The sequence below is a fragment of the Dyadobacter sp. genome, assembly GCF_051859145.1.
Classification (GTDB): Bacteria; Bacteroidota; Bacteroidia; order Cytophagales; family Spirosomataceae; genus Dyadobacter.
The window spans coordinates 1-49,371 of sequence record NZ_JBHYGF010000223.1; the positions used below are offsets into that span (position 1 = coordinate 1).

The 49,371-nt window shown below is 46.1% G+C and carries 36 protein-coding genes and 1 pseudogene; 13 read left to right on the forward strand and 24 right to left on the reverse strand.

Annotated elements, in window-relative coordinates; all coding sequences use genetic code 11:
* The 4 genes and pseudogenes from ACTIE6_RS13745 to ACTIE6_RS13760 all read right to left on the reverse strand — a co-directional run.
* Positions 1 to 1,391: pseudogene (locus tag ACTIE6_RS13745) on the reverse strand (hypothetical protein); the annotation flags it as partial.
* Between the two features lie 79 nt (positions 1,392 to 1,470).
* Positions 1,471 to 4,530: a glycoside hydrolase family 3 N-terminal domain-containing protein gene (locus ACTIE6_RS13750; RefSeq protein ID WP_439557185.1), complete on the reverse strand. Its 3,060-nt coding sequence runs from the start codon at positions 4,528 to 4,530 to the stop codon at positions 1,471 to 1,473.
* Between the two features lie 174 nt (positions 4,531 to 4,704).
* On the reverse strand, positions 4,705 to 5,427 hold the full coding sequence (locus ACTIE6_RS13755) for an ATP-binding cassette domain-containing protein (protein WP_439557186.1): 723 nt from the start codon (positions 5,425 to 5,427) through the stop codon (positions 4,705 to 4,707).
* A 157-nt stretch (positions 5,428 to 5,584) separates the two neighbouring features.
* A complete protein-coding gene (locus ACTIE6_RS13760; protein WP_439557187.1) occupies positions 5,585 to 6,700 on the reverse strand; it encodes an acyltransferase family protein in 1,116 nt (371 codons plus the stop codon).
* A gap of 265 nt (positions 6,701 to 6,965) precedes the next feature.
* On the opposite strand from ACTIE6_RS13760, the gene ACTIE6_RS13765 reads away from it, so the two are divergent.
* On the forward strand, positions 6,966 to 7,376 hold the full coding sequence (locus tag ACTIE6_RS13765) for a hypothetical protein (protein WP_439557188.1): 411 nt from the start codon (positions 6,966 to 6,968) through the stop codon (positions 7,374 to 7,376).
* A 23-nt stretch (positions 7,377 to 7,399) separates the two neighbouring features.
* On the opposite strand, the gene ACTIE6_RS13770 is transcribed toward ACTIE6_RS13765, so the two are convergent.
* The 6 genes from ACTIE6_RS13770 to ACTIE6_RS13795 form a co-directional block, all read right to left on the reverse strand.
* Positions 7,400 to 9,070: a complex I subunit 4 family protein gene (locus ACTIE6_RS13770; RefSeq protein ID WP_439557189.1), complete on the reverse strand. Its 1,671-nt coding sequence runs from the start codon at positions 9,068 to 9,070 to the stop codon at positions 7,400 to 7,402.
* Between the two features lie 30 nt (positions 9,071 to 9,100).
* On the reverse strand, positions 9,101 to 11,062 hold the full coding sequence (gene nuoL, locus ACTIE6_RS13775) for an NADH-quinone oxidoreductase subunit L (RefSeq protein ID WP_439557190.1): 1,962 nt from the start codon (positions 11,060 to 11,062) through the stop codon (positions 9,101 to 9,103).
* A 61-nt stretch (positions 11,063 to 11,123) separates the two neighbouring features.
* Complete coding sequence (locus ACTIE6_RS13780) at positions 11,124 to 12,338, reverse strand: serine hydrolase domain-containing protein (protein WP_439557191.1); 1,215 nt, start codon at positions 12,336 to 12,338, stop codon at positions 11,124 to 11,126.
* A 97-nt stretch (positions 12,339 to 12,435) separates the two neighbouring features.
* A complete protein-coding gene (locus ACTIE6_RS13785; protein ID WP_439557192.1) occupies positions 12,436 to 13,464 on the reverse strand; it encodes a T9SS type A sorting domain-containing protein in 1,029 nt (342 codons plus the stop codon).
* Positions 13,465 to 13,983: 519 nt separating this feature from the next.
* A complete protein-coding gene (locus ACTIE6_RS13790) occupies positions 13,984 to 15,690 on the reverse strand; it encodes a PQQ-dependent sugar dehydrogenase (RefSeq protein WP_439557193.1) in 1,707 nt (568 codons plus the stop codon).
* Between the two features lie 145 nt (positions 15,691 to 15,835).
* The gene (locus ACTIE6_RS13795; protein WP_439557194.1) at positions 15,836 to 17,014 is read right to left on the reverse strand and encodes an AIR synthase related protein; all 1,179 of its coding nucleotides are present in this window, start codon (positions 17,012 to 17,014) and stop codon (positions 15,836 to 15,838) included.
* A 237-nt stretch (positions 17,015 to 17,251) separates the two neighbouring features.
* Here ACTIE6_RS13795 and ACTIE6_RS13800 point away from each other — a divergent pair, with 237 nt between their 5' ends.
* Positions 17,252 to 17,764, forward strand: coding sequence for a C40 family peptidase (locus ACTIE6_RS13800; protein WP_439557195.1), 513 nt, complete (start codon positions 17,252 to 17,254; stop codon positions 17,762 to 17,764).
* Positions 17,765 to 17,865: 101 nt separating this feature from the next.
* Here the strand turns inward: ACTIE6_RS13800 and tnpA are convergent, their stop codons facing one another.
* Positions 17,866 to 18,294 carry an IS200/IS605 family transposase gene (gene tnpA, locus ACTIE6_RS13805; RefSeq protein WP_439557196.1) on the reverse strand — a complete coding sequence of 143 codons (429 nt, stop codon included), beginning with the start codon at positions 18,292 to 18,294 and terminating at the stop codon, positions 17,866 to 17,868.
* A gap of 176 nt (positions 18,295 to 18,470) precedes the next feature.
* On the opposite strand from tnpA, the gene argH reads away from it, so the two are divergent.
* Positions 18,471 to 19,808 carry an argininosuccinate lyase gene (gene argH / locus ACTIE6_RS13810; protein ID WP_439557197.1) on the forward strand — a complete coding sequence of 446 codons (1,338 nt, stop codon included), beginning with the start codon at positions 18,471 to 18,473 and terminating at the stop codon, positions 19,806 to 19,808.
* 72 nt (positions 19,809 to 19,880) lie between these two features.
* Positions 19,881 to 21,392 carry an FG-GAP repeat domain-containing protein gene (locus ACTIE6_RS13815; RefSeq protein ID WP_439557198.1) on the forward strand — a complete coding sequence of 504 codons (1,512 nt, stop codon included), beginning with the start codon at positions 19,881 to 19,883 and terminating at the stop codon, positions 21,390 to 21,392.
* 81 nt (positions 21,393 to 21,473) lie between these two features.
* Here the strand turns inward: ACTIE6_RS13815 and ACTIE6_RS13820 are convergent, their stop codons facing one another.
* From ACTIE6_RS13820 to argB, 3 genes are all read right to left on the reverse strand, one after another.
* On the reverse strand, positions 21,474 to 23,078 hold the full coding sequence (locus tag ACTIE6_RS13820; protein ID WP_439557199.1) for a SusD/RagB family nutrient-binding outer membrane lipoprotein: 1,605 nt from the start codon (positions 23,076 to 23,078) through the stop codon (positions 21,474 to 21,476).
* 21 nt (positions 23,079 to 23,099) lie between these two features.
* A complete protein-coding gene (locus ACTIE6_RS13825; protein WP_439557200.1) occupies positions 23,100 to 26,426 on the reverse strand; it encodes a SusC/RagA family TonB-linked outer membrane protein in 3,327 nt (1,108 codons plus the stop codon).
* Positions 26,427 to 26,649: 223 nt separating this feature from the next.
* A complete protein-coding gene (gene argB, locus ACTIE6_RS13830) occupies positions 26,650 to 27,435 on the reverse strand; it encodes an acetylglutamate kinase (protein WP_439557201.1) in 786 nt (261 codons plus the stop codon).
* 178 nt (positions 27,436 to 27,613) lie between these two features.
* Between argB and ACTIE6_RS13835 the strand changes: the two genes are divergently transcribed.
* Positions 27,614 to 29,686 (forward strand): protein-disulfide reductase DsbD family protein, encoded by a 2,073-nt coding sequence (locus ACTIE6_RS13835; protein WP_439557202.1) that lies wholly within the window; start codon positions 27,614 to 27,616, stop codon positions 29,684 to 29,686.
* A 399-nt stretch (positions 29,687 to 30,085) separates the two neighbouring features.
* On the opposite strand, the gene ACTIE6_RS13840 is transcribed toward ACTIE6_RS13835, so the two are convergent.
* From ACTIE6_RS13840 to ACTIE6_RS13875, 8 genes are all read right to left on the reverse strand, one after another.
* A complete protein-coding gene (locus tag ACTIE6_RS13840) occupies positions 30,086 to 30,859 on the reverse strand; it encodes a hypothetical protein (RefSeq protein ID WP_439557203.1) in 774 nt (257 codons plus the stop codon).
* A 273-nt stretch (positions 30,860 to 31,132) separates the two neighbouring features.
* Positions 31,133 to 31,870, reverse strand: coding sequence for a hypothetical protein (locus ACTIE6_RS13845; RefSeq protein WP_439557204.1), 738 nt, complete (start codon positions 31,868 to 31,870; stop codon positions 31,133 to 31,135).
* A gap of 273 nt (positions 31,871 to 32,143) precedes the next feature.
* Positions 32,144 to 32,869 (reverse strand): hypothetical protein, encoded by a 726-nt coding sequence (locus ACTIE6_RS13850; protein WP_439557205.1) that lies wholly within the window; start codon positions 32,867 to 32,869, stop codon positions 32,144 to 32,146.
* 327 nt (positions 32,870 to 33,196) lie between these two features.
* A complete protein-coding gene (locus ACTIE6_RS13855; protein ID WP_439557206.1) occupies positions 33,197 to 34,027 on the reverse strand; it encodes a hypothetical protein in 831 nt (276 codons plus the stop codon).
* A gap of 225 nt (positions 34,028 to 34,252) precedes the next feature.
* Positions 34,253 to 37,378, reverse strand: a complete 3,126-nt coding sequence (locus ACTIE6_RS13860) for an efflux RND transporter permease subunit (RefSeq protein WP_439557207.1) — start codon at positions 37,376 to 37,378, stop codon at positions 34,253 to 34,255.
* A gap of 25 nt (positions 37,379 to 37,403) precedes the next feature.
* Positions 37,404 to 38,429, reverse strand: a complete 1,026-nt coding sequence (locus ACTIE6_RS13865) for an efflux RND transporter periplasmic adaptor subunit (RefSeq protein ID WP_439557208.1) — start codon at positions 38,427 to 38,429, stop codon at positions 37,404 to 37,406.
* 124 nt (positions 38,430 to 38,553) lie between these two features.
* Positions 38,554 to 39,885, reverse strand: a complete 1,332-nt coding sequence (locus ACTIE6_RS13870) for a TolC family protein (RefSeq protein WP_439557209.1) — start codon at positions 39,883 to 39,885, stop codon at positions 38,554 to 38,556.
* A gap of 84 nt (positions 39,886 to 39,969) precedes the next feature.
* Positions 39,970 to 40,395, reverse strand: coding sequence for a MarR family winged helix-turn-helix transcriptional regulator (locus ACTIE6_RS13875; protein WP_439557210.1), 426 nt, complete (start codon positions 40,393 to 40,395; stop codon positions 39,970 to 39,972).
* A 243-nt stretch (positions 40,396 to 40,638) separates the two neighbouring features.
* Between ACTIE6_RS13875 and ACTIE6_RS13880 the strand changes: the two genes are divergently transcribed.
* Positions 40,639 to 40,818: a hypothetical protein gene (locus ACTIE6_RS13880; RefSeq protein ID WP_439557211.1), complete on the forward strand. Its 180-nt coding sequence runs from the start codon at positions 40,639 to 40,641 to the stop codon at positions 40,816 to 40,818.
* A 202-nt stretch (positions 40,819 to 41,020) separates the two neighbouring features.
* Here ACTIE6_RS13880 and ACTIE6_RS13885 read toward each other — a convergent pair whose 3' ends face one another.
* Positions 41,021 to 42,487 (reverse strand): M48 family metalloprotease, encoded by a 1,467-nt coding sequence (locus ACTIE6_RS13885; protein ID WP_439557212.1) that lies wholly within the window; start codon positions 42,485 to 42,487, stop codon positions 41,021 to 41,023.
* 228 nt (positions 42,488 to 42,715) lie between these two features.
* Between ACTIE6_RS13885 and ACTIE6_RS13890 the strand changes: the two genes are divergently transcribed.
* Complete coding sequence (locus tag ACTIE6_RS13890; protein WP_439557213.1) at positions 42,716 to 43,540, forward strand: lysophospholipid acyltransferase family protein; 825 nt, start codon at positions 42,716 to 42,718, stop codon at positions 43,538 to 43,540.
* Between the two features lie 19 nt (positions 43,541 to 43,559).
* Positions 43,560 to 44,456: a TIGR01777 family oxidoreductase gene (locus ACTIE6_RS13895; protein WP_439557214.1), complete on the forward strand. Its 897-nt coding sequence runs from the start codon at positions 43,560 to 43,562 to the stop codon at positions 44,454 to 44,456.
* 108 nt (positions 44,457 to 44,564) lie between these two features.
* Here ACTIE6_RS13895 and ACTIE6_RS13900 read toward each other — a convergent pair whose 3' ends face one another.
* Positions 44,565 to 46,040, reverse strand: coding sequence for a M61 family metallopeptidase (locus tag ACTIE6_RS13900; protein WP_439557215.1), 1,476 nt, complete (start codon positions 46,038 to 46,040; stop codon positions 44,565 to 44,567).
* Between the two features lie 108 nt (positions 46,041 to 46,148).
* Here ACTIE6_RS13900 and ACTIE6_RS13905 point away from each other — a divergent pair, with 108 nt between their 5' ends.
* From ACTIE6_RS13905 to ACTIE6_RS13925, 5 genes are all read left to right on the forward strand, one after another.
* Positions 46,149 to 46,811, forward strand: coding sequence for a hypothetical protein (locus ACTIE6_RS13905; protein ID WP_439557216.1), 663 nt, complete (start codon positions 46,149 to 46,151; stop codon positions 46,809 to 46,811).
* A gap of 90 nt (positions 46,812 to 46,901) precedes the next feature.
* On the forward strand, positions 46,902 to 47,534 hold the full coding sequence (locus ACTIE6_RS13910) for a NeuD/PglB/VioB family sugar acetyltransferase (RefSeq protein WP_439557217.1): 633 nt from the start codon (positions 46,902 to 46,904) through the stop codon (positions 47,532 to 47,534).
* A 45-nt stretch (positions 47,535 to 47,579) separates the two neighbouring features.
* Entirely contained in the window at positions 47,580 to 48,158 is a 579-nt protein-coding gene (locus ACTIE6_RS13915) for a YceD family protein (protein ID WP_439557218.1), read from the forward strand.
* A 222-nt stretch (positions 48,159 to 48,380) separates the two neighbouring features.
* Entirely contained in the window at positions 48,381 to 48,575 is a 195-nt protein-coding gene (gene rpmF / locus ACTIE6_RS13920) for a 50S ribosomal protein L32 (protein ID WP_215234912.1), read from the forward strand.
* A gap of 132 nt (positions 48,576 to 48,707) precedes the next feature.
* Positions 48,708 to 49,371, forward strand: a 664-nt coding sequence (locus ACTIE6_RS13925; protein ID WP_439557219.1) for a phosphate acyltransferase, incomplete at its 3' end; no start/stop codon positions are given.

Sequence of the window (49,371 nt, forward strand, 5' to 3'; positions counted from 1 at the left end):
CCTATTGTATAACTTACATTCGGTCCTGTCGGCGCATCCGGCGGCGTACAAGCTGTTACGGTAACAACAATTTCAGCTCTTGCACTTTCGCATTTGTTGACTGTGCGCGATACGTAATATTTTGTTGTTCCCGCGCTCGTGGTAAGGGGAGTAGGCGCAGTAGAAGAACCGGTTCCGCCGGTTACAGCCGCGTACCAAAGTAGTCCGGTTGCTGGTGTGGCGGAAAGTGCGGTTGCTTTATCGCCTACTGTATAGCTAACATTAGCGACAGTTGGCGCATCCGGTGGGGTACATGCTGTAATCGTTACCACAATTTCAGCGCGCTCACTTTCGCAGCCGCCAACTGTTTGCGAAACAAAATAGCTCGTTTTACCAACTGTTGCAGTAGATGGTTTAGGGGCACTAGTCAGAGCGTCTCCGCCAGTTTTGGTAGCATACCATTTAAGCCCGGCTCCTTCGGCTGTCAATACTTTTTCATCGTCACCAACCTGCTGATTTACGTTGGCAACTTTCGGTGCAGCCGGTGGCGTACAAGCTGATATTGTTACTATAATTTCAGCACGTTCGCTTTCACACTTATCTACTGTTTGAGACACAAAATAGCTCGTTTTTCCAACAGTTGCAGTAGATGGTTTTGGAGCCGCAGGCAGGGCATCGCCGCCCGTTTTAGCAGCGTACCATTTGAGCCCGGTTCCTACTGCAGTCAGTGCTTTTTCATCATCGCCCACTTGCTGATTAACATTAGACACAGCAGGGGCTGCAGGTGCCATACAAGCGATAACTGTCACTACAATCTCGGCCCGCTCGCTTTCGCAAGAGCCCACTGTTTGAGACACAAAATAACTTTTCTTGCCAGGGACATTTGTATCCAGAGTCGGCTTGACTGCAGTACCATTTCCACCGGTCTCAGCATCATACCATAGTAAATCGGTTCCGGCGGCGGTGAGGGTTGCTGCTTCACCCTGGCCAATAATAACTTCGGCAGTTACAACAGGAGCCGCCGGAATTGCATTGATTTTTAATGCTGCACTTTCGGTTCCTTCGGTTACTATTGCAGCGGCCAATATTGAAACCACCCTAATTTTATAAGCTGCACCCGCAGCCGTGGCGGCAGGAATTGTAGCAGTAATCGGACTTTTATCCGACGAGCCGATTTTAGTGGCTGTTGCACCGAAAGCACCAGTTTCGTCAGAAAGCTGTGCTTCGTAAGTTGTGAGCAGCGGTATTGTGCCTGTTGCTGTAAATGGGACAGTCACTTCGCCGCCCTGGCAAACAGTGGTCGGGCTTAATACTCCTGTTGTAATTGTGGTTTGTCCAAAAGCTGTTGCCGCGTAGAAAAATGTGGCTAAAAACGTGAATAGGGCACTTTGAAGGGTAAATGGTTTTTTCATGTATCAATCTGAATATCTTTCCGCTAACCTTTTTTAATTGGTAAAGTTAGAGATATTTTTCAAATACACTCCCACCACTTTAAGGAAGCTGACTTTTCCTTTCCAGCAAAGAACGGTATACCACATCCTGGATTTTTCGGCGCGTCCGGTGCGTTGTTATACCCGTATTTTCAGGATCAGGATTGACCCTGTTTGACAAGAAAACAAACAATAAATCCTCTTCCGGATCCACCCAAACCATCGTTCCCGTAAAGCCTGTGTGACCAAATGAATTCACCGAAGCCAGAGGCGAAACATAAGAGCTGTTTCCATCCAGCGGGGCTTTGTCCCACCCTAGTCCGCGGTGATAGGATTCATCATAAACTCTTGAAAAGAGTGGGACTGTCGCCTGTTCAAAATAACGCTTGCCGGCGTAGCTACCTTTCCAAAGGTTCATCTGGAATAAAACCGCCAGATCGCGTGCAGTACCAAACAAACCCGCGTGTCCCGCCACACCGCCCATGATCGCCGCCATTTGATCGTGGGCTGTCCCTTGCAACAACTGTCCGCGGAACCTATAATCCTGTTCCGTCGGCGCAATCTGCTTTTCCGAAAAGCGGCGCAGCGGATTGAAGCCGAGGTAACCCAGCCCCAGCGGCTCATAAATATTGGCCGCAACAAATATATCCAGTGGCTGACCGGTAACGCGCTCCACAACTTTCTGTAATGTCAGAAAACCCAGGTCGCTATACAGATAACCGTAGCTGCCCGAGCGCTCGCGGCGGTTGTTCATCGGAGATTCAATCACCCATTTCCACACCGAATCGCGCAATGCGGGTTTTGCAAACAACTTGGGCGCTACCTGCAGGTAATAGGCAGTATCCGCCTTTGCACTGTAATATTCCGGCAGCAAGCCTCCCCCACTGGTCTTAGTACGGTCCCAAAGCGGCGGATAAAATGACACCAGACCCGAGCGGTGCAGCAACAGCTCCCTGATCGTGAAGTTCTGCTTGTTGGTACCCACCAGTTCCGGCAGGTAAGCCGAAGCTTTTTCATCCAGATTGATCTGCTTGCGGTCGTAAAGCAGCATAATAGCCTGCAATGTGGCCGACACCTTGGTCAGGGAAGCCAGGTCGTAAATGGTTTCTGACGTCACTCTCTCGCCGGTCCGGTAATTCAACCCGCCAAACTGTTTGTCATAAACAATCTTACCTTTTCTCGCCACCAGTACTTCGCAGCCGGGAAAAATGTGGTCATTCAATGCAGCAGTAGCGAGCTCATCGATTTTTTTCAAAGAAGCCGCATCCATTCCCACACTCTCCGGCGTACCAAATGCAATGCGGTTAATGGCCGTGGTAAAAACGCCGGTGCCTGCTTTGTAGGCCAGTACCGAAACCGGCAGCTTGCCTTTCGAGCTCAATGCACCGAAAATGATCTGAGGAACGATCTCCTGCTGGTCTTTCCCATCCTGATTGGCGCAAATCAATGCGTCCGTCTCCGGGAAGAAGCCGATACTATAAGGTGTACCGAAAATGCAGAGGATTACCTTCTCGTTTTGTTGTTTCAGCTGACTCACAAAGTCGGTCATGCTTTTGGTTACGCCGTAATTCCTTGCCGGATTGGAGGAAATGCCGTGCATGTCAACTACAACCGTATGATAAGGATTGAGGTAATTCAACATTTCACTGATCTGCTCCTGCGACGCCTGGCTGTCGTAGAAAGAATAGGAGCGCATAGGCTTGTAGGTCGAGAGCATTTTCTGAAATGCCACGCTGCTGCCTTCTCCCATACTCACCGACGCGATTCCATTATCCAGTACAGATCCGATCGGAAGGATGTTATTGTCATTTTTCACAACCGTAACAGCCGCTTCGCTCAATGCGCGATAAAGCTCTTTGCTGCTTTCCTTGTTCAAATCGGCGTACAGATTGTTGATGTCAACCGGGGTATAATTGCTTAATCCAGCCCAGTACTTGGCCTGCAATACACGCTTTACCTTATCGTCGATGATCTTCTCGCTGATCACCTTTTTGTCAATCGCGTCTTTGATCCTTGTGATCGTTTCTGCAATGTTTTCGGGGTAAAGAAGAATATCGTTTCCGGCAACAAGTGCTTTCAGGTTTACGTCAGCTGCTTTACCGTTTTTCAAAACCCCTTTCATGTTCATTGCGTCGGTAAAGACCAGCCCGCGGAAACCCAGGTCTTTTCTCAACAAACCCGTAATTACTTTTTCAGAAAGCGAGCTCGCCTGATTTGCATTGTTATCAAGCGCAGGAATATTCAAATGTCCACTCAAAACGCCCATCAGACTATCAGCGATCATCGCCCGGTAGGGATAAATATCCGTTTCCTGCAATTGCTCTACTGAGTGGTTGAGTACTGGCAATGTAAAATGCGAGTCTGCATCCGTATCCCCGTGGCCGGGAAAATGCTTGGCAGTTGCAATCACCTGGTTGTGCTGCAAACCTTTCATGTAAGCAATCGCCTTGCGCGTCACATTCTCGCGGTCTTCACCGAAAGAACGGATACCAATTACAGGATTTGCAGGATTGTTGTTAATGTCGGATACGGGCGCAAAATTGATGTGAATGCCCATTCTGCGGCATTGTTTTGCGATATCCCGGCCCATTAAGTAAATCAGCTCATCGTTCTGGATCGAGCCGAGTACCATTTGTTTTGGGAAAGAAATCGTGCTATCCAGGCGCATTCCCAGTCCCCATTCTCCATCAATCCCAATGAATAATGGGATTTTGGAATGTGACTGGTACCTGTTGGTCAGGGAAGCCTGGGCAACCGGACCGCCCTGAAAAAATATCAGCCCGCCGAGGTGGTACTCGTCGATGAGCTTGTCAATGTATTTATAATGTGATTCGTCGCGGTTGGAGAAAGTAGCGACCATCAGCAGCTGCCCGATCTTCTCTTCGGAGCTCATGGATTTCAGGGTACTGTCAACCCACTCGTTTTCGGGTAGTACCAAAACAGGATCGGCGCGCTTTTTAGGCGCTTTGGCTACGGATTTTTCTAGCTTTTCGGGAGCAGCGACAGCATTGGTGTCCCGGGCACCCATGTATTTCCATGCAACGGAAACCATCGTGCTTAAAAAAACGAGAATGACAATGCTTAATACAACACGAAACCGGTCTAAAAACCATTTCTTCATACCTGGAATCACTGACTTTAAAGAGGGAATGTTAGGTTATCTGACTTCAAAAATGACATTGTAGTTTTTCGGTAGTTACAATAATAACAATTTTGAATCTCAACAAATGCAACAAACATCACGTTTTAATGCAATTCTAATAATTGCTTTTCTGATTATAGTTGAGGCAACTATCTAGTAATTGGTAGTGGTTTGTGTCAGATGACGGAATGTCTCTTCCAGCGAACTCCCGCTTTGCCGCAATGCTTCCAGTGAGCTGTCATTGACAACCTTACCCTTATTGATAATGATCACCCGGTCGCAGAGCGCCTCTACTTCCTGCATGATATGGGTTGAAAAAAGTACTGTTTTGTCCCGGCCGGCCGTTCTGATCACCTCTCTGATTTCCTGTAACTGATTGGGATCAAGACCTGTGGTAGGCTCGTCGAGGATCAGCACCTGCGGATCGTGCAAAAACGATTGCGCAAGTCCCACACGCTGCCGGTAACCTTTGGATAGCTGCCCGATCTTCTTGCGTTTTTCTGCTTCCAGTCCGCACATCGCCACAACTTCTTCCACCCGCGCATTCAATGTGGCGCCATGCATGCCGTAAAGCTTTCCCGAAAAAAGGAGCAATTCGGTCACATACATATCGAGGTACAGCGGGTTATGCTCCGGAAGGTAACCAATCGAACGGCGCGCGGGCATTGGCTGACTCACCACATCATAGTCCGACACCTTAGCAACCCCGTCGGAAGGTTTCAGGTATCCTGTCAATATCTTCATAGTAGTCGATTTCCCTGCTCCATTCGGACCAAGAAAACCCACGATCTCCCCCTTTTTCAAAGAGAAAGATATCCCATCAACAGCCCGCTGGCTCCCGTACACTTTGCTGAGATTCGTTACCTGGATGGACATCTTTTTCAATTTTGAATGACTGAATGATTGAATGATTGAACAGTCGCCTGCTTTGTCACCCTGAGCGCAGTCGAAGGGCAGGCACCATGTTACCCTTCGCCCCCCGGCGGCCCGGTCTGTTCATGGCTACAAAGCCCTTCCCTTTCCTCCCTTTCTCCTAAACCTTCAAAAACAACTTATTCCTGAACAATAAATACATAAATGCCCATTGTACCGCGATGAAGGCTATGATCTCTCCTACTGCTTCTACCGGTTCGGGGAAGTAGCTTAGGATACCTCCGAAAAGGGCTTCTGCTGTGTAACCGAAAGAGATAAACCTGCCTACCATGTAGATTACAATCGAATTCATGCCGATTACGACAAAAAACAAAGTCCAGCGGCGATAGTTCAGTACATCTACGATCCAGTAAAACAATGCGAGCAGTAACACGCTGAAACCGCCGGCGCAAAGCACGAACGAGCTTGTCCACAAATTCTTGTTGATCGGGAAAAAGTAATCCCAAACCACACAAAGGAGCAAACTGATAATTCCTGCGAAAACAAGATAGGTCACTTTGGTGTTTTTGCTCATCGTTTCTTCGCTTGTTCTTAGCAGCTCGCCCGCGAAAATACCCATTAAGCCCGTTGCAATCGCCGGAATCGTCGAAACAAGTCCCTCCGGATCGTGGATCGTCAGGTGCAGCCTGCCCGGGATCAGCATTCTATCAAAGTAGCTGGCGGGATTGCATTCCATCGTCATCAAACCTGCCCCGCAGGCGGGTACGGGGTAAAACGTCATAAAAAGATAATAGCCGATCAGCAAGCTTGCAAACCAGATCCACCTTGCCTTTTTACCTGTGTATAGATAAATGATCTGGGCGAACATACCGGCCAGACCAATGCGCGCGAGCACACTTGGGTACCGCATATTCTCCCATTCGGTCTGGAAAATGCCATTGTTATAAATGATACCAAGCAAAACCAGCAGTAATCCGCGCTGCACTACTTTGCGAAGGAGTTCTTTGGCAGGTACCCCTTTTTCGAGCCTGCTGCCGAGTGAAAAAGGTGTCGAAACGCCTGCCATAAAAAGGAAGGTCGGGAATATCAGATCATAGGCACGGAACCCGTTCCAATCCGGGTGGGTAAACTGATGTGCCAGGAAAACAGCCCACGACCAGCCCGTTACTTTCGCCAGCACATGAAAAATCTCTTCGCCGCCCGATATCCAGAACATGTCAAAACCGCGTAATGTGTCAAGGGACAAAAGTCTTTGCGGAGGAGTACTCTCTTTCATTTTAATTTAAAGAAGAAGGAAATAAAATTTGGCCAAAGCGGTGAACTTTGAAATAAAACTAATAATGTTTACTGTAAAGATGTTAAATAATACCACCTATACCCGGTTACAAAAGATATTTATTTAGAGCAGATTCAGAAATTTCTGCCGAAACGTGCCTGCTAACCGGGCAATACCTGCACCACTAGCATCAAAAATCGAATTTTTATATTTCTCCAATGCATGCTTTCGTTATTAGCTGCAACATTCTAATCTGTTTTTGCTCATGAAAAAAGTCCTTTTGCTTTGTCTTATTGCATTGTCAGTCTGGTCGGCAGGCTATGTTACCCCGGTACATGCACAGGTTTTTGGTAAAAAAGAAAGTATTCGTACTGACGATGAAGTAACAAACAGCAAGCTCAACAACAAGCGGCTGGAAAAGAACCTGGATCGCTTTGCAAGCGAGCTTGAACTTAGTAAAAGACAACAAAAGCAGTTGAAGAAAATTGACCGGAGATACGCCCGAATGGAAAGAAAGCTGTCGAGACGCGACGATACAAAGCGCCGCGACAAAAGAATGCTGGCGCAGGAAAAACGAAATGAAATGATCGAAGTACTCACACCGGAGCAACAGCAGCGGCTTGAAGCATTGTCGAAGAAAGGCAGGTTCAGCCTGGACCAGCTGTTTGGCAGATGAATTACTAACCTGGAATGTTGCTATTACCGGGTCACTGTTTCGAGCCAGGCTTCAATGGTCGGGCCAGTCATATCAAACACGATCCCGGGCAAAATCCCGATTAAGATCGTGAGTACAACCAGCGGCAGCAGCAAGCCCTTTTCCCTTGCTGTAAGATCGGTCAGAACGGAATTGTTTCCGTTCTGATACCAAAACGAGCCGAAGAACATGCGCTGGTAAGTCCACAAAAAGTAGCCCGCTGCGAGTACAATCCCCAAAGTAGAGAGTGCCGGAATCCACGCAGGCAGCAGATCGGACTGGAATGCACCCATTAATGTAAACAGCTCTCCCACAAAACCCGAGAAACCGGGCAGGCCGAGCGAAGCAAAGAATGCGATGCCGGTAATAACGGTATAATGCGGCATCACACCAATTAACCCGCGGTAATTGTCAATCTTCCTGTCGTGCGTACGATCATAAACCACACCGGCGAGTAAAAAGAGCATAGCCGAAAGTACCCCGTGACTTACCATCTGGTAAATCGCGCCATTGATCCCCTCAGCTGTAAATGCGGCAATGCCGAGCAGTACAAATCCCATGTGCGAGACCGAAGAATAGGCAATCATTTTTTTCAGGTCTGTCTGGCCCAATGCATTAAAGCCGCCGTAAACGATCGAGATCATCCCGAGGACACCTAGCGGAATGGCGCTGTACTGTGCTTCCAATGGAAAAAATCCATCTACGATCCTGATAAACCCGTACCCTCCTATTTTCAGCAGGATTCCCGCAAGTACCACCGAAATCGGCGTAGGTGCTTCTACGTGCGCGTCAGGCAGCCAGGTATGAACAGGTACTACCGGCAGCTTGACAGCAAAACCGATGAAAAGCAACCAGAATGCGAGCAAGCGGAGCGGAATATCGCCGATGTAATATTGCGAAGCCAGATGCAGCAGCGAACCGGGCAGGTAATTGCCGGGATCAGCCAGAAACTGGAAGCGGAATGTGTGTACGATTTGCTCAGGTGCAATCTTTCCGTCGATAAGCCACTGCTGGATTTGTGGGATCAGGTCAGGATGGATTACATCATCTATTCCCATAATGCCGACCATCCGCGCAGTTTCCAGCGGATCGATGACGGAAAGATAGAGCCCGATCATCACGATCAGGATCAGCAGCGAACCGAAGAATGTGTAAATGAAGAATTTAAGCGCAGCATACTCACGCCGTGGACCGCCCCATAATCCGATCAGGAAATACATTGGCAGCAGCATGAATTCGAAAAACAGGTAAAAGAGAAAGAAATCCTGCGCCAGGAAGCAACCTACCACACTGCCCGACAACAACAGGTAGAGTGCGAAGTAAGCGCGTGTTTTTTGTGACATATTCCACGAGCTGATCACGCCGACCAGCAGAACGGCCACAGCCAGCAAAACCAATGGAAAGCTGATCCCGTCTATCGCAAGCGCATAATCAATGGAAACGATCCCTAGGGAACCGATCGGTAGCGTGATCCAGTCTTTGGTTTCGGAAAGCTGAAATCCGGGATTCTGATTATCAAAACTGATGTACAGAACTACTACAACAAGCACTTCGAGCAGTAGGGCGACCAATGCGATGATCCTGAAATGGCTGGTTTGCTGCGTGGGCCACACAGCCACGGCAGCGGCACCCAGGAGCGGAATTGCAATCAGTAAGGAAAGTATATGGTCAATCATCAAAATTGAGTTAAAGCTCTGCCGGCGCTATCAAGCCAGAACAAGCCACAATATCAGAAAAAATAAACCTGCCACAGTCACGAGGTAATAGGATTGAATGCGGCCATTTTGCAGGCCCCGGGCTGCATTCCCTGCTGAGCGGATCGAAAAGACGGTGAGGTTTACCCCGCCGTCTACCACATTCCTGTCAATCCAGCTGATCACGTGGGCGGCAACCACGCTACCCTTTGCTATCCAATCCACAACCAAGTCGATAAAGCTTTTCTCAAACCTTTTGAATGTATTGGCAACAAACTCAAAAGGTATAATAAAGTAGCGCTCCCGCGAGTAGTCGCGCAGCCAGTTGAATGCGAATTTTTTCCCTGTTTCTGTTTGCCGCCCGGTTGATTCCAAACGGAATGGATTTGCGGCTTTAGTCTCGCTGTAAGCCAGGAAAATGAAAAGGAATGTAGTTGCACTGGCTACAAACGGCACCCAGCTCAAATGCGCGGAATGTTCAGGCCCAAGAAAATGCTGGAACCAACCATTTGCATCAAGAGGATTCCACGAAAACCAAATGAAAAGTGATAAAACCGAGAGCAAAAGCATAGGCAGCCACATCAAAGCAGGCGATTCGTGCGGGTGGACAGCAGCGGAGACTGTATATCTTTTTTCACCAAAAAACACCAGCCAAACCTGGCGCGTCATATAGTAAGCAGTGAGTCCGGCTGAGAAAATGACGATCAGCGGAAAGATATATCCAACCGGGCCAGCCAGTTTGGCCCAAAGAAATCCTTCGGTAATAATCGCATCTTTTGATAGGAAACCGGAGAAGAAAGGTAACCCCGCCAGCGCCGCTGCACAAACAGAAAAGCATATGAATGTGATCGGCAGACTTTTTCTCAATCCGCCCATTGTGTGCATATCTTGTGGATCAAAAGCAGTATCTGTTTCCGAGGGAGTAACTGCGTGGATCACGGAGCCGGCAGAAAGAAATAATCCGGCCTTGAAGAATGCATGTGTAGCAAGGTGGAACATTGCAGTTTGCCAGCTTCCAAAACCAATCGCTACGACCATCAGGCCCAGTTGCGACATGGTACTGTACGCGAGCACCCGCTTGATATCCCATTCATTGAGCGCCTTCACTGCGCCCGTCAGCATGGTAATCGTGCCAATGATCAGGATAATCACTTCTGCTTTAAAAGTGAGCATGAACGAGATTCTGGCCATCAGAAAAATGCCCGCCGCAACCATGGTAGCTGCGTGGATCAATGCAGAAACGGGTGTAGGTCCTTCCATTGCATCGGGCAGCCAGCCCGAAAGCGGGAATTGCGCTGATTTACCAACGCAGCCGCCAAAAAGACACAGACCGATTACGGTCAGCAGCCCGGGCGAAAGATCGGCAATGGCAGTGGGAAGTACCTCAAAGTCGGTAGAACCAGTATAGTAGAATAGCATTAAAATACCCGTCAAAAAGGCTGCATCCCCGATTCTGTTCAGCACAAATGCCTTTTGCGCCGCCCATACCGGCCGCTTTTTGAAATACCAGAAACCGATCAGCAGATAGGAAGACAAGCCTACGAGCTCCCAGAAAATATACATCACGAGCAAGCTTCCGCCGAGTACAATCCCTACCATCGAAAAAAGGAAAAGTTGCAGGAAAGCGAAGTACCTGTGCAGGTTACGATCGCCGTGCATGTAGGAAATGGAATACAGCTGAACCAGGAGTGCCACAAAATGCACGATTGTCAGCATTATACAGGTAAGGAAGTCGAAGCGAAATGCGAGTTCAATGGAGGTATTTCCAATCACCAGCCAGTTGAACCTCACAATGTGAACTGCATTGGGATCAGCATAATAAAAGCTGATTATCAAGCCAGTCAATGTAGCTGCGGCACCAAGGTATCCCGCCGCATTATTCAGCTTTTTACCGCCCAGCCAAAGCAAAAGAAAACCCAGAAAAGGTACTCCCAGCAGCAGGTAAGCCGGCAAAAAATACGCAGAATCGGGCATAAGGCTGGGAACTGGTTGATTTCGGCAAATATCCTGAATTCGTGGCCGAATTCAAACAATGCTAGATGTCTTTCTCAATGTCTCCGATTTTACCGGAGCCGTGGATTACTTCCAGCAACTCTTTCAGATCGTAAGTCGAGCGGTTGTAGGAATTACCGAGAACGATGATCACAGCCTCATCTTCGGGAGAAACCCAGAGCATTGTATTGTAGCCTTTCCACCAGCCGCCGTGATAGATAAAGCGGGGCTTATTGTCTTTTGTAATGTGCATCCGGAAACCGTAACCATAGTTGCGGATACCGGCATGCTCAAAGCTACGCGGCTGAAATGCTTCATCCAGCAGCTTCTTGTCAATCAGTAATCCTTTGGTCAGGCCATTGTAAAACCTGTAAATATCGCCCGTCGTGGAGTATAATCCCTTGTCCCCTACTACTTCATCGTAATAATCCTTATCAAGACGGCGGCCGAACTGGTGACCCACTGTTCTGAATTTCCTTGCAGTAGCGGAAGTATCTGTCACCAGGAAGGTATTGACCATTCCCAGCGGGGTGAAAATCTGATCGTCGAGGTACTTGCCAAATGGTTCGCCCGTTACTTTTTCGGCAATCGCTGCAAGTACGCAGTAGTTTGTGTTGCAATAGTTGAATGAGCGGCCGGGACGATTGTAAGGTGTCGGTGTGGGTTTTACTTTGGCATACCAGTCCATGATATCCAGGTTATCTGGATACTTTTTGCCGTGGCGGATGCTGTCGGTAAATGAATAAATGTAGTTGGGCAACCCGCTCCGGTGGCTCAGCAGCATATCAACTTTAACGCCATGATAAGGGAAGTCAGGAAAGAAACGTTGCACAGAATCATCCAGACTAACTTTCCCTTCCTGGATCAGTTTCAATACTGCTACTGCGGTAAACGGTTTGGAAAGTGACGCAAGCTGAAATCTGGACGCGCTGGTAAGTGTATCTTTTTCCCTGATGTTGCCAAAACCAAAAGAGTCCTGGTAAAGGATTTCACCTTTTTGAACTATCAACACATTTCCATTGAAGCCGGCCCGCTTTTTACGCCTGAAAATATCCTCGATCCTGGTGATCTTTTCTGCTGTGGCTGCATCCGGATTTTTGATGATCACGGGATCAAGCCCCGACATTGCTTTGGCACGTACAGCAACTTCTTCTTCTGTTTCCGGCTCTCTTTTTCTTACTAATCCCCAGGAAATCAACAGAACCACCACGACAGCGAGCGCTGTCCACCAAACCTTCGGCTGCACTTTTTTCAACATTGGCTGCGGGCCTTTAAAATATTCAGAACGTTGTGAATTGCAAATGGCTATGCACCATCTTTTATGCTTTATATACACAAATTAAGCATAGAATCTTTTACCGAACTAGTATTTTAACATGTTCTTTCCCAATATTTTTCTGATAAATCAAGAGGTACAAACCTGGCGAAAGACGGGTTAACGGCCGCAAAACGAGCGTGTTATTTGCTGTTTTCTGATATTCAAATGCAATCCTGATACCGGCAGATGTAGTAAGTACGAGTGCCTCAGGATCGTCCGGAGTTTGGTTGATTATGATTTTTTCGGGATCAGCCGGATTGGGCATAACCTGCATGAATGCGCCGCCGCTGTTTTCCATTAATACGTCGACAGTCTGGGAGAATGCAAAGCTTCCATCCCGATCAACCATACGCAGGCGATAGTAACTCGGCCCCGCGGCGGGCAAGTTATCTTTGAAACAATAAACAATATGCCCAGCCGACTCCCCCGCAGCAGGTACCTGGCCCACTTCTTCAAAACGGATCAGGTCAACACTTTTCTCAACCACAAAACTACTGCTGTTGTGCTCGGAGGCTGTTTCCCAATGCAGGTCCACGTGATCTTCGGCGGGTGTTGCTTTCAAATAGGTCAGGCTAACCGGCAGGATAATCGGGTGTACCAGACCATTTACGATGATTTCATCAAACCAGAGTACCCCGTGAATACTCGGCGCATTGTATGCATATATACGAAAGGAGAAGGTATTGTTAGACAAAAATGAATAGTTTACCGGCACAACATAGGTGTTGAACTTATTTGTATTGCTGATCAGAAAAGCATCGATATCAGTGGAAAAATGGTCGGCGGTGCAACGTACTTTGATCTGGCTGGGGCCGGTACCGGAGCGGCGGAGGCGGAATGTGAAAGAAGTAATGCTGTATTTGAAGGAATTGGCCGAGAATGCAAACTCCATTGACCGGGCCGTAGTAAAGCTGGTGGGCCAGGGTCGGGTGATGTAGCCTGTGCCGATTGCATCGCCGGGACTATAAACTGTCGGCAGCGTATATGCATTAGCCCCTCCCAGCAAAGCTGCATTTACAGGCGTGAAGTTAGCGTGACTTGAAGTTCCTGCTTGCGTGTAGTCCATTGACCATTTTATCTGGAAAGCTTCCTGCGCACATGCCACTTGTAAAAACAACGGCGAGATCAAGAGAGATCCAACTATGTACCTCCATGTGAATAGAAAAGGTGTTTTCATCAGCCAATTTGATTAAGTAAGATTTATGGTATTTACTTTATCATTACGGCAATTCCACAAAAAGGTAACAACCCAATAAGTCAGTCACAAAATCATATCTTTTGGATATAATCCTTTTTAATGGAAATATTCCATATATTTGTACAGTATGTTAGCACAAGAATCAAATTGGGTTTTAGGGTTGTATAATGAAAACACCTTGTTCGCTGTGTGAACAAGGTGTTTCTGTCTTTAAATGGACTTTAATCCATCCATTTTGAAAATGCATTCTAAATCAGGAACGAACAGCTTTTTGGATGCTGACCAGGTGCAGATCTTTTATTGTGCTAAAAAACATACCGGTAAATGCGGGTGAGACAAAACATACCACTGCTAACAATGAATGTTCCTGAACGATTTACTTCCATTTTATTCGGCGATCAATACCTTCTCGTGGACAACCCCATTTTCATTTTCCAGTCGCACAATGTAAAGTCCTGACGCAGCTTCGTGAATGGGAATGGTTACCGGTCCGCTCTTACCCGAGATTTCCTCTTTTAAGAACACCTGTCCCTTTGCATTCACCAGCTCCACTGACTGGAATGGGCGGTCGAGCACCAGGTTAAGTTCATTGTTACTGATAATCGTAGGACGCGCATAAGTATTTACAGGAGCGAACTCCTCCGTTTTTACCATAATAATCCTTGAATGCTCGTAGCTATCATCCGCTTCGATCATTTTGAGCCGGTAATAAAGGTTTCCGGTATTTTTGGTCAAATGCGAAAATACGTAACTAGTACCGTTGGCTGCATTTTCAGCAGGTACATTTCCGACGGTTTCAAAGGTTTTTGCATTCATACTAAACTCCACGTCAAACCCTTTGAAACGCTCTTCCATTGTTGTGTTCCAGGTAAGCTTAATGCTTTCGTTTCCTTTAACACCTTCAAAATTGGCCAGCTTTACAGGCAGTGGCTCGTCTGCAAAAATCCTGAAAACAGCGTCGGCTTTTACGGCGTAAATCTCACCCGATTCATCCTCTCCTATCTCCCTCGTTCCGGCCAATTCACCTTCCTGGTACCCGGTGTAAGATTGACTGCGCAGGATTTTGTGGATTTCGCCTGAAGAGTAATCTGTCCCGATGTACCAGCCTTGCATCAGCAGCGACCTGGTGCCACGGTACACCCGCCCGCCGATCACCGAATTACCCCGCGCGGCTCCATTGACGTAGGTGTAAATCGGCGCAATGTAACTAGACGCAGGCAGACAGCCCGTGCGGTCGATATTGGGAGTGGGAATATCGCCTTCATAGCACCGCCAGCCAAAGTTGGAGCCACCCAAAGTTCCCTCTGCGCGGAAGTTGATTTCTTCCTTTGCACCCTGCCCCACATCGCCGATCCAGGCATCGCCGGTAAGTCTGTCGAAACTCCACCGAAACGGGTTTCGCAGCCCGGAGGCGAAAACAGGACTGCCGGAACTAGGGTTATCAGCAGGTATCTGATAAGGCTGCGCCACGCCGCCAGGCACATTGACATCAATCCGCAAAATTTTGCCGAGCAAACTGTTGAGGTTCTGACCGTTGTTGGACGGATCGTTTTGTCCGCCGCCGTCGCCAATCGATGCGTAAAGAAATCCATCGGGTCCGAAGTGAATTGCGCCGCCATTATGGTTGCTGTTAATAGGATGCGGGATTTTCAGGATTTCAAAAAAGGAACCCGCCGCAGCCGCATTGCCCGAGGCAGTGTACCGCCCGATTACCAGGTCGCCCGCCAGATCAGTAAAGTAGGTGTAAAGGTATCCATTAGATTCAAAGTTGGGGTGAAAAGTAATGCTCAACAAGCCCCCTTCGCCATCTACGCCAACGCGCGGCGAGGGGCTGTTCATGTTTAAAAACTCAATTGGTGTTGTAGGCGCTGTGGGCAGAAAAACCTTTATAAGTCCCGCGCGCTCTGCGATAAAGATGCGGTTGGAACCATCGCCGGCGTGCGTGAGCTGCATAGCTTCGTCCAGGTCTGTAATATCCGGATTGTCAACATCGATCCGGATGTCGGGAATCTGCGCAAATGCATTTGTAAGTGATAGGAGTGTCAGGCAGAATGCAGTGAGCAGATTGAAGTTGAATTGTTTAAGTTTTTTCATAATCAATCATTTAGTTGATGAATTGTAACAATACTTCTATTAACTAGAACTTATACTACAAATCTTATACCCTCTTAAAACGTGCCGGGCACAAAAAAACCCTCCGGATTTTACCGGAAGGCTCTGCCTTAATGTTTCTGATCTGCTAATAGGTAAATGTCCCGAACTCGCTTTGGATCGTTAGCTTGCGGGAAGCTGCCTGCTCCACTCTACCGACGATCTGCGCCGGGATTCCAAAGGACTTTGCCAGTGCGATCGCCTGATTTGCGTATTGCTCCGGAAGGTAAATTTCGAGTCTGTGTCCCATATTAAAAACCTTGTACATTTCCTCCCAGCTGGTACCGCTTTCATCGCGGATCATGCGGAACAAGGGAGGTATGGGGAGCAGGTTGTCCTTGATGATGTGCAGGTTATCAACAAAATGTAGAATCTTGGTCTGCGCTCCGCCGCTGCAATGTACCATGCCATGGATCTGCGGCCTGATCTCGTCGAGCAGCGCCTTGGCGAGGGGCGCGTAGGTGCGTGTCGGAGAAAGAATCAGCTGACCTACATTCAGCGGTGTACCCTCTACCGAATCGGTAAGGTTTTTACTGCCGCTGTAAATCAGATCCTCATTCACTTCGGGATCGAAGCTTTCCGAGTATTTTTTGAGGTATTTACCTAGTATATCGTGCCTGGCAGAAGTCAGCCCATTACTGCCCATTCCACCATTGTACTGCGTTTCATAGCTTGCCTGACCGTACGAAGCAAAACCAACGATCACATCGCCTGGGCGGATATTCGCATTATCTACCACCTGGTCGCGCCGCATTCTGGCGATTACCGTACTATTGACGGTCACTGTTCTGACGAGATCGCCTACATCGGCTGTCTCGCCGCCTGTGCTGTAAATTTCCACGCCGTAGCTCCGTAGCATTTCGAGCACTTCTTCGGCACCGTTGATTATCTCAGCGATTACTTCTCCGGGAATGCGGTTCTTATTCCGGTCAATCGTGGAAGAATAAAGCATAGGTCCGGTGGCGCCCACGCACAGCAGATCATCTGTATTCATTACGATCGCATCCTGCGCAATTCCTTTCCAAACAGAGATATCGCCGGTTTCTTTCCAATATAGGTAAGCCAGGGAAGTTTTGGTTCCGGCGCCGTCTGCATGCATGATGGTACAGTAATCAGGATCACCGGCGAGGGTGTCGGGTACTATTTTGCAAAAAGCTTTTGGAAAAATTCCTTTGTCGATTTTCTCGATGGCCTTATGTACATCTTCTTTCGATGCGGAGACACCACGTTGCAGGTAACGGTCGGTATTTTTGATTTGCTGGGTCATTATCGGTCAGTTCCTTTCTGCCACAAAAGTAGGCAAAAAGCCCTTTAAAGCTTTACTTTAATGACCTCCGGCTTAACTCATTGAAATCAGCAACTTACAAAATATTCTAATTTTTTAGTTAAAATTAATATAGGATACTCAAAAAGAAGCGTTTAGATTTACAATATATCGTTTCAAAGATCGAAAACGATAGAACCTATTGTTTGAGAGTTAAGAGTTAATATCCTACTACCCTTCATGACAATTGTTAAGCGTTTTGTTTTCCTTTTTGCCGGATTATTACTCCTTAATGCTGTTGATAACCGTTCTTTTGGCAAAAGTTTACCTACCCGTGAAACCAAGTCAGACTCGCTCGGCGGTGTTGAATCCCTGGTCTCCTTTGCTACCAAGCACCTGCATATTCCCTATCGTTCTGGCGGCACTTCCAAAAAAGGTTTTGACTGTTCAGGCTTTGTAAGATATTGTTTTGATAAACTGAATGTAACACTCCCGCATTCCAGCGCAGCCCAGGCCGAGCATGGCGAAGTGATTGACCTGGACAATGCAAAGCCGGGAGATCTGATCTTCTTTAAAGGCGAAAGCACCAAGAGCAAACGCATTGGCCACGTAGGCATTATTACGGAAGTTTCGCCCGGTTATGTCAAATTCATCCACTCTGCCTTCAAAGGCGGCATCCGCTACGACCTGCTAAACGCATCCTACTACCACAAGCGCTTCGTCGCTGTAAAGCGGATTTTGTCCGCGGAATGACCCCTAAGCCGTTCGCTGAAGCGAACGGTCATAGACTGGCATAGGCGCAGCTAAGCTGCCCGCCAAAAAAATCCCTAGCCGTCGGCTTCAGCCGACGGAAACTAGATTGATGGCCAATTATATTTTTTGGCGAAGCGGTTGATTTCTTCTATAAAAGTTTGTTTGCTGTGGTGCGCTTCCTGGTTCAGGATGTAATTTCTCACCCTGGCGACGTGGCGCTCGCTGACGCTGACCGCCCAGTAATCATCCTGCCAGACAAACTTACTGGCTGTCAATTTATTCTGATTGATCCAGCAGGCCGACTCTCCCTTGATCATTTGCACCACCTTACTAACAGACTGCTCCCGCCTGAGACACACCAGACAATGTGCGTGATCATAGTAGCCATTCACAACGTCAATGTAAATGCCCTTCTTTTCAGCATTCTCCTTGATATGAAAAAACACCTTTTTTCTTATTCCGTCATGCAGGTAATGATTCCGGTATTTGGTTGCGAAAACAATGTGAACCCAGATGCTCGTCCAGCTCATACAAATGATAATTGGTAAGATCATTTGACGCTATCCTGCGAGAAAAGTAACGCCTGTTTCCATTTTGATTCAGATCAATGGGAAACTTCAATTTTGTAAACTGTTATTGCGGTATAACCTGGATTGGGAGTAAATTTGAAGAATTGTTCTCGTCAAATCAGTTAACCACATTTGTTTTGAAACTCTGGCAAAAGGAAAATACAGTCACTTCTGAGAAAATAGAAAAGTTTACGGTTGGTAAAGACCGCGAGATGGATTTGCATTTGGCAGAATTTGATGTGCTTGGAAATATCGCACACGCGACGATGCTCGAAACCATCGGCTTGCTGACAGGCGACGATCTGAAAGCATTGAAAGAAGAGCTGAAAAACATTTATGCAGAGATTCAAAAGGGCGAATTCGAGATTGAAGACGGCGTAGAAGATGTGCATTCACAAGTAGAGCTACTCCTGACCAGAAAACTGGGGGATACCGGCAAAAAGATCCATAGCGGTCGCTCCCGGAACGACCAGGTGCTGGTGGATATGAAGCTTTTTACACGTTCCCGCTTGTTTGAAGTCGTACAGGCTACGGAAAAGCTTTTTAATGTTTTAATCCAAAAATCAGAACGGCACAAAAACGACCTTCTCCCGGGGTATACCCACTTGCAAATTGCAATGCCTTCTTCCTTCGGACTCTGGTTTGGAGCTTATGCAGAAGGTTTGATCGACGATATTATTCAGCTAAATGCAGCTTATCGACTCGCTAATCGCAACCCGCTGGGTTCGGGAGCCGGCTACGGATCCTCTTTTCCGCTCAACCGCCAGCTGACTACCGAACTGTTGGGCTTTGAGGGAATGCATTATAATGTAGTGTACGCGCAAATGAGCCGCGGACGTACCGAGCAGGCTGCATTAACTGCTATTTCGTCTCTTGCAGCAACCGTATCCCGGCTCGCAATGGACGTTTGTCTTTACAATAGTCAGAATTTCGGGTTCATTGTTTTGCCCGACGATCTTACAACAGGCAGCAGCATTATGCCGCACAAGAAAAATCCCGACGTGGCTGAATTGCTTCGTGCCAAAACCAACCGGATGAAGGCGCTACCCATGGAAATAACAATGGTTCTGAGCAATCTTCCCTCAGGTTACCACCGTGATATGCAGCTGCTGAAAGAGATTTTAATGCCAGCTTTTGACGAAATCCTGGACTGCCTCGATATAGCTGCTTTCATGCTCGAAAATATGAAAGTGAAAGAAAACCTGCTCGCCGATTCCAAATACGACCTGCTGTTCAGCGTGGAGCGTGTAAATGAATTGGTGATCAGCGGGGTACCTTTCCGGGATGCTTACCGCCAAGTGGGCGCTGAAATTGGTGACGGAACTTACAACCCTCCACGTGAGCTGAAACATACGCACGAAGGCAGCATTGGTAATTTGCAGACTGCGGAGATAACCCAAAGAATGCAGCAAGAGTTGGCGGCATTTGGTTATGACAAAATACAGAAAGCACTCGATCAATTGGTAGGTCAATAACAACGTAATGCTTACTCCAAAAAAAGGATGCTCATTTCTTTCTTTGTTTGGATTGTTTGCTTGTCCATAAACGTGGCCTGGAAAGCACCGGACGCGCATTCTGTTGTTTTTACCCAAAATCAAAATACAGACTCCATTGCCGAAGGGAGGCAGCTTGCGAAAAACTATTGCGTGCGCTGCCACCTTTTCCCCGAATCTGCATTGCTTGACAAAAGCACCTGGATCAACAGCGTACTTCCCAATATGGGCCAGCGGCTCGGTTTGCATTTTGCAGACAACAACCCGTTTGCCGACTTGCTCCCTGCTGAGGAGAAATTAATCCGGCAACTCAATATCTACCCGGAAACTGCATTGATCTCCCCATCAGATTGGGAGAAAATTGTTGCTTACTATCGCCACGAAGCGCCAGCCGAACCACTGCCGCAATTGGCCAGCTTACCTATCTCTGACTCACTTCCATTGTTCCGTGGACAGTACCTAACTGTTTCCGACAATGCGATCCCCAAAACTACCCTGCTCAAATTTGATCCGCGGAGTTCGCAACTGTACGTCGGCGACGATCAGCAGGCATTGTTTGTACTTGACAGTACCCTGCATTTGAAAGAAAAATATTGGATTGACTCTGCACCTACTGACATTGACTTTCCTCTGAATGCCCCGCCCAGGCTGCTAACAATAGGCGTTTTCGCACCTTCCGAGCGGCGGGAAGGCCGGTTAATGTCTGTTTCAAAAGCGCCGGTACCACCTCAGTCGCTGGTGAATATTCAGTCTTTGCCGCGGCCGGTACAGTTTACAAGCGGGGACCTGAACATGGATGGTAAGGCTGATGCATTGATCTGCGGATTTGGAAACCATTCAGGAAAGCTGTTTTGGCTGGACAATTTTGACCCTGCAAAAGAGCATATCTTAAAAGAGCTGCCCGGCGCCCGGCACGCGCAAATTCTTGATTTTAACAAAGACAAAAAACCCGACGTAATTGCATTAATGGCGCAGGCCAGGGAAGAAATTTCCATCTTCTACAATCTTGGGAATGGAAAATTCAGGGAAAAGGTGCTGCTGCAATTCCCGCCCTCGTACGGCATGAGCTACTTTGAGCTGGTCGATTTTAATAAAGACGGGTTTCAGGATATTTTGCTGACAAATGGAGATAACTGGGACTTGTCCAATGTGCCTAAAAATTACCACGGCGTGCGCATTTACCTGAATGACGGAAAGGATAATTTCAAACTGTCGTGGTTTTATCCGCTTTACGGCGCAAGCAAAGCAATCGCGAGGGATTTCGACAATGACGGCGATATTGATATTGGCGCTACCTCATTTTACAATGACCTGGAAAATCCCGCACATGGATTTGTATACCTCTCCAATGAAGGTAAAATGAACTTCAAAGCTTCCTCCACGCCACTTGCAGGAGCAGGAAAATGGTTGACAATGGAAGCCGGGGATTTTGACAAAGACGGAGATATCGACATTGTGCTTGGTTCCTACTTTCATACGATCGGCGAGGTAAGCAAGCTGATGGCGCGCGGCACTGTTTCATTTCCTCAGCTGCTGGTATTAACCAACCGTAAAAAGGATAAGTAGCAGAACAATAAGCTGCAACAAAAAAGAGGCAAGCCAACCGGCCTGCCTCTTTCTGCTTTTAACTAAATCTAATTCTTATCGTTATTTCACATCCCAGAAAAGTCTCTGAGTCAGTTTGTCGCTGTCTCTTACCGACGCATAGTTTGTTGGGTTGTAAGTAACCTCGTTGCCAGGATAATTCCATCTTACAGGCGGAGTTGTCTGGTTATTGGCATTATCAACCTGGAACTGTAACGTCGGCATATCCAATCTGCGTACTTCTGCCCAGTTTTCATAAGCCTGAACAATGTTGAAGTGCAGCCATTTTTGCGTAGCGATCAAGCTCAGCTTTTCAGCAGGAGTAGTCGCTTTTGACCAGTTAACACCATTTCCTGCGATGTAAGCTGTAATCTGCGCATTAGTTGCAGGTGCAGGAATAGCCGCATTGGTAATACCTGTTGCATTGGTAATAGCCAGGATATCATTGTAGAAGTCCACCGACTGTGCAATAGCAGTTTCGTAAGCCGTTTTTGCCAAAGCATCATTTCCGTTGTTCAGATAATATTCAGCTTTGATCAGATTTACCTGAGCTGCGTTGATGATCACGCCAGGGAAAAACTGATTGTGGCTTAATGTAAAACGATTGTAGATCGCCACTGTACCTGCCTGGTATTGCGCAGTTTGTACCGAAGATGTTGCGAGCGGATCAATACCTGCATAAACACCTTTTGCATTCTGGCCAGGTTCGAAAATAATTTTCAAACGTGGATCTGCATTGGCATTCATGTGGTCAATCATCTTTTTGCTGGCAGTGTTACCAAACCAGTCGCCACCGCCAGATGCGATACCATCCTGAAATCCTTTTGAATTGATGTCTGTATTCACATCATAAACATTGATCTGGATGTTCTGCTCGTTGTTCTCTACGATCGGGAGAGTAGTGGTGTTACCCAGGATTTCGCCCATTTCAGTAGTTGCACGTCCTTTGAAGTCAGCAGCAGCAGAAACGCGGTTCAGCATTCGCAGGCGAAGCGAGTTAGTATAACGCTTCCACATGTCAATGCTTCCTTTGTTGATGAAATCCGAAGTTTGGAAGGATTTCTGATATCCTGCATTCAGCGTGATACCGTTCAGCTCGGTGGCAATTGATTTCAAATCGTCCAGCATGATCGTGTAGATTGATTCCGGTGAATCAAACTTTGCATTTGATGCTGCATAATCTCCATTGTTAGCGCTGAGCATACCTGCTTCTGTAAAAGGTATCGCTCCGAAGAGATCTACAACACGCTGCGTATAGTCGTACAGGTAGACTTTTGCAGTTAGCATAAAGATCTTTTTGTTAGCCTGCTCGTCAGCTGATTTGCTGGCGTATACCTTTTCAAGCTCACGGTATTGTGCCAGGGTGTTATAGTAATTAAACCAAACTTCCTGTACACCAGCTGAACCTGGTACGTAGTTGCCTGATTCAAAAGGCCAGCCTACTGCCTGGTTGTAACGGTTCAGGGTAGTACGCAAGGTAACAAAGTAGTTTCCGTAACCTGGCAATACATACTCCCGGTTTGTGTACATAATACCGGTATACTGCTTCTCAATTGTTGTTTCGGAGATTTTTGCAGGATCCGCATACCTTTCAGTAAACTCGGATTCTTTACAGGACGCAGCCACCAGCATAAGTCCTGCTAATATGAATGATGATATTTGTTTCATTGTCTTGATCAATTTTAGAAATTAGAAGCTGGCTCTCAGCATTACACCCATTGTACGGAAAGATGGATTGCTACCTGCATTGCTGATGTTTTCATACCATCTTGTGCTGATGTTGGTTTGCTCTGCATCCAGGTCTTTCACAGTTCTGTAAAGGAAGAAAAGGTTACGTCCGAAAACAGATAGTGAGATGTTCTGTGCACCCAGCTTTCTTCCAATGTTGGAAGGCAGACGGTAAGCCAATGAAAGCTCACGCATTTTGAAGTACGTGTTTTCCTGTACATACAGCTCGTAACGTGCATTTCCGTACTGAGGACCTCCCCAGTTGTAAGTTGAGTTGTAGTAAGTTGCCTGCGAAACTACATTCGTGTTTGTTTCGCCCGATGCAGTTACACCATCCATCAACATACCATCGTGGTAAACAGGCTGACCTGCAGGACCTGCCGATTCTGATGTCTGAACACCTTTTCCGTTTGCATCCACGTAGTAAGAAAGACCGCCGTGTTCTTTGTCCATGTAGTTAAGACTCTCTTTGGTCAAACCTCTTGACGTCATCCAGTTGATACCTGTTGGCATAATGTGGCCACCTACTCTGAAATCAATCACCGCGTCAACTGTGAAGTTTTTGTAGCTGAATGTGTTCAGCAAACCACCAGTCAATTTTGGCATTGCATTACCAACTTTGATCCAGTTTTCCCCGTCCAGCTGATACAGACCGTTTGGACCAACAATACCCTGACCCTGCTCGTTTTTAAGGATACCGTGCGCGAAAATGTCTCCCATTGGCTGACCTACAATTGATCTTACCTGAGCAGCATTTCCGTCATAGTCAGCATGCAGCAACTCGGTTGAATTGTTAGCCAGCTTTTCTACTTTGTTTACGTTTCTTGCCAGGTTCAAAGTAAGGTCCCAGTTGAAATCGTTCAGGTTGGTAGCTCTGATAGGGCTTACATTGAATGCAACTTCAACACCCTGATTTCTCAAAGTACCGATGTTAGCAAGAATGGTTCTTGCTCCGGTAGTTGCTGCAATATTCAGCGGAAGGATCTGGTCTACGATCTGTGCATTGTAGTAAGCAATATCCAATCCGATACGGTTCTGGAACAATTTGGTCTCCAAACCGAATTCAAATTCACGCTTCTGCTCGGGACGAATTCTGTCGTTACCGCGTTCAGCACTCATATTTGTATAAAGTACTGATGCTCCTCCTCTTTGCTGTACGCTCAGGTTACCCTGGCCAAAAGCCACGTTAGCGCGATAGGTTTCAGGATAGTTACCCACGATACCGAAAGAACCTCTCAGTTTACCATAGCTGAAAAATCTTGGAAGATCGAATGCGTCAGAAAATACGAAGCTGGCATTCACAGATGGATAAACGAATGCGTTGTTACCCGGAGCTAATGAAGAAGTGCGGTCTCTTCTGATCGTACCTTCAACAAACAGAAGGCTCTTGTAGTCGAAGTTAAGTGTTCCCATGTAAGCATCGCGCAGGTATCTGCTTCTGGTTTGCTTACCATTTGCTACGTTCACACTTGCCGAAAGGTCAAAGAAGTTTTCAGTACTTAATCCGCCGTTGGTTGATCTTTGAAGAAAAGTATTCAAAGTTCTGTTTGCTGTATATCCTCCCAATGCAGACAATGTTACATCTTCACCGATTTTCTTGGTATAAGTCAAAAGAATGTCACCATATACGTTGTTGTACAGGTTGTTGTCCATTCCGAAGTTACCTGAGTAACCAAATGCAAGCGGTGTTGCGCTGTACTCGCGATTTTCCATTCTTTCGCTGGTCCAGTCAGTTGCAATACGACCTCTCAGTTTCAAACTTTCAAGAATGTCCCAGTGCTGGGTAATACTTGCGATCACACGGTCTGTGTACTCGAAATATTGGTTCTTTCTTGTATTCCAAACGTAATCCCCGATATCTGCTTTGAAACCATTGTAAATGATGTTTTCATTTGGAGTCAAACTCTGTGTTCCCGCACCGGTTACGAATTTGTAACCTAGGCTTGTCTGATATCTGTCATTGTACCAGTCAGCAGACTCGAAACGGTTCATCATACCCGTGAAGTTGTTGATCATACGATCCACTTTGAAGGGCCTGTTGTAAGTATATTGATTAACGTAGTTAACCATCAAATCCGTTTTTAGCTTTTTGTTCAGGTTGAAGCTCGCATTCAGGTTAGCGATGTTCTTGCTGTTTTTAGATTTGTAGCTGATCATTCCGTTATCCTGACGGGTAAACGAGAAACGGATGTTTGCGTTATCAGTTGCTTTCGAGATCGAAAGGTTGATGTTGGAGCTGCTCGCGTTTTCAAATAAATCTGCGTAGCTGTTTCCTGATGGAGAGTAAGGTCTGATCTTTCCGTCCCAGGCCATTACCGGCTGTCCGTCGAATTTAGGACCGAAGTTAACACTCGCACCGAGCAAGCCTCTTGTTTCTTTCACACCGTCACCATCTACATCATAGTAAATGAAACCAGCTGCATCCTGACCACCATTGTTGTAGTTCAATGGATATCCAGGACCTCTTACATCCTGGTAACGCGGCAGGTAAGCGATCTTATCAACATTGTAGCTTGCATTGAAATCAACACCAAGCCCTTTTTTGCCTTTCCCTGTTTTGGTAGTAACCAGCAAAACCCCGTTCACCGCTTCTGAACCGTAAAGTGCAGCAGCAGAAGCACCTTTCAATACAGAAATGTTCTCGATATCGGCTGGGTTCAAATCCAGAAGACCGTTACCGCGCAAACGCTGGTCAGCCCAGAAGTCGCCGTTACGCGCTTCTCCGTTACGAATGGGAATACCATCCAAAACGATCAGCGGCTGTGTGTTACCTGTGATAGAGCTGAAACCACGGATGTTGATACTCACACCCGAAGTAGCACCACCTGGGGTTGCATTGATCGTCACACCCGGTGCTTTTCCGTAAAGTGCTGTAGCGAAGTTTGGAGACGCAGTTTTGATCAGCGCCTCGTTGTTCACGATAGCAGTAGCGTAACCCAGTGCGCGTTGCTCTTTGGAGATACCCAATGCAGTTACTACTACTTCACCAAGCTGGTTAGCGTCTTCTGATAAAACTACGTCAAGCACTGTTTTGCTTCCTACCGGAGCTTCAATGGTTTTGTAGCCAATGTAGGAGAAAACCAAAGTGTTTTCAGATGTTGCCGCAATGGAGAAATTTCCCGACGCATCTGAGGTGGTACCATTGGTAGTACCTTTTACAAGAACCGAAACGCCCGGCAAAGTGGTGCCATCTGTTCCGGATTTAATTGTCCCTGTGACCGTTTGAGCGATTACCGGGCTGCTTACCATCAAGAACATGACGAAAAGCCGAAGTAAATTTTTTCGCATAGTTGGAATTGCGTATTAGTTGAGGATTAAAATTAACACAATTTTAATATTTAATTTTTAATTAACCCGAATCTTCTTAAAAAAAATTATTAATTAGGTATTGGAAAGATAAATAATGTAGAAATTAAATATGGCTGATCTGGTGCCAGGCAGAATAAAAGAAGGCCACCGCCTACGAATACAATCGATAAGCAGTGGCCTTAAAGGAGCAGATGTAAAATGTCTATAATGTTATCAAGGTACCTGCGGAAGACTGTGTTGCATTCAGCAGTTCATCAGCGTGGCAGATCGTTACCTGCTTTACGCCTGCATTCAATGCGGCAAATGCATTGTCCAGTTTCGGGATCATTCCTTTGTTAATCGCGCCGGAAGCTTTATAGGAAGCGTAAGTTCCGGGATTCAGCTGCGGAATCACCGACTCTTCGTTGTCCGGATCAGACAGTACACCCTTTTTCTCAAAACAATAAATAAGGTTTACATCATAACTCCCTCCCAATGCCACAGCCGTAGCCGACGCCATTGTATCTGCATTGGTATTGAGTAGCAGCCCTTCTGAACTATAAGTAAGCGGGGCGATGAGCGGAACGAGGCTGCTGTTGAGCAACGCGGCGATCTGACCTGCATTGACCGATTCAATATCTCCGACAAATCCGTAATCAATTGTTTTCACGGGCCGCTTTACAGAGCGGATAATCCCGCCGTCGGCACCGGTAAGTCCGATCGCATTGCAGCCGAGCGACTGTAATTGCGCCACCAGGTTTTTGTTGACCAACCCGCCATATACCATTGTCACCACGTCGAGCATTGGCTTGTCCGTTATTCTCCGCCCGTCGACCATTTCGGTTTCAATCTGCAATTTGGCTGCAACCTGCGTAGCGACCTTGCCGCCGCCGTGGACAAGAATTTTCAAAGCATCAAGCTGCGCAAATGCATTTAAAAAGCGTGTACAAGCTTCGGGATTATCGATTACGTTGCCGCCGATTTTTATAATATATAGTGACTGGGACATACTAGCTGATTTTGCAATTCGGTATTTCGGCAAAGGTAGCACAAACACGTCCGGTGGAAAACCTGAATTTCGATTGATGAATTTTTTTGGCAAAATTACGTTCAATTAAGACCCGGCACTTACTCTATTAATCCAATAGATAATGTCCTTTCACCGAATATCAGTCCGTCAAAACGATATGAAACGCAGCATTTTCCTCTTTTTAAGCTTTTTCCTTCTTCTTTCCATTGCTGCCTCTGCACAGATCCAGAAAGCCAAAGCACAATGGAGCTACTCTTTTTCAAAGCCTGATGTAAAAAAGGGAGAGACAGTCGATCTTGTTTTCACTGCAACGATCGATAAAGACTGGTACATGTATTCGTCCGACTTTGATCCTGACCTCGGGCCCATGCTCACGACTTTCACTTTTGAGAAGAACAACACTTTTGAAGTGGTCGGCAAGCTTAAACCGCAAAATCCTAAGACGAAGTTAGAAGAGGTTTGGAATGGTAATGTAAAATACTTTGAAGGAAAAGCGGTTTTCAAGCAAACGATCAAGGTTCTGGCTGACAATCCTGTTATAAAAGGTACTTCTGAATACCAGACCTGCAGTCACGTAACCGGGCTCTGTATCCCGGGTGGAGAGGATTTCGAGTTTAAAGGCTTGAAGGTCGCAGCAGCCGGGACCACAGTCGCACCGGAAAGTACTCCTGCTGAAACAAATGTGGCCTCGGCCGATTCTACTGAAAATATTGCCGCCGCTCCGGCTCCTGCAACTGTTGATAGCAGCTCTTCCACACTGACTAACAAAGCTACCGCTGCTTCTGCAAGCACTGAAGAGACTGCCGCAGACGGATCTTTGTGGGCATTTGCGCTGGCTGCGTTCCTGTCGGGGCTTGTCGCGCTGCTAACTCCCTGCGTTTTCCCGATTATTCCGATGACGGTCAGCTATTTCACCAACCAGGAAAAGGGGAAGGTGAAAGCATTTATGTATGGAATCTCGATTGTGTTGATTTATACATTAATAGGCACTGTTGTTTCGCGCCTTAATGGACCTGCATTTGCTAACTTTTTAAGCACGCACTGGCTGCCTAACCTGCTGTTTTTCGGGATCTTCATCGTTTTCGGACTTTCTTTTCTGGGACTATTTGAAATCGTGCTGCCGAGCGGGTTTGTGAATAAAATGGATCAAAAGGCTGATCAGGGCGGATATGCGGGTGTTTTCTTTATGGCATTTACATTGGTGCTCGTTTCCTTCTCCTGCACCGGTCCCATTGTGGGTAGCCTGCTGGTTGCCTCGGCGGGAGGCGAGGTAGTAAAACCGATAATCGGAATGGCGGCATTTTCGGCCGCATTTGCAATTCCATTTACTTCATTCGCCTTATTCCCGCAGTGGTTAAAGTCGCTTCCCAAGTCAGGCGGCTGGTTGAATACGGTGAAAGTCTGCCTGGGCTTTCTGGAACTGGCACTTGCATTGAAGTTTTTTAGTATCGCCGACCAGGTTTACCATTGGGGTTTGCTGGACAGAGAAATCTATCTCGCATTCTGGATCGTGATTTTTGCGATGCTGGGCTTCTATCTTTTAGGTAAAATCAGGACGCCGCACGATTCTATTCTGGAAAAGGTGAGCGTACCGCGGCTGTTGCTGAGCATTATTACATTCACTTTTGTGATTTACATGTTGCCCGGAATGTGGGGCGCGCCATTGAAAGCACTGGCCGGCTACCTGCCTCCGCAGTCTTCCCTGGATTTTGATTTAAATAAAAGAAGTGCGGGTACCACCGCAGCAGGCAACAGCAGCGAAATCGCCGGAAAATATTCCGACCTCTTCCATTTGCCGCATGAACTCAACGGTTTTTTCGATTATCAGGAAGCATTGGCATATGCCAAGAAAGTCAACAAGCCGGTTTTCATAGATTTCACCGGGCACGGATGTGTAAACTGCCGTGAAATGGAAGCCCGTGTTTGGGTTGATCCTGCGGTGCTACAAAGGCTTCGAGACGATTATGTAATTGTGGCCTTGTATGTGGACGATAAAACAGAATTACCAGAATCGCATTGGTATACTTCCAAATATGACAATAAAGTCAAAAAGACAATCGGCGCACAAAACGCAGACCTGCAAATTGTGAAATACAACAACAACGCCCAGCCGCATTACTGCCTTGTAGATCATGAAGGCAACCTGCTTGTAAAGCCAAAGAATTACGATTTGAATGCAGCGAATTTCGCGGCGTTTTTGGATAGCGGGAAAGCGGCGTTTGGGAAATAGCCGGAGGACGTTTTCCGTTGGCTGAAGCCAACGGAAATAGATTTTAAAACTGCGTTTGTTGTAAAATTTATCTTTTCTTTTCCTATCCGCAAAACATATTCCGAATTTAACTGGATTAGCCGGACAGCGACTTTTGGCTCCAAACAATACAGACTTCGACGCATTGGTAAAGCTGGCCTATAAAATGTCACAGAAACCCCGAATTGTATTCCACTCATACTGGCACGATACGACAAAGGGGAAGCCAGTTGGGTTCGGGGTATGTGGTTGGTGGTATGGGATGAAAGTTTTGGGAGAGAGGTGGAAGTGAATAAATCTTTACTAAATAGTAAAGATCATAGAACAAAGAAGGCGGCCTCTACTTTAAGACCGTCTTTGTTAACAATCGATATTTTGCACTCAATTTAACTGTTTGATTGAGCTTTTGTCTATATAAATATTGAAGTATCCGGTTTTTCCTTGCGCATTTCCCGCGTAGGCAAGGAGGTCTAACGCCATCTCAGTGTCAGTTGCATCAAAGTAGATTTCTTCTTTAACCCAGGTTCCTTGTTCTTTTATCAGCACTGCTGCACCTGCTACTGCACAAGTACCTTGAGCCAAAGTATTGGAGATGCATTTTGATACTTTCATCCAGAGATATCTGGGATAAGCCTCCGATTCGCTGGTAATCGAGCTCGCTACAAACACATTAATCACGTACTTCTTGCCAGGTTTCAAATACCGGAGTCTGGCCTCTGCAACTGCTGCATCTGCCCAATGCTCGTTATCGGGAACCGCTGCAAGTGTAATGAAAGAGGCAGTACTTGGTATTTCAGGAATTAACGGCAACTTTTTTGTCCAAGGCGAATTCAAGCTACCCCACAAGTATTTAAAATTTGATGTCCCTGAGGGCAGCACTTGCGGACTAGCTGGAAGTTCCTTATGAATTTTTCTCCACCCTGGTGCGTACACACCAAGCCCTAACAATCCCGATGTTGCAGGAATTTGTGGCAATACTTGCCATCCACCCGGAGGCACATTAGGATCAGCAGACACGTCACCCCGTAACCCCGAACTCTCATTCACTCCCCCAACCTGTGGCTCGGGAGTTTGCACATCTTCCTTCAAGCAGCTGCTCAGCATCATCATGCAAGCCAGCCCTAAACCAATAGGTAATTTTTGTACTAAACTCATTTTTTTACAGCTTTAAATTAAACAATTGTTTTTGATACTGGCTACAAAAAAACCTTCTCTTTACACAAGTAGCTATTCAAAATGACTGCGTGGAACATGGTGGTTATTTTGCGGCAAACAGAGCTCCTGAACCTGAATCGGCAATATCCGGATTGTAGTCTTTACTAACTTACATCTTTGATTTACCATGCATTTACTGCGCCTTAACCTATTTAAAACAAAGTGCAGCCCCGAACTTCGGAACTGCACTTTAATCAGGCGGTAAATGGCGGCTTAATCTAGTTGCTTAATCGCATTATTACCTACAAATAAATGAGCATAAGAGTATTTCTTATCTTGAGATGGCGTCGCTTTAAAAATGATTGTCGCTTCCGTACTCTTAGCTTCAAATGTCCAAATTGTCTTGACCCAGTTAAAATTATTCGCTGTTAGATCAACCTCTTTTCCGTAAGTATACGTCCCGAAGTCGATCTTTGCATGTAATTGATGAGCATAAACAGATTTTTCACCAGGTCCATTAGGAATAGTACTTGCTCCATAGAACGTAATTGCGTACTTCTTGCCAACCTTCAAATTCTTTAGCTTAGTAGAGACATATGAGCCCCTGTCGATATTCGCATAACTAGCACCGAAATAGTCGGTTTTAGCTGTTAAAGTTATGATTGAGCCAGTAACTGCTCCGGATGGGTGTGGAGGAAGCGGTGTCACCCAAGGTGTTGATTGCTTCCCATATAAATGTGTCAAACTAGAGGTACCAGCAGGAAAGAGCATCAAATCTTCAATTGAATTGTTCACTCTCTCCCACTTAGCTGGTAACAAAGCTATACCTGTCGGGCCGCTTGTTGGCGCAAATTCTGGCACCGTCATTGAATATGCTGCTCTCAGCCCCGAACTCTCATTCACTCCCCCAACCTGTGGCTCGGGAGTTTGCACATCTTCCTTCAAGCAGCTGCTCAGCATCATCATGCAAGCCAGCCCTAAACCAATAGGTAATTTTTGTACTAAACTCATTTTTTTACAGCTTTAAATTAAACAATTGTTTTTGATACTGGCTACAAAAAAACCTTCTCTTTACACAAGTAGCTATTCAAAATGACTGCGTGGAACATGGTGGTTATTTTGCGTCAAACAGAGCTCCTGAACCTGAATCGGCAATATCCGGATTGTAGTCTTTACTAACTTACATCTTTGATTTACCATGCATTTACTGCGCCTTAACCTATTTAAAACAAAGTGCAGCCCCGAACTTCGGAATTGCACTTTAATCAGGCGGTAAATGGCGGCTTAATCTAATTGCTTAATCGCATCCTGGCCGACGAATACATGCGCCCATGCGTGCTCTCCTTCCTTTACAGGTAATGCGCTTGCAGCGAAGGTCATTTCCGGAGTCTTCGCCTCGAAAACAATCACCTTTTTAATCCAGACATTTGTCTTATTTGTGAAGTTCACACTATAAGTTTTCATACCAACTGATGGGCCTGCGATCCACAATTCACACCGTTCTGCATAGGTTGGAATCGGACCTATCCCCTTCCATTTCGGGATTGCAGTCGATACATAAACCGTAAGCTGATAGGTTTTACCAGGTGTCAAAAATCTAATTTGCGTATCAACAATGGACTTTTTTTTCAGGTCAGTCTTACTTGAAGTTGTAAGCGTAACAAACGAACTCCAGGGTTGGTTAGGAATTGCCTGGAGTGGTTGCTTGAATGGGGATGAGGTACTACCCCATAAATTTATCGGATTAGAAATTCCGACAGGAAAAGCAGTTGGGTCACTGGCGGAAGAAGAAGAGCTATATCTTTCCCAGAGATTCGGGAGAACGTTATAGCCAGGATAGCCTTTCGTTGGTGCGATCCATGGAAGCATATTTTCCTTCAGGTTAGAATGCGAGCTTTCACCTTCTACGTCGGAAGCGGTTAATACTTGCCCTTCTTCTTTCGAGCAACTGGCTAAAATCATCATACAAGCAAGGCTCAATGCGATTGGTAATTTTTGCACTAATTTCATTTCGTTAAAGTTTAAAAGTTGAACATACACTTTGCTTTCAGGTACAAAACAAAGCACTGCACTGTCACCGAATATTTTAAAGTGAGTACAGGGGCGATCAGGGTTATTCTTCGGCAATCAGGCGTTTTAAAGAAGAAAATTTTAGTTTGTAAATTGTAATTATTGCGGGATTGTTGTTCGAGCTAGTTCGTAAATTTGGCGCTGACAACTGTGAGTCTGCACCTTCTTACATTTTAGTCATAGCTGCATGGTTACTTTACATTAGTCTTTAAAAACGAAAAAACCGCCTCACGAAATGAGACGGTTTTCACTTAGACTGAATAGAACCTATTGTACCACCATTGGCTGGAAAGGAATAAATTCTACAATAGAATTTCTATCCACAAAAAGGTGAATATAAGAATACACATTTCCTAATGGCGTCAAACCTGAGAAAACGAACTTGGCATTATCAGCTTGGGCGGTGAATGTAATCGTCTTTTTAACCCATGTTCCTTGTAATCCTGCAAAGTTGATTTTCGTTGTCATACTTCCACCGCTAACATTTAACATTTTGATTTCAGCAGAAGATGCAGGAACAGATGTTTCTCCATTGCTTGCGAGGCCGGCAACAGTCGTAGTTGCCACATAGAATGTTATAGTATATGTTTTTCCTGCCTTCAAGTTTTTAATTGTAGTAAATGCACCTGATTTGTCGTACGTCTCAGCTGAGGTATGAGCAAAGCTTTTTACTGTCAAAACAGAATTTGCAGTTGGATTGCCTGGAACGGGTTGTAGTGGCTTTATCCATTTTGGGTCTACTGATGCACTCCAGTATTCAAGTCCCCAAAGTGATGTGAGTGAAGACAATCCCGCAGGTATTGAAGGGTTTGGTCCAACTAATTTCGACCAATCAGCTGGGTATTTTTCGAAACCTGGCAGCCAAGCAGTTGAGGCAAAATACGGAAGGGCTTCCCCCGCATTCGTCTTCGCACCCGAGTTTCCATTCACGCTTTCAGCGAGCGGCTGTGGTGTTTGTGCGTCTTCTTTTGAGCAACTGCTTAGCATCAGGGCGCAGGCCATGCTCATCGCTACCGGAAATAGTTTTGTTAGTTTCATCTTTTTAGATTTTGTAGTTGAACATTTATTTATCTCGTACAAAAGAAGAAGCTTGTCCAAATCAAAACGCATTTAGTGACTGCGAGGAGGAGCAGGATTATTTTCCGGGAAAGCAAGGTATCTTATATGGAAGTATGTTTTAAATGGATTTAAACCTAATTCTACTTTTTTCCAGAAGATGTGCACTGCCTGTAAACACAAAAATCTCCTTTCGGAGATCGTTGTGTTTGTAAAGGAAGGTACTTACTAATAAGCTACTGAGTTACCGGATTGCAGACGCCACGTCTACGCTTCGAGAAGCAACTCTTCATTCTGATGCTTTTTCTTTTTCCGGTTTGCAAGGCGCTCTTTAACCCTGTCTACTACATAGTAAACGCTCGGAACCAGGAACAAAGTCAGCAGTAATGAGCTGGTCAGACCGCCGATAATTACCCACGCCATCCCATTCTTCACCTCGGCTCCGTCGCCGGAAGCCAATGCGATCGGCAGCATACCGGCGATCATCGCAATGGTCGTCATCAAAATCGGGCGGAGACGTTCTTTGCCTGCTTCAATCAATGCGTCTTTCAACGCGTGACCTTCTTCTTTCAGCTGATTGGTAAAATCGACGATCAAAATCGCATTTTTAGCTACCAGACCGAGCAACATGATCATACCCACGATCGAGAAGATCGTCAAGCTTTCCATCGTCAATGCCAATGCAGTTAATGCGCCGACCAATGCAACCGGAATCGAGAACAATACAACGAAAGGATAAATGGTACTTTCGTATAGCGCGACCATGATCAGGTAAATGAGCACAATACCCAAGACAAGTGCCAGACCCAGACTTCCAAATGCATCGGCCTGATTTTTCAGGTCGCCACGGTATTCGATAAAAACACCTTCCGGTAATTTCACATTCGCCATTTTAGCCTGGATATCGGCACCGATAGAGCCTGACGGGCGACCGATTACCTGCGAGTTGATACTGATCGAACCCAGGCGGTCTATACGTTGCAAGACACTTTCGCCCATTCCTTCCTTCACGGTTGCAAATTGAGAGAGTTCGAATGTTCGTCCCGCGCTGTTAACGAAAGTTAGCTGGCGGATATCGTCGGCTTTGGAACGGTTAAACTGATCCAGCGTCACCATAATATCGTATTCCTTGCCATTTTCTTTAAATTTCGAACGGTCATCCCCACGGAATGCAGTTTGCAGTGCAGCGCCAACTTCGGCGGCATTGATACCAAGCTGCGACATTTTCTCGCGATCCAGTGACACGCCCACTTCCGGTTTCGGATCATCAACAGAATAGTCCACATTGGCAGTACCCGGCACGGAAGCTACAACTTGTTTTACCTGCGCGGCAACTTTACGGATCACCGCCATATCGGTTCCTTTTACAGCTACCTGAATCGGCGCCTGATTTGCATTACCTGTGATAGAAGTCGGCGCAACAGTTACTTTCACCCCGGGGATTTGGAGAATTTCCTTTTGAATTTCAGTACCAAAATCTTCCGCAGACATCGGACGCTCAGCTTTATCCACCAACTGAACAGTCAAGTCAGCAATGTTACTGTTGGAAGTAGTTCCTAAACCTGTGCTGCTGTAACCGACCTTGTTGAAAACTTTTGTCACCACTTTTCTTCCCAAAAGCAGCTTTTCTACTTTCTGGGCTACCTGGTTGGTCTGGTAAACGGATGCAGTCGGCGCAAGCTCAATGGAAACATTCAGCTCGCCACGGTCACTTTGCTGCATAAATGCGGCCCCGATAAAACCGGCCGGAACCAATGCAATGGAACCTACAATCAATAAAAGCGAAAGAATGAAAATGTACCTTTTATGACCTAAAACCCAGGTCAGAATGCGACCGTACTCGTCTTTGATTCTATCCAAAAACCTTTCAAAACCAAGGTTAAGTCGGCCCCATAGTGTGTTTTTATCCAAAATCTCAATTTTACCAAAACGCGAAGCAAGCAACGGGGTGAGTGTAAATGAGACGAACAAACTCATCAATGTCGAGAACACGACCACCAGGGAGAATTCTCTCAGAATGTTACCTATCAAACCTTGCGTCAATGCGAGCGGCACGAACACTACCACGTCCACCAATGTGATCGCGAGGGCAGTAAATCCAATCTCCGCACGTCCGTCCAATGCAGCCTGCCAGCGGCTTTTGCCCATTTCCATGTGGCGGTTGATGTTTTCCAAAACCACAATCGAGTCATCGACCAGGATACCTACCACCAGCGAAAGCGCCATTAACGTCATCAAATTGAGTGAAAAACCTAAAAGGCTCATCAAAATGAAAGTCGGGATCATGGATGAAGGGAGTGCCACGAGGATAAACATCGAGCTGCGGACACTATGCAGGAACAATAACATTACGATGGACACGATCAAAACCGCAAGTCCAAGGTCAAACACCACCGCGTCGGCGGAAGCCAATGTATAAATCGACTGGTCGGATGCAATGTTGAATTTCAATCCGGCAGATGCATATTGTTTTTCCAAAGTCGTCAAACGCTCGCGGGTCAGTTTACTTACGTCCACCGCATTCGCATCGGATTGTTTCTGGATCTGCAACGCCACGGAAGGTTTCCCGTTAATGTGGTTTACCGCAGTTGCATCAGCCGTTCCGTCGTACACTTCGGCGATATCTTTCAGGAAAACCTGTCCGCCCGTACCGTTACGGCCCACAATTACATTTCGCAGGTTTTCAACCGTTGTCAGTTTCGCATCAAAACGAATAGAAAGCTGATCTTCCTGTGTTTTCACCTGACCGGCCGGGAATGAAGTATTTGCATTGTTAATCGCAGTGGAAACCTGTGCGATCGACAGGCGGTACGCTTTTAATTTATCCTGACTAATATTGACCTGGATCTGACGCTCGGTACCACCGATAATTGTCACCTGACCTACGCCGGTTACGTTCGAAAGCTGTGGTTTCAGCTTCTCATCAATCAGATCATACAATGCGGAAGGTGAGAGATTGGCAGTAACCCCCATTCTCAACACCGGGATTTCGTCGGTTGAAAATTTATTAATGACAGGACGGTCGGCATCGTCGGGCAGTAATGAAATCACCTGCTCCACTTTACGCTGCGCTTCCTGTTGCGCCAGATCGACACTTACACCTTGTTTCAACTGGATAATCACAGAAGAAACACCTTCCTGAGAAGTTGAATTGATCTGGTCCAAACCTTCGATCGCCGATACGGCGTCTTCAATATGTTTGGTAACGTTGGTTTCGACTTCGTCCGCAGCGGCACCACGGTACGTTGTCATTACACTTACTACATTGGCCTCAAACTTTGGTAATAAGTTATAGGACAATTGTTTATAGCTGATCACACCAAATAGTATCAACACCGTGAATACTACTATGATGAAGAGCGGTCTTTTTACTGCTACTTCGGTGATTGACATTTTCTTATTCGTTTACTGATGAAAACTATTTAGTGACATTAACAGCAGCACCTTCGCTGAGGTTGATCTGGCCAGTTGTAATCACCGTTTCGCCCGATTTCAATCCTGACAAAACTTCGATATTATCCCCTACTTCACGTCCCACTGCGATCTTACGCTGCTTGGCGACACCATTTTCGACTGTGTACACGTACGGGTTACGCACACTTTCCACCAATGCACTTCTAGGAACCAGCAATGCATTCTGAGTGCTTTTTTGTTTAAACTCTACGGTCACAAATGTTCCGGCCCGCAACTGATTTGAGTTTTTAATCACAATTTCAACCGGATAGTTGTGCGATTCATCGCCTTGCGGGGCAATGTAAGAGATCACACCATCGATTTTTTTATCAGGAAAAATGCTGGTACTCACTTCCACGTGCTGACCTTCTTTCAACTTATACACATCATTTTCCGAGATCATTACCTGTACTTTCAGGCGCGAAACATCCAGGATCGTTCCCAGGGAAGTACCTACGTTTACAAACTCGCCCGGTTCAATGTTCTTTTTGATCACGCGGCCGCTGATAGGTGCTGCAATGGAAGCATCATTGATCTGCTGCTTGATCTGCTCAGCCTGGTTCAATGCATTTTCGTAGTTGTATTTGGTATCGTTTACCTGAACTTCAGTTGCTGCATTTCCTGCCAGAAGCTTTGAATAGCGTTCGGTATCTTTTTTCAGCTTATTGATATTCAACTCTGTCGCTTCCAGGGAAAGCTCTTTCAACTTGCTGTCCACTTTAACCAGCGTCGCACCCTGCGAAACGTAGGTACCCAGGTCGTATTTAACCGATAAAACTTTACCTGCCGAAGTCGCCATGATCTCAGCTTCTTTGAATGGGATCAGGCTACCTGTACGCACCAGGTCCTGACTTGTGCTGCCTTCTTTAACCGCCACTGCAGTTACCGGAATGGTTACATTCTTGTTATCCGGCATTACTTTCTTCGCGTCCATTTTGGACTTGTTCGCTACCAACCGGAACCCGATTAGGAGTCCGATTTTCCTTTTCATGGAAGTTCAATTTTGAATGATTGAATGATTGAATGAGTGAATGAGTGAATGATTCAAATTGTCACATTGAGCGGATCGGGCGGCCGGGCGGTCGAAATGTCGACCAGCGACTATCCATGACCTTTTACGGTAATGCTGTATAAAAGTCATTTAGGCTACCCTGCGATTGTTCGAGTCCGAGTTTGGCCTGGTAGTAGCTCAGCATTGAGTTGATGTAGTTGCTTTGGGCTTCTTTATAGGAAGTTTCGGCATTCAGCAGGTCCGAAAGTGTTACGGTACCTTCTTTATATTGAAGTGTTGTAACGTCGTACACTTCCTTGGCCAGCGTCACATTGCTTTCGTCATTTGTAAGGTTCAGCTTTGCTTTTTGAAGCTGGGTGGTTGCATTGTGATTTTGTAGCTCGTAATTCTGGACATTCAGTTTCAGCTGTTCATTTTGGGTCAAAAGATTCAGATCAGCTTGCTTGTACTGCGCGTCTCTTCTAAAACTATCAAAAATCGGGATCGAAAGCTTAACGCCAATTGCACCGAAACTAAACCAGTTACCCCAGGATTCTCCCAGGTTCTGACCAAGCGACTGAATTCCATATCTTCCATAAACAGAAAGCTTGGGAAGATAACCGGCTTTGATCCGCTCCTTTTCAATTGCCTGCAACTCCATATTGATGTTCTGTATTTTGAAGTCGGTCAGGTTAGCTACATCCAGCTTGTCGGGCTCAACTAACTTGAAAGGCTGGTTTAATGGATTATCGGCTATTACCAATTGTTCGCCCAGCGGCATTCCCATTTGGAATTTCAGCTGGTTCTGAGATAAAATCAGGTTGCTTTCCGCCAGTGTAAGCTGTGATTTGATGTTATTCAAACTTACCTGGGTACGATCATAATCCACCTTTTTGATTACGCCATTATCCAGCTGCAACTGTAAAGTCCCGAGTATCTGCTGCGTTTTTTCAAGATTGTCCCTCAACAGATCAATTTGTGCCTGCGTGATGAATACCTGGTAATACGCATTCGTCACATTGTAAATGATGTTCTCCTTGGTTTTGCGGGAATTCAGTTCCGCATTCTCTATGTTTGGCTTATTGGCTTTTAAACCAACGAGCAGCTGGCGGTCAAAAATCACCTGATCCGCTTGTGCCGAAACGTTCGTCGAGTACTTGGTACCCAATGCAACGCGGCGATCTTCCCCGCCAAACAATGCACCTGGCAGTACTGTTGATTGCAGCTTGATGTTATCATCAAGTGCGCCGCTACCGGCTACCTGGGGCAGGTAACCTGCCAGCGCTTCCCTCCCCTGCTGCACAGCGATGTTTTCCTGATACTGCGCAATTTTCACATTTCCGTTATTCTTTATCCCATAGGCAATGCAATCTTTCAGGCTCAGCTGGGTTTGCGCCCAGGTACTTCCCGAAGTTGCTGCTATTGTGAGGATTGCAATAATCCATGCTCGTTTCATCTGTTCTTGTTTTATTACTTGTGGCTAACCTCTATTTAGTTGACACCTCTACTGGTGACATATCAACTATTTATATAAAATTTTTTATTTCTCAATCACTGCTGCTACCCTGTCCAGAAAGCCGATGAATGTTTTGCGTTCTTCTTCGGTAAAATGCTCCATTACCTGGTTGTCAAATGCAATTACCAAAGCCTGAATACGCTCGCAAACAAATTTTCCACTTGGGGTAAGCGAAACCATATTCTTTCTTTTGTCCTCTATATCGCTTTCAATTTTCAGGAATCCGTCTTTATGCAGCGTCTGTACGGAACGCTGAATACCCGCTTTATCCTTTTGCAGCACATTGGCAATATCCTGCTGCGTCATCGTGTGTTCCTGGAAATATACAACCATCAAAATCGGCAGCTGCTCAGCCAAAACCGGAATACCTTCCTGAACCAGCTCAGCGTTCATTTTCTTAAAAACACTCTTCGTCACAAGCCCAAGCTTGAACTGCAGAGAGTTCTTCATATCATCTTTCAAACAGGAAAATTTATTAAGTGTACTGTTCATGATGGTGCAAATGTAAATTGTGTTGATATATCAACCAAATGTTAAGCAGAAAAGTTTTGTAAATGGTAATATATAATGGTGAGTGGCTCAGGGAAGTATCGCAAGCAAAAAGGATAGCAGCACCCAAACAAAAAAAGCCGCAGAGCGGCCAAACATCCGTAGAAAATGCACGATCAACCGACACCATCAAATCACGTAGGGATGAAACAACACCAAACAAGCGATATCGCAAAAGCCGCAGAGCGGCAATACATCGGTAGAAAATGTACGATCAATCAAAACGTCAATCCCGTAGGGATGAAACAACACCAAACAAGCGAAATCGCAAAGCCGCAGAGCGGCGAAACATCGGTAGAAAATGTACGATCAACCGGAACATAAAATCCCGTAGGGATGAAACAACAATGCAGATCCTCCAAAAAAACATTGGTGCAAATTCACGTGGATTTTGCACCAATATTGCATGCCTGATGGCATTATTCCTCTGCTATATGCTTCTACCGATGTTGTATGCCTGACGGCATTACGAACGCACTGACCTAACCTTTCTACCGATGTTGCATGCCTGACGGCATTTTGCGTCCTACCTTCCTAGGGTTTTGATTAACATTCCTTTGGTGACTTTATCCGACAGGCCCATTCCGTTGATGATGGCCAGTTCGTCCATTTTGTTGTCGGGCTGATTGTTGTCTTTTAATGCGTCTTTCAAAGATCCGTCGCGCTGTACCGTTTTGATTCGGATACGCTCGGGCTGACGGTTCAGAATATTCTGATCTGTCACCGATTTGAAACCTTGCGCCACATTTTTGAAAGTGTTTATGCTACCAGAAAAGTTGGCCGGAGCGGCTACACCGTGGATCACGTAAATATTTCCACCATACTGAATCAGCCAGCTCGCCACCTGGATCGCATTGGCTGCCGCTTGCGCCTGTCCTGTTTGTGACTGTGCTACCTGTTGCGAAATCATCACGATCGCCGGATTTCCATTGATTGTTGTTTTACTATTTTCAGAAACCTGCAGACTGTAATTTTTTACCACATTCTGAGCTGCTTCTTCGAGTGACTTACCTTCTGCCATTGCAAAAAGCATCATCGACTTGCCATCCTTTGCGGCCATTTGAAACTGAGCAGGCGAGTTTTCATACTGCCAGCCGCTCGGTACCGGGAACTGGAACTTCAGCTCTGGATGGTAGAACTGGTTATTTTCCACAAAACCCTGTTTCGGATCGGTACCATATATAATCCCTTCAATTTTCCGGAGGTAAGCATCTCGGTTGACATTATATTTGCCCGGGTGCTCTGCCTGATACTGCTTGGCCAGCTTGTCTACCTTATTCCTCCTGTCGCCCGGATCCGGGTGGGTTGATTGGAATGTTGGGATCGTTTGTCCTGCTTTTTCACTGATTTTTTTCAAAGTCCCAAAGAAGTCGGCCATTTCCTTCGCATCATATCCAATTTTACTCGAATACTCCACGCCAATTTTATCCGACTCCGTTTCGTGCTCACGGCTGTAACTTAACAGCAGCAAACCCAGAGCCTGCTGCGTCTGCTCCGCCAGCCCGCGAACCGTTTCCGACAGCACCATACCTGCCAGCAAACCTACCTGTCCGAAGATCTGGGATGTTTGCTGCCGCGCCGAGTGGCGTGCAGTAATGTGACCGATTTCGTGACCTAGCACACCTGCAAATTCTGCTTCATTATTAAAATGCGCCATGATACCCCTTGTGAAGTATACGTAACCGCCAGGCACAGCAAATGCGTTTACAACCGGCGAGTCAACAATGAAGAATTGATAGGGTAAATCCGGTCTGTGAGAGATATTAGCCATTGCTTTTCCTTTCTCATTAATAAAGGATTGCAGGTTCTTATCGTCGTAAATACCCATTGTAGCCACAATAGAAGGGTGTGATTCAGCGCCAAGCGCGATCTCCTTTTCTTTGGACATGAATATGATTTCCTTTTTTCCCGTAACAGGATTCTTAGAACATCCGGTAAACAGGCCCGCTGCTGCAAGACCAAGCAGAATGTGAAATTGAAATTTCATTTTCATACAAACTCGAAAGATGATGTTATTAAAGGGGCTGGTACAATACTCTGTATCTTTAAAGATCTGAAAGAATCATGCCAATTATTTGAGCTTGCCAAACCGACGCGTTTGTCAATAAATATATTTCCCATTAACTCCGCCAATTCCCTAAATTACACCCCGATGGTACAATAGTTGTTGATCAATCATTCCAAAAAGCCAGTCGCCTTTGAAGTACATTTCCCTGACACTATGAATTTGAAAAAGACAACATTCAGTCTCCTGCCGCGCTGGCTTGTCAGGTTTGACTTTTTTGGAATTTTCGAAAAAGATCCTTTCGGCAACTATCTTATTTTCAAAAGATTGCTGATATTTATTCTGGGCTGGTTTACTTACTATCGATATACAGCTGTCAATAAAATAGATATTATCGGAGGTGATCAGTTGCTCGACCTGCCCGATCACGGTGTGCTTTTCCTGTCAAACCACCAGACCTATTTCGCCGATGTAATTGCATTCTTTCATATTTTTTGTGCTGTCAAATGGGGCTACAAGGATACGATCCGGCCACCCTTCTATCTCTTCTCTCCCCGTGCAAGATGCTATTATGTAGCAGCTTCGGAAACAATGAAAGAAGGGATTTTACCCAAATTGTTCAGCATGGGCGGCGCGATTACCATTGAAAGATCGTGGCGGGCAAATGGGGAGAATGTACAAAGGCAGCTCGACAACTCGGCACAGGATCGCATTGGAATGGGTTTGAGCCACGGGTGGGTAGTCAGTTTTCCACAGGGTACCACCAAACCGTATGCCCCTGTACGCAAGGGTACCGCGCACCTTATCAAAGAACATCAGCCGATCGTGGTACCCGTCGTGATCAATGGTTTTCGACGCGCTTTTGATAAAAAAGGGCTGCGTTTTAAAAAGCGTAATACGCGCCTCACTGTCCATTTCAAAGCACCAATGCACTTTTTACCTGACGAATCAGTCGAAGAAATGGTAGACCGCGTAACGAAAGCAATTGAGCAGGAAGCACCAAAAGACGGACTAGCTACTCCGGACAGCCAGCCGGTATAGATTTTTACATATCCTGATTATGGGAAAAAAAGTATTGATCACAGGCGGCTCCGGCCTGATCGGAAGACGGTTAACACAGCTTCTGCTTGCGAAAGGCTATGAAGTTGCCTACCTCAGCCGCGGCAAGAAGACAATTCCATCTGTGAAGGTATTTCAATGGGATATTGCAAAAAACTACATTGAAGAAGGCGCACTGGAAAATACGCATTTCCTGATCCACCTCGCAGGCACGGGGGTTGCCGAAAAACGCTGGACCGAGGAGCAGAAGAAATCCATTATTTCCAGCAGGGTTGATACCATTCAACTGATTGCCCAAAAATTGAAAGAAAAAAACATTCGCCCGGCTGCATTTGCATCCGCTTCGGGCAGCGAAGACAGCGGGGATGTAAAAAATACCGAAGACTTCCCGCCTGGAAATGATTTCTTATCTCACGTTACCATTGAATGGGAAAAAGCAGCAGATAAGATAACTGAACTCGGAGTAAGAACTCTGAAACTGCGTACCGGTATTGTGTTAAGTAATGAAGGCGGCGCATTGAAACAAATTGCTGCACCTGCAAGATTCGGCTTTGGCGCACCCCTTGGCTCCGGGAAACAATGGATCAGCTGGATCCACGTCGACGATCTTTGTAATATGTACATCGAATCGCTCGAAAATGACAACTGGCAGGGAGCTTACAATGCAATTACAGATGCAGTTACCAATGAAGAATTTACAAAAGAGATATGCAAAGTGCTTAACAAGCCACAATGGGCACCTCACGTACCTGCATTTGCATTGCGCCTCGCTTTTGGTGAAATGGCGAACGTAGTTCTGGGAAGCAGCTATTTAATCGCTAAAAGGATCAAAGAGGAGACTGATTTTAAATACCAGTACCCTGGTTTGCGGAAGAGCTTGGAGGAAATTTTGAAGTGAACTTCGGCTCTCGGCTATCAGTTTTCGGCCTTTTTATTTATTGCGATTTCGCTTTCACTGGAAACAAACAAGCCGACAGCCAATTGCCAAAAGCCGACGGCCAAAAATTCACTCCTCCTCCTCCTGCACCGTTAAAACCTGCGCTGTCGCCAGCCACTTGTCTCGTTGCAACTTGCCGCGGAAATCGTCCATTACATTCAGCTGAATGTTTCCGTTACTGAAAACCGACATTTGTAATCCCACAAAGGAAAGTGCCTCATTGAGGCGGCTTTCAAGCGGCTCGTTGGTGAAAATGCATTCTTTCCAGTACCACTCCAATGTTTCGCCGGCAACTTCTTCCACAATGCTGATATAATCTTCAACCGTATAACCAATGAAGGGTTTCCCGAAACGTACCCACAGCAACCGCATTACATCATCGAGTGAATGCGCGTGGTTTGTTTTCTTACGTATATATAAGTCGAGGATCAGTGCAACCAATGCACCTTTGTGGTAAACGGAAACCTTCCGGTTAGGTATTCCTTTTTCGTAGCCGTCGAGCCAAAGGTCAAAGGAAGATTCAGCCAGCGACTGAGATGCATTTGCGCTGTTCTCGAAGTGCCTTTTCATATATACCTGCAACTCTTTAACGTAATTCTCGTCGGTGAAAACACCGGCGCGTTTCAGGAAAAGATCACCATAGTAGGTTGTGCACCCTTCGGCTACAAAGCAGGTTTGAAAGTAATTTTCTTTGGTAAAATCATAAGGTAACAACTCTTTCGGCCGGATGCGGATGATATTCCAGGCGTGAAAGAGCTCGTGGGAACTTACGCCCAGCAAATCAGAATACAAACCCTCACCTTCATCGTCCGGACCAAGTACGATCATTGTCGAGTTCTGGTGCTCTACTCCGTGGTAGAATGCCGTCGGAAGAATCAGGTTGAGAAAATGGTAGTCCTCTTCGGGAAACTCCCCCATTGTCGCAATCTGCTCGCGTGAAAACCGTCTGAAATCCCGCTCAATGCGCTTCCAGTTAGGTTTCAAATTTCCATGCATCCATATTTTGAATTGTACGCCGCGCACGTAGTACTCACATTTCTGCAAAGTTTCGGAAGCGAGCAGCGGGCTGTCTACCAGCTGATAAAAGTCGCGGGCTACCAGGGTATTATGTCCGGCGGAAGGCAACCCACATGCGATCATATATCCTTGCGGGAGATCAAGATATACTTCATGAGGCTCGGAAATCCGGCCTTCGGTATACATGCAAAAGTTGATTAAATTGAGATACCAAAGCTCTTCGTCTACATAACTGGTACCTGCATTCTGAATTGCTGCATAATAGGAATAACGTACTCTTGCTTCTTTCTGGCCAGCTGTTCCAACCCGCCAACGGTCTTTGGTTACTTTATGAATAGGCAGTTTATCACCGCTTGCAGAAATCGCTTCGATAAATTGAATATTTTTGGCAAAATTTTGAAGCTCATATCTGCCGGGCCGCCACGCAGGTAGCTGTATCTCAATAACATCACTGTCGATTTCCGGGATAGTGTAGGTAATAACAATAAGGTGTGACTGGGGCTCTGCTACGGAAATATGGTAATGCATAAAGGTTACAGTAATATTAAGAGGGGACTCGGCGGGAATAGCTGATAAACCAAAAACAAAGACTGGGTCGTTACCAGTTAACAATACGATAAAATAAATGATTTTAAGATGAAAAGCAAAATCCTCCTGAGCTGCACACTTCTGTTATTTATCCTGACCAGCGTCAACTTATACGCCCAAAATGACGAATACTATCGTCCGGATTCACTGAGAAAAGAAACCCCTAATCAACGAAAGGATTATACGCCTGCTGACACAAGCCGGCTTGCGGAAAAGAGAAAAGAAGTTGACTTCAAACAGCTTCCGTTCAAGGACAGGCTGCGCGCGGGAGGCGGCTTCGGATTAAGCCTAGGTACATTCACGAATATCAACCTTTCGCCGATGGTTGGTTACGAACTGACGGAAAAGCTGGTGGGAGGTGTCGGCGTGACTTATATGTTCTTCAAGCAGCGCTATTACGATTCTTATAGTTATTATGGTGGAAAGGGTTTTTTGATGTACAATGTAATCAAGCCCATCAACCTGATCGCAGAGCTGGAACCGTTGAATGTGGTAGGGAATTACCAAAAACGGCAGTGGATCGTTTCTCCTATGCTGGGCGCCGCCTACTCCGTACCAACGGGTGGCCGGATTGCCAAGGCAGTTCACTTTACATTATTATATAACCTGAACTATTACAATCAGGTAGATAACACTGCCGGCCCTGCTGCTGCTATTACAAATTTGTCTCCTTACGGCAGCCCGCTGGTTTTTCGCATTACTTTACTTTAATATAGAAGCCGCAGAAGTGGCTTGATTTTTTGTCTTCATTTGAACTCTTCGCGCACATGGAGACTTTTTTCTTTTATACAAACCACAATTATGGAAAATCCTGTTTTAATATTTGGTGCAGGCGACCTGGGTGTACAGGCGCTGGATATTTTTAAAAGAAATAATGTACTCGTTTACGGACTGCTCGATGATACCACAGAACTTCATGGGAAGGAATTTGGCGATGTCAACGTAATCGGTTCTACAGATGATACTGGTTATCTGAGCATTCTTGGATCCAAATGTGAAGCTTTCGTGGCTATTGGAGATAGAGTAGTACGAGAAAGACTTGTAAAAACATTAAACGAAGAGTACAAGGTAATGCCCGTGAATGCAGTTCACGACACAGCTGTAATCTCCGGAATGTCAGCGATCGGTCACGGGAATCTGATCGGAGCAAAGGTCACTATCGGGGCAAAAGCGGTTGTGGGGCATCACTGCCTGGTTCAGACAGGCGCATTGCTGGATACCTCAGTTCGGGTCGGCGATTTTGTTACAATTGGTACTGGAGCTATCATCAATGACCGGGTACTCCTGGGCGACGGCGCATTCATCGGTTCAGGAGCAGTGATAGTAGCTGGCATTGAGGTTGGCAAGAACGCGAGAATAGGCGCAGGTTCAGTAGTAGTGGAAAACGTGCCCGCCGGTGCAACCTACTTTGGAAATCCTGCAAGGAAGATTTGACAAAATTCCGTCACATCTTTTTTATTAATATCAAACACATTACCTTTGCACTCCTTTTTGAGCGAGAAAGTGAAAGAGCTAAGTAAATACAACATAGACATTTACGGTTTGGAAGACAAACAGTATGTGTATGATATGGAGTCCGGAGACGCTTTCTTTGAAGAACTGGAACAGGATCTGATTGAGCAGGGGCACTTCAAAACACACGTTGTTTTGAATAAATCGGCTACTATGATCCAGCTTCAGTTTCACACAGAGGGCGCAGTTACATTGACCTGTGACAGAAGTCTCGAAACATTTGAAGAACCTATTCATTCCGACGAACGCATCATTTTAAAGTTCGGCGACCATAATGAAGAGCTCACAGAAGAGATCGAGATCATCAGCAGAAATACCAACAGGATCAATGTTGCCCGCTATATATTTGATTTTATAGCATTGTCTCTTCCGACTAAGAAAATTCATCCGAGTCTGCGGACTGAAGATGACGATCTGAATCTGGAAGATGATGAGGAAGAAGCAATATTAGTATACTCATCTGCCGAAAGCACCGATGAGCAACCAGAAGAAGAAGAGCCGGTAGATCCCCGCTGGGAAGCATTGAAAAAGCTAAAAGGCGAATAATGGTTTCGACGCCTCGTTCTCCGTGGGCTGAAGCCGGACGTAAATGGATTGCAATCAATGACCGCCGGCCTCAGCCGACGGAAAGAGAGCAGAGACCGTTGGCTGAAGCCAACTGATATAGATAGTCAATGACCGCTGGCTTTAGCCGACGGGAAGAGCAGAGAGCCGGCATTAGCCGACGGAGTTTTAAAAGAAAACAAAAACAATTAGAAATAAAGCATCATGGCACATCCTAAGCGGAGACATTCCACTACACGTCGCGATACACGCAGAGCGCATGACTTCCTTACCGGAAAGCAGCTTGGCACAGATTCATCAACAGGAGAAATCCACCAACTACACCGCGCCCACGTTCACGAAGGCAACCTTGTTTACAGAGGAAAAGTAGTAGTTGAAAACTATACTAAAACAGTTTAGTATCAGTCGGAGAACATATCAATTTCGCAGCAGCCCCATAAAAGTTGTTGCGAAATTCTTTTTTACTACGGCACATCTGCTAAATTTACACCTTCGAGTTCTAACTTATTTGTCTAAAATAACAGCGTGTAAATGAAAATTGCGGTAGATGCTATGGGGGGAGATTTGGCTCCACATGCAATTGTTGAAGGGGTCATCCAAGCCTCTTCTGAGCTACCATCCGAGGCGCGAATCGTTTTAATCGGACGTGAAAATGTGATTTGGGAGATATTCAATCAACACAATTTCACCCCTTCTAATGTTGACGTTGTTCACGCAGAAGATGTGATTGAAATGGGCGAGCATCCTACTAAAGCCCTTTCTCAAAAACCCAATTCCAGCATCGGAGTTGGATTCAAGCTTCTGAAGGAAAAAGAAGTTGACATTTTCTGCAGTGCAGGGAATACGGGAGCTATGCACGTTGGCGCCCTCTTTAGCATTAAGTCCATCGAAGGAATTTTAAGACCTGCTATTGCCGGGTTTGTACCGCAAGTAAGTGGTGCCCATTCTATTATGCTTGATATCGGTGCCAATGCAGACTGCAAGCCCGAGGTACTCGCGCAGTTCGGCGAAATCGGCTCTTTATTTGCACAATATACTTTCCAGATTGAACGTCCGAGGGTTGCATTGATGAATATAGGTGAAGAAGAACAAAAAGGTTCGCTCACTGCACAGGCAACTTACCCCCTCCTCCAACAAAACAAGCGCATCAATTTTATAGGAAATATAGAAGGGAAAGACCTTTTTACCGATAAGG

Coding starts and splice junctions, on each gene's coding strand:
- argB (WP_439557201.1), bottom strand. CDS start 27,435: ATGTCCCAGTCACTATATATTATAAAAATCGGCGGCAACGTAATCGAT.
- ACTIE6_RS13820 (WP_439557199.1), bottom strand. CDS start 23,078: ATGAAACAAATATCATCATTCATATTAGCAGGACTTATGCTGGTGGCT.
- ACTIE6_RS13770 (WP_439557189.1), bottom strand. CDS start 9,070: ATGATTGACCATATACTTTCCTTACTGATTGCAATTCCGCTCCTGGGT.
- nuoL (WP_439557190.1), bottom strand. CDS start 11,062: ATGCCCGATTCTGCGTATTTTTTGCCGGCTTACCTGCTGCTGGGAGTA.
- ACTIE6_RS13780 (WP_439557191.1), bottom strand. CDS start 12,338: ATGTTGAAAAAAGTGCAGCCGAAGGTTTGGTGGACAGCGCTCGCTGTC.
- ACTIE6_RS13890 (WP_439557213.1), top strand. CDS start 42,716: ATGAATTTGAAAAAGACAACATTCAGTCTCCTGCCGCGCTGGCTTGTC.
- ACTIE6_RS13905 (WP_439557216.1), top strand. CDS start 46,149: ATGAAAAGCAAAATCCTCCTGAGCTGCACACTTCTGTTATTTATCCTG.
- ACTIE6_RS13765 (WP_439557188.1), top strand. CDS start 6,966: ATGAAAAAAGTCCTTTTGCTTTGTCTTATTGCATTGTCAGTCTGGTCG.
- ACTIE6_RS13900 (WP_439557215.1), bottom strand. CDS start 46,040: ATGCATTACCATATTTCCGTAGCAGAGCCCCAGTCACACCTTATTGTT.
- rpmF (WP_215234912.1), top strand. CDS start 48,381: ATGGCACATCCTAAGCGGAGACATTCCACTACACGTCGCGATACACGC.
- ACTIE6_RS13800 (WP_439557195.1), top strand. CDS start 17,252: ATGACAATTGTTAAGCGTTTTGTTTTCCTTTTTGCCGGATTATTACTC.
- ACTIE6_RS13865 (WP_439557208.1), bottom strand. CDS start 38,429: ATGAAAAGGAAAATCGGACTCCTAATCGGGTTCCGGTTGGTAGCGAAC.
- ACTIE6_RS13875 (WP_439557210.1), bottom strand. CDS start 40,395: ATGAAGAACTCTCTGCAGTTCAAGCTTGGGCTTGTGACGAAGAGTGTT.
- ACTIE6_RS13785 (WP_439557192.1), bottom strand. CDS start 13,464: ATGGACTACACGCAAGCAGGAACTTCAAGTCACGCTAACTTCACGCCT.
- tnpA (WP_439557196.1), bottom strand. CDS start 18,294: ATGAGCTGGACGAGCATCTGGGTTCACATTGTTTTCGCAACCAAATAC.
- ACTIE6_RS13790 (WP_439557193.1), bottom strand. CDS start 15,690: ATGAAAAAACTTAAACAATTCAACTTCAATCTGCTCACTGCATTCTGC.
- ACTIE6_RS13860 (WP_439557207.1), bottom strand. CDS start 37,378: ATGTCAATCACCGAAGTAGCAGTAAAAAGACCGCTCTTCATCATAGTA.
- ACTIE6_RS13845 (WP_439557204.1), bottom strand. CDS start 31,870: ATGAGTTTAGTACAAAAATTACCTATTGGTTTAGGGCTGGCTTGCATG.
- ACTIE6_RS13895 (WP_439557214.1), top strand. CDS start 43,560: ATGGGAAAAAAAGTATTGATCACAGGCGGCTCCGGCCTGATCGGAAGA.
- ACTIE6_RS13870 (WP_439557209.1), bottom strand. CDS start 39,885: ATGAAACGAGCATGGATTATTGCAATCCTCACAATAGCAGCAACTTCG.
- ACTIE6_RS13755 (WP_439557186.1), bottom strand. CDS start 5,427: ATGTCCATCCAGGTAACGAATCTCAGCAAAGTGTACGGGAGCCAGCGG.
- ACTIE6_RS13795 (WP_439557194.1), bottom strand. CDS start 17,014: ATGACCCAGCAAATCAAAAATACCGACCGTTACCTGCAACGTGGTGTC.
- ACTIE6_RS13885 (WP_439557212.1), bottom strand. CDS start 42,487: ATGAAAATGAAATTTCAATTTCACATTCTGCTTGGTCTTGCAGCAGCG.
- ACTIE6_RS13835 (WP_439557202.1), top strand. CDS start 27,614: ATGAAACGCAGCATTTTCCTCTTTTTAAGCTTTTTCCTTCTTCTTTCC.
- ACTIE6_RS13750 (WP_439557185.1), bottom strand. CDS start 4,530: ATGAAGAAATGGTTTTTAGACCGGTTTCGTGTTGTATTAAGCATTGTC.
- ACTIE6_RS13840 (WP_439557203.1), bottom strand. CDS start 30,859: ATGAGTTTAGTACAAAAATTACCTATTGGTTTAGGGCTGGCTTGCATG.
- ACTIE6_RS13760 (WP_439557187.1), bottom strand. CDS start 6,700: ATGAAAGAGAGTACTCCTCCGCAAAGACTTTTGTCCCTTGACACATTA.
- ACTIE6_RS13910 (WP_439557217.1), top strand. CDS start 46,902: ATGGAAAATCCTGTTTTAATATTTGGTGCAGGCGACCTGGGTGTACAG.
- ACTIE6_RS13850 (WP_439557205.1), bottom strand. CDS start 32,869: ATGAAATTAGTGCAAAAATTACCAATCGCATTGAGCCTTGCTTGTATG.
- ACTIE6_RS13825 (WP_439557200.1), bottom strand. CDS start 26,426: ATGCGAAAAAATTTACTTCGGCTTTTCGTCATGTTCTTGATGGTAAGC.
- ACTIE6_RS13880 (WP_439557211.1), top strand. CDS start 40,639: ATGAAACAACACCAAACAAGCGATATCGCAAAAGCCGCAGAGCGGCAA.